Source organism: uncultured Hymenobacter sp. (assembly GCF_964242765.1).
Classification (GTDB): domain Bacteria; phylum Bacteroidota; class Bacteroidia; order Cytophagales; family Hymenobacteraceae; genus Hymenobacter.
This window is the reverse complement of the sequence record NZ_CAXTBM010000011.1, coordinates 1-57,508: the sequence shown is the minus strand read 5'-3', so window position 1 is coordinate 57,508 and position 57,508 is coordinate 1. Positions and strand designations below refer to the sequence as shown.

50 protein-coding genes and 3 pseudogenes (1 of these 53 cut by a window edge) are annotated in these 57,508 nt (G+C 57.2%); 15 read left to right on the top strand and 38 right to left on the bottom strand.

Annotation, left to right across the window (positions count from 1 at the left end; all coding sequences use genetic code 11):
- From ACFE7X_RS06590 to ACFE7X_RS06570, 5 genes are all read left to right on the top strand, one after another.
- On the top strand, positions 1–989 hold the 3' portion of the coding sequence (locus tag ACFE7X_RS06590) for a sugar phosphate isomerase/epimerase family protein (RefSeq protein ID WP_375434875.1). 64 nt of this gene lie to the left of the window's left edge; only the last 989 of its 1,053 coding nucleotides appear in the window; the start codon falls outside the window, past its left edge; the stop codon is at positions 987–989.
- A gap of 11 nt (positions 990–1,000) precedes the next feature.
- On the top strand, positions 1,001–1,474 hold the full coding sequence (locus tag ACFE7X_RS06585; RefSeq protein WP_375434874.1) for a c-type cytochrome: 474 nt from the start codon (positions 1,001–1,003) through the stop codon (positions 1,472–1,474).
- 63 nt (positions 1,475–1,537) lie between these two features.
- The gene (locus ACFE7X_RS06580) at positions 1,538–2,425 is read left to right on the top strand and encodes a hydroxypyruvate isomerase family protein (RefSeq protein WP_375434873.1); all 888 of its coding nucleotides are present in this window, start codon (positions 1,538–1,540) and stop codon (positions 2,423–2,425) included.
- Between the two features lie 48 nt (positions 2,426–2,473).
- Positions 2,474–3,349, top strand: coding sequence for a sugar phosphate isomerase/epimerase family protein (locus tag ACFE7X_RS06575; RefSeq protein ID WP_375434872.1), 876 nt, complete (start codon positions 2,474–2,476; stop codon positions 3,347–3,349).
- 198 nt (positions 3,350–3,547) lie between these two features.
- Positions 3,548–4,336 carry a DUF1080 domain-containing protein gene (locus ACFE7X_RS06570; protein WP_375434871.1) on the top strand — a complete coding sequence of 263 codons (789 nt, stop codon included), beginning with the start codon at positions 3,548–3,550 and terminating at the stop codon, positions 4,334–4,336.
- 21 nt (positions 4,337–4,357) lie between these two features.
- On the opposite strand, the gene ACFE7X_RS06565 is transcribed toward ACFE7X_RS06570, so the two are convergent.
- A complete protein-coding gene (locus ACFE7X_RS06565; protein ID WP_375434870.1) occupies positions 4,358–5,116 on the bottom strand; it encodes a sugar phosphate isomerase/epimerase family protein in 759 nt (252 codons plus the stop codon).
- Between the two features lie 661 nt (positions 5,117–5,777).
- Between ACFE7X_RS06565 and ACFE7X_RS06560 the strand changes: the two genes are divergently transcribed.
- A complete protein-coding gene (locus tag ACFE7X_RS06560) occupies positions 5,778–6,335 on the top strand; it encodes an FKBP-type peptidyl-prolyl cis-trans isomerase (protein ID WP_375434869.1) in 558 nt (185 codons plus the stop codon).
- 255 nt (positions 6,336–6,590) lie between these two features.
- On the opposite strand, the pseudogene ACFE7X_RS06555 reads toward ACFE7X_RS06560, so the two are convergent.
- The 13 genes and pseudogenes from ACFE7X_RS06555 to ACFE7X_RS06495 all read right to left on the bottom strand — a co-directional run.
- Positions 6,591–6,710 (bottom strand): annotated as a pseudogene (locus ACFE7X_RS06555) (hypothetical protein); the annotation flags it as partial.
- Positions 6,711–6,927: 217 nt separating this feature from the next.
- A complete protein-coding gene (locus ACFE7X_RS06550) occupies positions 6,928–7,074 on the bottom strand; it encodes a hypothetical protein (RefSeq protein WP_375434868.1) in 147 nt (48 codons plus the stop codon).
- A gap of 105 nt (positions 7,075–7,179) precedes the next feature.
- The gene (locus ACFE7X_RS06545) at positions 7,180–7,347 is read right to left on the bottom strand and encodes an IS3 family transposase (RefSeq protein ID WP_375434867.1); all 168 of its coding nucleotides are present in this window, start codon (positions 7,345–7,347) and stop codon (positions 7,180–7,182) included.
- A 274-nt stretch (positions 7,348–7,621) separates the two neighbouring features.
- Entirely contained in the window at positions 7,622–7,921 is a 300-nt protein-coding gene (locus ACFE7X_RS06540) for a hypothetical protein (RefSeq protein ID WP_375434866.1), read from the bottom strand.
- Positions 7,922–8,308: 387 nt separating this feature from the next.
- Positions 8,309–8,458 carry a hypothetical protein gene (locus ACFE7X_RS06535; protein ID WP_375434865.1) on the bottom strand — a complete coding sequence of 50 codons (150 nt, stop codon included), beginning with the start codon at positions 8,456–8,458 and terminating at the stop codon, positions 8,309–8,311.
- A 425-nt stretch (positions 8,459–8,883) separates the two neighbouring features.
- Positions 8,884–10,134 (bottom strand): 5-(carboxyamino)imidazole ribonucleotide synthase, encoded by a 1,251-nt coding sequence (locus ACFE7X_RS06530; RefSeq protein ID WP_375434864.1) that lies wholly within the window; start codon positions 10,132–10,134, stop codon positions 8,884–8,886.
- The gene (gene purE, locus ACFE7X_RS06525) at positions 10,131–10,658 is read right to left on the bottom strand and encodes a 5-(carboxyamino)imidazole ribonucleotide mutase (protein WP_375434863.1); all 528 of its coding nucleotides are present in this window, start codon (positions 10,656–10,658) and stop codon (positions 10,131–10,133) included. The genes ACFE7X_RS06530 and purE overlap by 4 nt, the downstream gene beginning before the upstream one ends.
- 253 nt (positions 10,659–10,911) lie before the next feature.
- Positions 10,912–12,189 carry a dihydroorotase gene (locus tag ACFE7X_RS06520; protein WP_375434862.1) on the bottom strand — a complete coding sequence of 426 codons (1,278 nt, stop codon included), beginning with the start codon at positions 12,187–12,189 and terminating at the stop codon, positions 10,912–10,914.
- 95 nt (positions 12,190–12,284) lie between these two features.
- On the bottom strand, positions 12,285–13,265 hold the full coding sequence (locus tag ACFE7X_RS06515) for an aspartate carbamoyltransferase catalytic subunit (protein ID WP_375434861.1): 981 nt from the start codon (positions 13,263–13,265) through the stop codon (positions 12,285–12,287).
- Positions 13,266–14,127: 862 nt separating this feature from the next.
- Complete coding sequence (locus ACFE7X_RS06510; RefSeq protein ID WP_375434860.1) at positions 14,128–15,162, bottom strand: quinone-dependent dihydroorotate dehydrogenase; 1,035 nt, start codon at positions 15,160–15,162, stop codon at positions 14,128–14,130.
- 9 nt (positions 15,163–15,171) lie between these two features.
- A pseudogene (locus ACFE7X_RS06505) lies at positions 15,172–15,329 on the bottom strand (magnesium chelatase); the annotation flags it as partial.
- Between the two features lie 689 nt (positions 15,330–16,018).
- On the bottom strand, positions 16,019–16,192 hold the full coding sequence (locus ACFE7X_RS06500) for a hypothetical protein (protein ID WP_375434859.1): 174 nt from the start codon (positions 16,190–16,192) through the stop codon (positions 16,019–16,021).
- Between the two features lie 429 nt (positions 16,193–16,621).
- Positions 16,622–17,290, bottom strand: coding sequence for a toxin-antitoxin system YwqK family antitoxin (locus ACFE7X_RS06495; RefSeq protein ID WP_375434858.1), 669 nt, complete (start codon positions 17,288–17,290; stop codon positions 16,622–16,624).
- A 477-nt stretch (positions 17,291–17,767) separates the two neighbouring features.
- Here ACFE7X_RS06495 and ACFE7X_RS06490 point away from each other — a divergent pair, with 477 nt between their 5' ends.
- The gene (locus ACFE7X_RS06490; protein WP_375434857.1) at positions 17,768–18,112 is read left to right on the top strand and encodes a hypothetical protein; all 345 of its coding nucleotides are present in this window, start codon (positions 17,768–17,770) and stop codon (positions 18,110–18,112) included.
- Positions 18,113–18,387: 275 nt separating this feature from the next.
- Here ACFE7X_RS06490 and ACFE7X_RS06485 read toward each other — a convergent pair whose 3' ends face one another.
- The 3 genes from ACFE7X_RS06485 to ACFE7X_RS06475 are packed head-to-tail and all read right to left on the bottom strand — an operon-like array spanning position 18,388 to position 24,147.
- On the bottom strand, positions 18,388–19,812 hold the full coding sequence (locus ACFE7X_RS06485) for an efflux transporter outer membrane subunit (RefSeq protein WP_375434856.1): 1,425 nt from the start codon (positions 19,810–19,812) through the stop codon (positions 18,388–18,390).
- A 13-nt stretch (positions 19,813–19,825) separates the two neighbouring features.
- Positions 19,826–22,999, bottom strand: a complete 3,174-nt coding sequence (locus tag ACFE7X_RS06480) for an efflux RND transporter permease subunit (RefSeq protein ID WP_375434855.1) — start codon at positions 22,997–22,999, stop codon at positions 19,826–19,828.
- Between the two features lie 5 nt (positions 23,000–23,004).
- Entirely contained in the window at positions 23,005–24,147 is a 1,143-nt protein-coding gene (locus ACFE7X_RS06475; RefSeq protein ID WP_375434854.1) for an efflux RND transporter periplasmic adaptor subunit, read from the bottom strand.
- A 592-nt stretch (positions 24,148–24,739) separates the two neighbouring features.
- On the opposite strand from ACFE7X_RS06475, the gene ACFE7X_RS06470 reads away from it, so the two are divergent.
- On the top strand, positions 24,740–25,066 hold the full coding sequence (locus ACFE7X_RS06470; protein WP_375434853.1) for an ArsR/SmtB family transcription factor: 327 nt from the start codon (positions 24,740–24,742) through the stop codon (positions 25,064–25,066).
- Positions 25,067–25,685: 619 nt separating this feature from the next.
- Here the strand turns inward: ACFE7X_RS06470 and ACFE7X_RS06465 are convergent.
- The 6 genes from ACFE7X_RS06465 to ACFE7X_RS06440 all read right to left on the bottom strand — a co-directional run bounded on the left by ACFE7X_RS06465 (position 25,686) and on the right by ACFE7X_RS06440 (position 27,653).
- Positions 25,686–25,823: a hypothetical protein gene (locus tag ACFE7X_RS06465; protein ID WP_375434852.1), complete on the bottom strand. Its 138-nt coding sequence runs from the start codon at positions 25,821–25,823 to the stop codon at positions 25,686–25,688.
- A gap of 66 nt (positions 25,824–25,889) precedes the next feature.
- Complete coding sequence (locus ACFE7X_RS06460) at positions 25,890–26,135, bottom strand: hypothetical protein (RefSeq protein WP_375434851.1); 246 nt, start codon at positions 26,133–26,135, stop codon at positions 25,890–25,892.
- A gap of 52 nt (positions 26,136–26,187) precedes the next feature.
- On the bottom strand, positions 26,188–26,787 hold the full coding sequence (locus ACFE7X_RS06455; protein WP_375434850.1) for a Crp/Fnr family transcriptional regulator: 600 nt from the start codon (positions 26,785–26,787) through the stop codon (positions 26,188–26,190).
- Between the two features lie 342 nt (positions 26,788–27,129).
- On the bottom strand, positions 27,130–27,246 hold the full coding sequence (locus ACFE7X_RS06450) for an SDR family oxidoreductase (protein WP_375434849.1): 117 nt from the start codon (positions 27,244–27,246) through the stop codon (positions 27,130–27,132).
- 117 nt (positions 27,247–27,363) lie between these two features.
- Positions 27,364–27,534, bottom strand: a complete 171-nt coding sequence (locus ACFE7X_RS06445) for a hypothetical protein (protein ID WP_375434848.1) — start codon at positions 27,532–27,534, stop codon at positions 27,364–27,366.
- Positions 27,531–27,653 carry a hypothetical protein gene (locus ACFE7X_RS06440; RefSeq protein ID WP_375434847.1) on the bottom strand — a complete coding sequence of 41 codons (123 nt, stop codon included), beginning with the start codon at positions 27,651–27,653 and terminating at the stop codon, positions 27,531–27,533. The genes ACFE7X_RS06445 and ACFE7X_RS06440 overlap by 4 nt, the downstream gene beginning before the upstream one ends.
- A 93-nt stretch (positions 27,654–27,746) precedes the next feature.
- On the opposite strand from ACFE7X_RS06440, the gene ACFE7X_RS06435 reads away from it, so the two are divergent.
- The 4 genes from ACFE7X_RS06435 (at position 27,747) to ACFE7X_RS06420 (ending at position 30,976) form a co-directional block, all read left to right on the top strand.
- Positions 27,747–28,688: a helix-turn-helix domain-containing protein gene (locus ACFE7X_RS06435; RefSeq protein WP_375434846.1), complete on the top strand. Its 942-nt coding sequence runs from the start codon at positions 27,747–27,749 to the stop codon at positions 28,686–28,688.
- A 90-nt stretch (positions 28,689–28,778) separates the two neighbouring features.
- Positions 28,779–29,516, top strand: a complete 738-nt coding sequence (locus ACFE7X_RS06430; RefSeq protein ID WP_375434845.1) for an SDR family oxidoreductase — start codon at positions 28,779–28,781, stop codon at positions 29,514–29,516.
- Positions 29,517–29,600: 84 nt separating this feature from the next.
- A complete protein-coding gene (locus ACFE7X_RS06425) occupies positions 29,601–30,491 on the top strand; it encodes an NAD(P)H-binding protein (RefSeq protein WP_375434844.1) in 891 nt (296 codons plus the stop codon).
- A gap of 53 nt (positions 30,492–30,544) precedes the next feature.
- Complete coding sequence (locus tag ACFE7X_RS06420) at positions 30,545–30,976, top strand: luciferase family protein (RefSeq protein ID WP_375434843.1); 432 nt, start codon at positions 30,545–30,547, stop codon at positions 30,974–30,976.
- Positions 30,977–31,020: 44 nt separating this feature from the next.
- Here ACFE7X_RS06420 and ACFE7X_RS06415 read toward each other — a convergent pair whose 3' ends face one another.
- Positions 31,021–31,758 (bottom strand): SDR family oxidoreductase, encoded by a 738-nt coding sequence (locus ACFE7X_RS06415; protein ID WP_375434842.1) that lies wholly within the window; start codon positions 31,756–31,758, stop codon positions 31,021–31,023.
- A gap of 209 nt (positions 31,759–31,967) precedes the next feature.
- On the bottom strand, positions 31,968–32,804 hold the full coding sequence (locus ACFE7X_RS06410; RefSeq protein WP_375434841.1) for a helix-turn-helix domain-containing protein: 837 nt from the start codon (positions 32,802–32,804) through the stop codon (positions 31,968–31,970).
- A gap of 403 nt (positions 32,805–33,207) precedes the next feature.
- Here ACFE7X_RS06410 and ACFE7X_RS06405 point away from each other — a divergent pair, with 403 nt between their 5' ends.
- Together ACFE7X_RS06405 and ACFE7X_RS06400 are read left to right on the top strand one after the other, a co-directional pair.
- Positions 33,208–33,498, top strand: coding sequence for a hypothetical protein (locus ACFE7X_RS06405; RefSeq protein ID WP_375434840.1), 291 nt, complete (start codon positions 33,208–33,210; stop codon positions 33,496–33,498).
- Positions 33,499–33,867: 369 nt separating this feature from the next.
- Positions 33,868–34,533, top strand: a complete 666-nt coding sequence (locus ACFE7X_RS06400) for a hypothetical protein (protein ID WP_375434839.1) — start codon at positions 33,868–33,870, stop codon at positions 34,531–34,533.
- A gap of 322 nt (positions 34,534–34,855) precedes the next feature.
- Here the strand turns inward: ACFE7X_RS06400 and ACFE7X_RS06395 are convergent, their stop codons facing one another.
- The 10 genes and pseudogenes from ACFE7X_RS06395 to ACFE7X_RS06350 all read right to left on the bottom strand — a co-directional run bounded on the left by ACFE7X_RS06395 (position 34,856) and on the right by ACFE7X_RS06350 (position 52,026).
- On the bottom strand, positions 34,856–36,784 hold the full coding sequence (locus tag ACFE7X_RS06395) for a gliding motility-associated C-terminal domain-containing protein (RefSeq protein WP_375434838.1): 1,929 nt from the start codon (positions 36,782–36,784) through the stop codon (positions 34,856–34,858).
- 294 nt (positions 36,785–37,078) lie between these two features.
- Complete coding sequence (locus ACFE7X_RS06390) at positions 37,079–37,999, bottom strand: DUF808 domain-containing protein (RefSeq protein WP_375434837.1); 921 nt, start codon at positions 37,997–37,999, stop codon at positions 37,079–37,081.
- A 531-nt stretch (positions 38,000–38,530) separates the two neighbouring features.
- A complete protein-coding gene (locus tag ACFE7X_RS06385; RefSeq protein ID WP_375434836.1) occupies positions 38,531–38,740 on the bottom strand; it encodes a hypothetical protein in 210 nt (69 codons plus the stop codon).
- A 430-nt stretch (positions 38,741–39,170) separates the two neighbouring features.
- Positions 39,171–40,619, bottom strand: coding sequence for a T9SS type A sorting domain-containing protein (locus ACFE7X_RS06380; protein ID WP_375434835.1), 1,449 nt, complete (start codon positions 40,617–40,619; stop codon positions 39,171–39,173).
- Between the two features lie 50 nt (positions 40,620–40,669).
- Positions 40,670–41,959: pseudogene (locus ACFE7X_RS06375) on the bottom strand (right-handed parallel beta-helix repeat-containing protein).
- A 106-nt stretch (positions 41,960–42,065) separates the two neighbouring features.
- The gene (locus ACFE7X_RS06370; protein WP_375434834.1) at positions 42,066–42,863 is read right to left on the bottom strand and encodes a sialate O-acetylesterase; all 798 of its coding nucleotides are present in this window, start codon (positions 42,861–42,863) and stop codon (positions 42,066–42,068) included.
- A gap of 52 nt (positions 42,864–42,915) precedes the next feature.
- Positions 42,916–45,906, bottom strand: a complete 2,991-nt coding sequence (locus ACFE7X_RS06365) for a glycoside hydrolase family 2 protein (protein WP_375434833.1) — start codon at positions 45,904–45,906, stop codon at positions 42,916–42,918.
- Positions 45,907–45,981: 75 nt separating this feature from the next.
- Complete coding sequence (locus ACFE7X_RS06360; protein ID WP_375434832.1) at positions 45,982–47,502, bottom strand: RagB/SusD family nutrient uptake outer membrane protein; 1,521 nt, start codon at positions 47,500–47,502, stop codon at positions 45,982–45,984.
- A gap of 29 nt (positions 47,503–47,531) precedes the next feature.
- Complete coding sequence (locus ACFE7X_RS06355) at positions 47,532–50,951, bottom strand: SusC/RagA family TonB-linked outer membrane protein (protein ID WP_375434831.1); 3,420 nt, start codon at positions 50,949–50,951, stop codon at positions 47,532–47,534.
- Between the two features lie 28 nt (positions 50,952–50,979).
- Entirely contained in the window at positions 50,980–52,026 is a 1,047-nt protein-coding gene (locus ACFE7X_RS06350; RefSeq protein WP_375434830.1) for a FecR family protein, read from the bottom strand.
- A gap of 449 nt (positions 52,027–52,475) precedes the next feature.
- Here ACFE7X_RS06350 and ACFE7X_RS06345 point away from each other — a divergent pair, with 449 nt between their 5' ends.
- Positions 52,476–53,060, top strand: a complete 585-nt coding sequence (locus ACFE7X_RS06345; protein ID WP_375434829.1) for an RNA polymerase sigma-70 factor — start codon at positions 52,476–52,478, stop codon at positions 53,058–53,060.
- A 665-nt stretch (positions 53,061–53,725) separates the two neighbouring features.
- On the opposite strand, the gene ACFE7X_RS06340 is transcribed toward ACFE7X_RS06345, so the two are convergent.
- The 3 genes from ACFE7X_RS06340 to ACFE7X_RS06330 all read right to left on the bottom strand — a co-directional run bounded on the left by ACFE7X_RS06340 (position 53,726) and on the right by ACFE7X_RS06330 (position 57,275).
- On the bottom strand, positions 53,726–55,813 hold the full coding sequence (locus tag ACFE7X_RS06340) for a HelD family protein (protein ID WP_375434828.1): 2,088 nt from the start codon (positions 55,811–55,813) through the stop codon (positions 53,726–53,728).
- Between the two features lie 530 nt (positions 55,814–56,343).
- Complete coding sequence (locus ACFE7X_RS06335; RefSeq protein WP_375434827.1) at positions 56,344–56,919, bottom strand: recombinase family protein; 576 nt, start codon at positions 56,917–56,919, stop codon at positions 56,344–56,346.
- A gap of 131 nt (positions 56,920–57,050) precedes the next feature.
- Positions 57,051–57,275 carry a hypothetical protein gene (locus ACFE7X_RS06330; RefSeq protein WP_375434826.1) on the bottom strand — a complete coding sequence of 75 codons (225 nt, stop codon included), beginning with the start codon at positions 57,273–57,275 and terminating at the stop codon, positions 57,051–57,053.
- Between the last annotated feature and the right edge of the window lie 233 nt (positions 57,276–57,508).

Sequence of the window (57,508 nt, the reverse complement as noted above, 5' to 3'; positions counted from 1 at the left end):
ACAGCTTGGAAACCATTTGCGCTTGGGCGGCCAGCTTGGGCTACAAAGGAGTGCAAGTGCCCACCACCGACGCACGCTTCATCGACTTGCAAAAGGCTGCCGAAAGCAAAACCTACGCCGACGAAATCAATGGCATCGTACAGGCGGCGGGGCTGCAAATCACCGAACTTTCCACGCATTTGCAGGGCCAGCTAGTGGCCGTAAATCCCGCTTACGACCAGCTATTTGATGGTTTTGCGCCGGAAGCATACCGCAACAACCCGCAGGCCCGGCAAGAATGGGCAGTGCAACAGCTCCGTTATGCGGCCAAGGCCTCGCAAAATCTAGGGCTCAATGCCCATGCCACATTTAGTGGTGCCTTGCTCTGGCCGATGGTGTATCCTTGGCCCCAACGCCCCGCTGGTTTGGTGGATACAGGTTTCACTGAGTTAGCGCGCCGCTGGACACCCATTCTCAACACGTTCGATGAGTGCGGCGTGGATTTATGCTACGAGGTACACGCCGGCGAGGACCTGCACGACGGCACAACGTACGAGATGTTCCTCGACAAAGTCAATCAGCACCCACGGGCCTGTCTGCTGTACGACCCTTCGCACTTCGTGTTGCAGTGCTTGGACTATTTGGAGTATATCGACTTCTACCACGAGCGCATCAAGATGTTTCACGTCAAAGATGCCGAGTTCAATCCTAACGGCCGGCAGGGCGTGTACGGGGGCTACCAAAACTGGATAGATCGGGCCGGCCGCTTCCGCTCGCTCGGTGACGGACAGGTTGATTTCAAAGCCATCTTTAGCAAGCTTGCCGCTTACGACTTTCCCGGCTGGGCCGTATTGGAATGGGAATGCGCGCTTAAGCACCCCGAGGACGGAGCGCGCGAAGGCGCCCCATTCATTGAAAACCACATCATCCGGGTCACCGACAAAGCCTTTGATGACTTTGCCAGCACTGGCACCAACGCTGACTTCAACAAAACCCTGTTAGGGCTATAACCCCATCCCCTATGAAAAAATCCATCCTGTTCCTTGCTGTAGGTGCCGTACTCGCCGCTTGCGGATCGGAACCCAAAAGCAACAGCGCCAACGAACCAACTATGCAAGCGGCTTCGTCTGATGAGTTGAATAGCGACAGTTCTTCGGCTTCCAACCTTTCGGCTGTAGCGCACCAACCGCAAATTGATACCAACGTCACCAAGATTGGCACCGAGCATTCCGGTGGCTTGGTGGCTAAGGGTGCCAAGCTTATTACTTCTTCTGACTGCACGAGTTGCCACAAGGAGCGCGAAAAGTTAGTAGGGCCTGCTTACACGGCCGTTGCCGAGAAATACCCTTCCAATGATGCCAACATTACGATGCTGGCCAACAAAATCATCCAGGGCGGCAAAGGCAATTGGGGTGAGATTCCGATGACCCCGCATCCAGATTTGGCAGTAGCCGATGCCAAGGAAATGGCCAAGTACATTTTGAGCTTGAAGTAGCCCGTGAAGTACGGACTTACCGTCCGTTCCGCACTCCGAAAAACCCACATAAGCAAACTCGCCATGGCCCCGCTCCCCAACCGCCGTACGGTGCTCAAGAATATCCTGGCCAGCACGGCCGTAGCCGGAACCACAGGTGCATTAAGCGCATTCATGCCCGAAACACAACCAGCAGAAGCCCCCGATCTGAAAAACAATATCAATCATTCGGTGTGCCGCTGGTGCTTCAATGATATGCCTCTCGACCAGCTCTGCGCAGCAGCTAAAGGAATGGGCATCAAGGGTATCGACTTGGTGGGGCCCAAAGACTGGCCAACCTTGAAAAAGTATGGTTTGGATTCGCCTATGTGTAATGGCGCGGAGATAAACCTAACCGATGGCTTCAACGACCCGCAGTACCATGCCGCGCTGCTGAAAAACTACTCGGAGATGATTCCGGTGGTAGCCAAAGCGGGCTATAAAAACCTGATCTGCTTTAGCGGCAACCGCCGGGGCATGGACGACGAAACCGGTTTGGCCAACAGCGTGAAAGGTCTCAAGCCCCTGGTAGAACTGGCGGCCAAACACAAAGTTGTTCTTGTAATGGAATTGCTTAACAGCAAGATCAATCACAAAGACTACCAGTGCGACCGAACCTCCTGGGGGGTAGCCCTCGCTAAAAAGCTGGGCTCGGAAAACTTCAAGCTGCTCTACGACATCTACCACATGCAGATCGACGAGGGCGACGTAATCCGCAACATCACCGACAACCACGCCTACATTGCCCATTACCATACGGCGGGCGTACCTGGCCGCAACGAAATCGATGAAACGCAGGAGCTCTATTACCCGGCCATCATGCGGGCCATCAAAGCCACCGGGTTCCAAGGCTACGTAGCACAAGAATTCATTCCCAAGCAAGCCGACAAGCTAGCTTCGCTGCGGAAGGCTGTTCAATTGTGTGACGTTTAGTTTTATCACCAACTGCTTGTCCCTGATTGCACTTTCAACTCCTTAGCTATGATGCAAAGAAGAACTTTCCTTAAGCAAGCGGGCTTGCTATCGGCTTTTTCCTTGGTCGCGCCCAGCCACCTGATGGCTGCCCCGTCGCCCCTAAAAATCGGCCTGCAACTGTACACGCTGCGCGATTATATTGGCAAGGACGTGAAAGGAGTATTAGCTAGAGTAGCCAAGGCAGGCTACCAGGAGGTGGAAACCTATGGCTATAGCAAGGAAAAAGGGTTTTGGGGCCTGAGCGCAACTGAATTCAAGGCAGCTCTAACTGCCAATGGGTTAACTTCTTCTAGCGGCCATTACGAAATGAATGGCTTCGTGCGAGACGGCAACCCCGAAGCGCTGAAATCTTACATTGAAGCGGCCAAGATTTGCGGGCAGAAGTACATCGTGGTTCCGCACCTCGATGAGAAGCTACGCGCATCCGCTGCCGACTTCAAGGCTGTTGCCGAAAAGGTCAACAAAGCGGGGCAGTTGTGCAAGGCAGCGGGGTTACGGGTAGCCTATCACAACCATGACTTTGAATACAAAGCAATAGGTGGAGTTACCTTGTTCGACGTGCTGCTAAAGGAAACTGATCCGGCCCTAGTGGACTTTGAGTTGGATTTGTATTGGGTGGTGTGCGCCGGTCTCGACCCCGTTAAGCTGATGGCCGCCCATCCCAAGCGCTTTGCCATGTGGCACGTTAAGGATATGGATAAAGCCCAGCCAGAGCGCAACACGGAAGTAGGCGCAGGTACCATTGACTTCAAGAAGATATTCCAGAATGCTACTTCAGCTGGGCTACAGCATATTTTTATGGAGCAGGAATACTTTGCAATGGATGCTTACCAAAGCATTAGTCAAAGTGCGGCATACATCAAAAAGAACCTGCTGTCTTAGATAAGTTAGCAACTAGTACCTCAACAGTAAACTGCAACTTCAATATCCAATCTGTGCCCAGCTTGCAGCAAGATTGCTTAGTTATGTCCCAGTGCCTAGCATAAATCTGCCATAGCCAATGCCTTGGTTTTAGAACTGCTTAGACCAGTTCTGTCGAGCAATTCGTCGAAAATTCCACCCGCCCTAACCACTTTTCACATGAGAGTACACTTCTTGGTTGCCGCCACGTTGTTAACAAGTAGCCTCGGAACCGTGAAGGCCCAGCAAGCCGGCAAGCCGGAAGACACCGAAGTGTGGGAACCAGTCCCCAAAGTGGTAACCCCCGGCCCTAATAACAGTGCCGCCCCTTCCGATGCACTAGTGCTCTTTGATGGCAAAAACCTCGACCAATGGGTGTCAGCCGATGACCGAACTGCACCAGCTAAGTGGACGGTAGCCAGTGGAGTGCTGACAGTTAATAAGGCAGTAGGCAATATCGAAACCAAACGCACTTTCACCAATTATCAACTCCATATCGAGTGGCGCGTACCAGCCAACATTAGTGGCACTGCGCAAGCCCGAGGCAATAGCGGTTTGTTCTTAGCCTCACTAGGTAAAGGGGATCTTGGGTACGAACTTCAGATACTAGATTCCTATAACAACAAAACCTACGTCAACGGTATGGCAGGGAGCATCTACAAACAGATTATCCCACTGGCTAACCCCACGCGTAAGCCTGGCGAATGGCAAACGTACGATGTGATTTGGACGGCGCCCACCTTTGCCACAGGTGGCGCCGTCCTAACCCCCGCCCGGGTGACAGTTCTTTTCAACGGCGTGTTAGTTGAAAACAACGTGAGTTTGCTCGGCCCCACTGTTTACATTGGCAAGCCCGCTTATCAAAGTCACGGAGCGGCACCTATCAAGCTGCAAGCTCACGGCGACAAAAGCGAGCCATTAAGCTTCCGTAACATCTGGATACGAGAGTTGCCTGTAGCAAACCAATAGTCGCCGCTCACAAAGCGTTACTTACACCAAGTTCTTCTTGATGTAAGTAATGCTTTTAGTAACACTGTCGAAGGGCGACCCAGGTGTGGCATCCTGTTCCACGAAAAAGTATTGCAACCCAGCTTGGGCAGCTTGGGCAAATATCCGCTTGAAGTCGATGCTACCGTTGCCTACCTCTGTAAAGGCTTGTTGAGGTGTTTTGTCCATGTCCTTCACATGCCAAAGCGGGAACCGACCGGGGTGCTGTTTGAATAGAGTCAATGGATCTTGCCCTGCCTTACTCACCCAGTATAAATCAAGCTCCATTTGCACCAACTGCTTGTCAGTATTGCCAAGTAACAGATTGTATGGCAGCTGACCGTCCTGCGACTTAAACTCGAAGTCGTGATTATGATAGCAAAGTTGTAAGCCTGCTTTTTTGCACCTTTCACCCGCCTTATTAAGTTGCTCGGCCACGTACTTATAATGGTCTAAGTTGCCCCGCTCAGCCTCCGATAAGTAAGCACACACCATATACTTAACGCCAGCAGCAGCGGCATCATCTACGGCTTGGTCCCAGCCATGTAGCATCGTTCCTTGTACTGGTGCCCCTTTCATCTGTTCTTCGCCCAGACGGTAGTGGCTACTAGGCATAATCATCCCGTTCTGTTTCAGCAAAGCTGCAAAAGCTTTGGGCGTCATACCGTAGAATTTCTGGGTGCCAGTATACGTTGCGCCTTCCACCGAATTATAGCCAATCTTTGCCAGCTTAGCCAGAGTGCCCGCTGGGTCTTTTTCCATAGCCTCACGAACCGTGTAAAGTTGCAAGCCAACGTAACGTTTGTTGTAAGCAAGTAAAGCCGGCGATACCAGCAAGCCAGTAGAAAGTATCGCAGCAGACGTCAAAAAAGATCTACGAGTGGTCATGATGTGGTGGGTTTTGAGGGGAAGAGTTGGTACTGCACTTTGCGATTAAAGAAGCACAGAAATTTACAGCTAAAATTTGTTCACCAATTTTGTCGGAATGACTACCTTACCAATAGCACGATAGTGTGCTTCTTTTACATTATAAGGGCCAAATATCTGCGAGCTCCATCGGGCTTGGCTAACTGTAATTGTACGGAAGATAAACAAGCCGTACACTAGGTGTCATAAATAAAATCTGATTTATACTAGAAATTTAAACAAATACGTGACGGTTACACGTATAAGGGCTACGCATATAGAAAGTACAAGTACAGCTTATTAATGCTATTAGAAGATGAAACTTATACCGTGTGCTATTTTAAAGCCAAACCAAGTACTGGACTTATTTTTGTTGCTAGTGCTAAATTAAGTTTCAAGCTGATAGCAGTCTTCATTTGGTTAGCTATTCTACTTACTTAGCTCTTTCTGAAAAGAGCATCTCCAAAGTATAAATTTAACCTTGCAGTTTATTAGTCTACCCCTCACTCCCACCTATATGCCTCAGCAACAGCTCACTTTATCGCGCCTCAAACAGATTTTGGCCCATGGGTTCATCTGGTTTCTAAGTCCCCTATTCCTAATTGCTTGCGACAGGAATGAAGTCGATGAACTAAACGAACAAACCCTAAAACATATCAAAGAAGTACGAACAACCGATTCTCTGGCAATCACTAAGTACATAGCTGATAGCAGTTTCACTAATGTGCAGCGCCAACCGTCGGGTCTGTATATAGTAACTAGAAGACCGGGCACAGGTAACTTACCCCAAGCAGGTCAGCAAGTTTCCGTGATTTACAAAGGCACTTTCCTCAACAATCGTGTATTCGATCAATCTGTCCTTGGTGCTGATAGTAAACTTGTACCAATTATGTTCCCATTAGGCAGAGGTCAAGTTATTGCTGGCTGGGATGAAGGTATTGGACTAATGCGTAAGGGGCAGAAAGCTATCCTACTCATTCCTTCCGCTCTAGCCTACGGTACGGCCGGATCTCGCAATACAATCCCCCCAGACACTCCTTTGCGGTTTGACGTAGAGCTAACAGAAATTAATTAGTCTATCTCCACACTTGCTTGTTTTAAGACTCTAACTAACCAGGAAGTTGCTATATCAAGATTGTATCTTGAGCGTCCTCACCTTTCAAGCAACAACAAAATGAGTGGTCCTGGTTTAGCGGTGTTGCCTTGAAGGCAACACCGCTAAACCAGGACCACTCATTTTGTTGTTGTTTAATCTACGTTTTGAATTACAAGTGCTTATCAACCCTTTTTATTAGACAAACAATAGAAATGTATGAGTTGGTAAAGCAAATCAACTAAAGCGGGGGGTCAGCGAAGCTAGCAGGAGTTCGGCGTTGTAGTAGGCAATGTAATGGCTGATTCTGAGCGTGGCTTCGGCCAAGCCGGGGAAGCTGCCTCCGTCGAGCCACTCGGTTTTGAGTCGACTTCAAAACGATTCGACGTGCGCGTTGTCGGAGCAGTTGCCGCGCCGGTTTATGCTCTGTACCGCCCCGTTTTGCGCGCACATAGTTTAAATCGGACTCATGGTACTGACTGCCCAAGGCGACGTCGGGCGTCACCTTGGGCAGTCAGTACCATGAGTCCGGGGGCAGGTTGGCACACGGCCAGAGCGCGGCATAGGACCTCGCTCACGAGGTCTTCGGGTAGGGTCTCACGCAACTCCGTGTCGCCCCGGCAACACCAAAGCCGACGACTTTGCGCGAGCAGCGGTCCAGCCAGGTGGCCAGATATAACCAGCCGCCGCCCTGCTTAGGCAAATAGGTAATGTCGCCCACCCACACCTAGTTAGGGACCGTAGGCGACGGCTGACCCAAGTAGCTGGGCACCGCGTACCGGACTAGGCCGGAATCAGTGGTACGAGGCACAAACGAGCGGGACTGCTAGGCGCGTAAGCCATGGACAGCCAGCATGCGGCGGATGCGTCCCTGGCCTACGCCATGGCCTTCGGCCTGCAGTTTGGCCCGCAATCGGCACGTGCCATAGCGCCACTCGTGCTGGGCAAAGGCTTGTCGCACGGCCCGTTGCCCGATGGGCTCGGAGGCAGGCACTCGGCGCGAGCTGCAGGACGTGGCAGAGCTACCGCACGGGTACCTGCTTCTGCTGCTGAGCAATATGTTGGTAGACGCTCACGCAGGTGGCTGACCGAGTCTGCGCTTAGAGCAGGCAACGAATTAAGAGGTATCAACAGTGAATAGTATCTTGAGTTATGGTCAAGATGCTCACCAATGGACAATGAGTGCGTATTGCGTCGTTGCTACCGGGCCGGGAAGACACGCGCAGGGGCTGGGGCCAGGACAACCGGCGGTTTGTGGAGGCGGTGCTCTAGTGAATATCGGCCGAGAACTGCCATTCTAATGGGGACTTTGTGTGCAAGCTGTCAAAATCGTGTTCTCCTGTTACCAGCATCACCCGTTCCTCTAGCTGGAGCACTTCAGCCAACACCGTATTTTGCCAGGCAAGTAGTGTTTCCCACTCGTCAGCACTACTAGGATAACGCTTCGAGCCTGGTAAGCTATGAGTACGTAACCAGCGCGTCGGATACTCGTCACGTAGCGGATAGGAAAGCGGAATGGTGCCGGGGTAAGTACGTTGCCAAAAGGTATTAAATTGCTCCGCTGTCATGTATGCAAGCTAAGGTCTGATAAGTCGTTTTTATGTCTACTAGTCTTGCCTATGAGCCCCTTTGACACAGCCAAAGAAACAGGGCTCTGCATCCTGGAAGATGATCACACGGAATTCTGGTTCCTCGGGGCCGAAATCCACAAGCGCTATGCGTATGCCTCCTTGCCAGAACTACAAGCTAACCAAGTAAATCGTCTAGGAACTCCTGGGCGAGCATTTGATTCAATTACTTGATCCTGCTACGGAGTTAGCCTTGCCCGACAGTGTCGAAAGCGTAAGCGAGCAGATAGAAGCGTTATTTACCTGCTTGAACCAACTGCCTACCATTGGTTGTGGCCTTTGGCTAAGAATTTCACCAAGCAGGAGTTGCAGCCTACATAAGGTCTGCTAGCCTTGCTTGTTGTTACCTCGGAATGCTAGGGTCGTACCAGACAGCACTGTAACCTTGTTCTGGTAGAAGTAGAAGCGCCCGTCCGGCGCTAAGCCCAAATAGCGGCGCATCCGTGGCTCCCACTCCTTCACATGGGCGAGAGGCACGGGTTGGAAGAAGTCTTCTGCTGCCGAGTACTCGCCTGCCCAGATGCTCCATCCGCACGGGTCACCTTCAGGTGCGTACCGAACCCCATGTACGGGTCGAATCCCTTCTTTAAGGCTAGCAGAAAGTCCTACTTTTGACTCTTCACTACCTCGGAGGCAAGCGTAATGTGGCGAGCAACGTTGGCTGGAATAGTGTTGTACATAGCGCGTGAATCGGCCACCTACACGATGCTATTGCCGTAAGGCCACAAAGGTATTTGCTTCTTCAGGAAGCTGCTTGGCATACCAATGCGCAAGAAGATGCAAGGGCTGAGTGAATCTAAATAAGTAAGTACTATGTATGCTTGAGGTGGTCTAGAGATGATGGACAGAAGTAAAAAGACCATCGGCGTCCGGTTGAATTGGTCATGTTCAGACAACGGCGCCTAGATGGCGTCCAGCCCCGGCAAGTTGAGCAGACTAGCGGCACGCCGCGCCACGGCTTGGACACTGGCGACATCCGGACCGGTGATGGTCAGGTGGCCCATCTTGCGGCCTGCGCGCGCGTCCACCTTTCCGTAGAGGTGCAAGTGCGTGCCCGGTAGGCTCAGCACGGAGTGCCAATCCGGCTCCTGCAGTTGACCGTTGGCGTTGAACCACACCTCGCCCAGCAGGTTGAGCATGATAGCCGGGGAATGCTGGCGCGGCTGCGGCAAGGGCAAACCCGCCATGGCATAAACTTGCAGGTCAAACTGCGACGCGTCACAGGCGTCTAGGGTGTAGTGGCCGCTATTGTGCGGGCGCGGAGCCATTTCGTTGACCACCAGACCGCCGTGCTCGCTGCCGTCTTCCACCACAAAAAACTCGACGCACAGCACTCCGACATAGCCGAGATGATGCGCGATGGAGACGGCCGCGTCGCAGGCCCTAGTTGCCAGGGCAGGCGGCATATTTCCTTCGTACGCGTGGGTCACGGCCAAAATGCCATCGACGTGCACGTTACGCTGCGGGGCGAAGCTGACGACCTGGCCGTCCCAGCCGCGGGCTACCAGCACCGAACACTCGGCGGTTAGTGGCAACATCTTTTCCAGCACGCAGGCGACGACGCCTAGCTCCGCCCAAGCGGCGGCCAGTTCAGCGGCGGTCTTAACGCGGACCTGGCCCTTGCCATCGTAGCCCATGCGCGCGGTTTTCAGGATGCCAGGCAGCAAATCTGCTCGGTCGTTTTGAACGGCCTGCAGCTGGGCTGGCGTTTCAATTACCGCATAGGGCGCGCAACTCACCCCCGACACGTCAGCGCAGGCCGCGAAGTGGGCTTTTTCCTCGATGCGGTTTTGGGCAATGCCCACCACGGCCGCACTCGGCGCCACTGACCGGGTCAGCGCCAGCGTTTGCAGGGCTTGGGCCGGCACGTTTTCAAACTCGGTGGTGATGGCCTGGCACAGGGAGGCCAATTGCACTAGTCCGGCCGGGTCGTCGTAGCCGGTCTGAATATGGTGGTGACTCACCTGCCCGGCGGGGCTTTGCGCGTCGGGCTCCAGGACGGCGGTGAAGTATCCCAGGCGTTGGGCGGCATGCACAAACATACGGCCCAACTGGCCGCCCCCCAGCACCCCCAGGGTGGCCCGCTGGCCCGCGGCGTCTATACTACCTGGATAAACCGGGGTCATGGCTGCAACGTGACTATCGGCGTTCATACGGGCAGCGTCATGGCGCGAGCGGCTTCGGTTTGTTCGGCGCGAAAGGCCAGCAGCTTGGTCGCCAAGTCCGGGTCATGCAGGGCCAACAGGCTGACCGCGAACAAGGCCGCATTGGCCGCCCCGGCATTGCCAATCGCAAATGTGGCCACGGGTATCCCTTTGGGCATTTGCACGATGCTGTGCAGTGAGTCCACCCCCTGCAAATGGCGACTGGCCACCGGCACCCCTAGCACGGGCAGCGTGGTTTTGGCGGCCATCATGCCCGGCAGGTGGGCAGCCCCACCCGCGCCGGCGATGATGGCTTGCAAGCCGCGCGGACCGGCCTGTTCGGCGTAGGCAAACAAGTCGTCGGGCATGCGATGGGCTGACACCACGCGCGCTTCGTAGGCTACGCCAAATTGCGTGAGAATTTGCACGGCATGATGCATAGTGTCCCAGTCGCTGCTGGAGCCCATGACAACACCGACCAGTGGCTTGCCCGGGACGGTGCTGGGGGTGTCGGATGGGAGAAGGGTACTCATGGTGGGTCTTGTAAAGGGGACTTGGCTTCCCTGAATGGTCAATAAAAACGCGGGTTCGGGCGTGGTCACGGGCCCGAACCCGCCTTCGGACAGCTGGCGGCTTGGGCTGCGTGTTGCCCCGCTGGTGAAAAAAGGAAAAGGGTATCCGGTTGAAAACCCTTTTCCGCGGCCACAAATCTACTACTGCGACACAAGCAGTATCGCTAAATTCGGGGCCAATCCTGAAAAAGACCGGTCTTAGCGCAACGAACGGCTAGCGTTCCAGCAGGATTTCCGTACCCAAAATCACCAGGTCCACCCGGCCTTTCAACGTCTGGTCGATGAAGGGCGTGTTTTGGGATTTGGATTTCATGAATTCCCGCGTGAAGGTTGTTTCCGCTTCGGTATCGAACAAGACACACTCGGCTTGTTGGCCGACTTCGATAGCAGGTACCGGCAAACCCATCAGGCGGCGGGGCTCCGCCGAATAGCGCTTCACCACCAAGTCCCACCCGAATTTTCCGGGCTCGACAAAGTGGTGATAGAGTGACACTAGAGCCGTATCCAAGCCGGTGATGCCGTTGGGCGCGCTGATGAAATCCTGGGCTTTTTCAAACGGTGTGTGCGGCGCGTGGTCTGTGGCAATGAGGTCGAATACGCCTTCAATAAGTCCCTCGAGCAGGGCGTCACAATCCGCCTGCGTCCGCAGCGGCGGATTCATCTTGTAGTTCGTGTCATAGTCACCGATGTGCTCGTCGGTGAACATCAGGTGATGCGGTGCCACTTCCGCCGTGACCTTCACATCGCCGCGGGATTTCCACCAGCGGATGGTTTCCATGCCGAGCTTGCTGGACACGTGTTGGATGTGCACGTGTGCGCCCGCCGCCCGGGCCAAGCGGATGTCACGGTCGATGATAATTTCCTCCGCGCACGCTGGCGAGCCCTTGATACCTAGCCGATAACTCATCACCCCTTCGTTCAGGGCGCGCGGCCCGGCCAGTTCCGGTACCTCGCAATGACTGGCGAAAAACATCCCAAACTCGGTGGCGTACTGCATCGCCCGCAGCAGCACCGCCGGGTCGCTGGTGGTATCCCCATCGTCGGTGAGCATTTTCACCCCGAGTATGCGCATGCCTTCGATTTCTGCTAGTTCCTTGCCCTGGCGGTCTTTGGTGACGCAGCCAGAGGTGTAAACCGGAATGCGCGCCTTGCGTCTAGCATTGTCCAGCACGGTGGCCACCGATGTCGCCGAGTCGAGGGCCGGGCGGGTGTTCGGCATCATAACCACGCCGGTAATGCCGCCATTGATGGCCGCTTCGCTCCCCGTAGTGATAGTTTCTTTATTCTCAAATCCGGGGGCGCGGAAATGAACGTGGGCATCAAACATGGCCGGCATCAGAATTCGACCACGCGCGTCGATGACGCGGGCCCCCTCGAGAATGGCTAGACTGCTGCCGACGTCCTGAATTATTCCTTCGACAATCAGAACATCGCTCTCGAGCAGCACAGGTGAATTTTCGGAGGCGATGCGGGCGTTTTGAAGGAGAAGCATGGATGGATGAGTGCTGTAAACCGGCAAGGGGTTGGGGATATTCTGGCTGTTGAAGAAGAAAATACACGGGCGGAATTAGCCGCCGCGTCTGGCGTTTAGGGCATAACCACCTTCGAGCTGGCTCGCTGCTGTGCGACATACGATTCCTGCCGCGGGAACTCCCCGCCCGGCGTGAGCCAGTCGAGTACGGCCATGCGAACGGAAATCCCGTTTTCGACCTGGTTGGTGATCAGGCTGCGCTCGTAGTCCATGACGGCGTCGCACAGTTCAACCCCCCGGTTCACGGGGCCGGGGTGCATAACGTAGAGGCCACGGTCACGGATTTCCGCCAGCCGGGCGTTGGTGATGCCGTAGACCCGGTGGTATTCCCGCACGTTGGGGAAATACTGCACGTCCTGGCGCTCCATCTGCACGCGCAGCAAGTACACGACATCGGGTGCCCAGGCCATGGCCGTTTCATAGTCGGTGAAGCGAGGGATGGTTGCAGGGCCGTACTTGGGCACCAGTGAGCCCGGGCCCAGATAAGCGACTTCGACGCCCAGCTTCTGCAGCAGAGTGCTGGTGGAGCGCGCGACGCGAGAGTGGAGGATATCGCCGATGATAAGGACTTTTTTGCCCCTAGGGTCGGGGAATTTTTCCTTGATGGTGAAGGCGTCCAGCAGTGCCTGGGTGGGGTGCTCGTGCGCCCCGTCGCCGGCATTGATGACCGACGCCGTGGTTTGGCGGGCAATCATGCCGGGCAAGCCAGAGTGACTATGGCGGACGACGATGTAGTCGGTGCGCATGGCCTGGAGCGTCTCGATTGTCTCGCGCACCGACTCGCCTTTGGTGATGGAGGAATGCTCGACGTTGAAGTTCGTCACCTCCGCTGAGAGGCGCTTGGCGGCCACCTCGAAGGAGGAGTGCGTCCGGGTGCTGGCCTCATAAAACAACATGAGCACGGACTTGCCCTCGAGGGCGGGGATTTTTTTCACCGAGCGGGTGAACAGTTTTTTAAAGGACGTGGATTGATCGAGCAGGAACTCGATTTCCTCACGGTGAAGGGATGCGATGTCGAGCAGGTCTTTACGTGCCATACCAAATAGTTGAGGAAAATGAGGTTATCTAACTAAAAAGGGCAATGTGAAGTCTTATCTGTCACTACCCATGACGCAGAAACGGGCTACCGGTGTGGGTTGAAGCAATGGCGTCAGCCGCCACGGTTGGGGAAGGGAGTGTTGGCGTCCGTGGGAGATATGAATTGACTGCGGGGCAGCGGCCGACGAACTCAACGGACATAAAAAAACCGTTTCGGAATCCGAAACGGTGGCGGGGCAACACTCAGAAAAAACAACGGAAATACCAGACGCGAAATCGGGAGAACCGATGGTGGCGAAGACCTTCCGGTCCACCCGCGGTTCCCTGCCGAGCAGGTCCCCGCGCTTCATCAACAGGTTTTTTGGTTGAAGCATGCTGCAAAATTACGGCATTGTTAAGCCCGGCAATCCATCGGCAAGATTAATTTTTTTCGCACCGCTTTTCTTGAATTTCATTTTCAACCTATCAGGCTAAACCACGCACTTTTTGTTGTTCTTTTCACCATCAAAAAAAATTATGGCTTGCGTACCCAATTGCTTTGCAAGCACAATCCATCTTAATTTTAGCTCTTTATTCCACAGCCTCAGCTAGCGGGCTGCCACTCTCCGGCGGCAAGCAGCCGATGAAGTACTCGATATTGCTGTGGAATTGGCAACGGGCCAGCCCTTTCCAGTTTTCACCGCTCGCTACCTCACCCGGCCGCTGCCCCTGCGGGCTGCCGGGTGAAATTTCAGGGAAGTTGATTTCCTCGGTACGTGCGGCCTTACCAAGGCCCGGCCGTGCCGCTCACTGATTACGCTCTCGTTTCAGTGGCATCAAAGATTGAATTTGGCAAGGAAATCAACTGCTCCCATTGCACTACTACCCCCGCGCCAACGCCTTGTTAATCCGGCTCACTAGCGCCGGGCCTTCGTAAATAAAGCCCGTGTAAAGCTGCACCAGCGACGCGCCCGCGGCTAGTTTTTCCTGCGCATCGGCCGCCGAGTGAATGCCGCCGGCGCCGATGATAGGCAGCTCGCCCTGGCTGCGCTGGTGCAAGTAGCGAATTACCTCGGTGGCCCGCGCCCGGAGCGGCCGCCCGCTCAGGCCGCCTGCTCCCAACGCCGCCACCTGCCGGGCATCCGTGGCCAAGCCCTCCCGGCTGATGGTGGTGTTGGTTGAAACCAGCCCGCTAAGCTTGGTTTCGCTGGCGATGTCGAGAATGTCATTTAGTTGCGAATCGGTCAGGTCCGGGGCTATTTTCAGCAGCAGGGGGCGCGGCTGGGCACGGCTCAGGTTGCGTTCCTGTACGCGTTGCAACAACTCTATCAGAGGTTTTTTCTCTTGCAGTTGGCGTAAGTTGGGCGTATTGGGCGAGCTGACGTTCACCACAAAGTAGTCGACTACCTCAGCCAGTGCCTCAAAACAGGCCACGTAGTCCTCGGCGGCTTGCTCGTTGGGCGTGTCCTTGTTCTTGCCAATGTTGCCGCCGATGAGAAGCTGCCGGTTTTGGCGCCGCGCCAGCCGCGCGGCCACGGCCGCCGCGCCGTCGTTGTTGAAGCCCATGCGGTTCACCAGGGCCTCGTCCTGCGGCAGGCGGAACAGGCGCGGCTGCGGGTTGCCGGACTGCGGCCGGGGCGTTACCGTGCCAATCTCCACAAACCCAAAGCCCAGCGTTGCTAGCTCATCGGTCAGGGCCGCGTTCTTGTCGAACCCCGCCGCCAAACCCACCGGGTTAGGGAATTTGAGTCCAAATACCTCCCGGGCCAAGCTCGGGTGCTGAAAGTCGTACAGGCCCCGGAGCATGGCCTTGGCCCCCGGTACGCGGGCAGCCCGCCGCAGGTTATCGAAAACCAGGTGATGGGCGCGCTCGGCGTCGAGGTTAAACAGTGCAGGTTTTACGAGTGCCTTATACATGTGCGATTGTTAGCTGGCCCAACCCTCAAGGTCAAGCTTTCGGTATTGACTGGGTTCGGCCAGGTGTTGAATCTTAATTTCCTCGGTGCCGGCCAGGTCGGCGATGGTGCGGGCCCTTTCAGAATCCGGTCGCAAGCCCAGGCCGAGAGACCCAGGCACTTCATGGCGTTGGTAGTCTCCAGCGCCTTCTGCTTGCTCAGCGGCGGCAAGATGCTGGGCAAGCGTTTGGCCAGCATCTTACCCGCGCCGGGTGGGCCTATCCTAATTAAAGTGGGCCTTCCGCCTGAAAACCGGCCCTTGCGCACCCTTCTGGCCGGTTTTTCAACAGCTAGGATATCGTCGGGGAACCGAAACCTGTAAGGCAACTCTTTTTGCATGTTCGGCAACTATGCTTAGCATGTGCAAGGTACAGCCATCTGACGGTGTTGAACCCTATTTGCACGAGCTAATGAAACAGTGGCTTTAAGTTAACTTGTGACTGTTGCTGAACTCTTGAAGACGCATTTGCCTTACCTCAAGTGCTCTGTAAAGCGTAAGGCGCCCTCTTTTGGACGTGCACGCCTCCATCAGCTCGTTTAAGACTTGCTTGTAGTGCCTTGTAACAGCCCCGGTGGTTATGGCAACCAGTAGGTGGACGTTGCCGCCCGAAGACGACAGGAAAATATGCAGGACTTAAGGTAATTTTCCTTCTCGCTGCCCTAAAAAGACCATTATGAACTATCTGGCCTTCTTATAGCAGCAAAGGGATACACTGTAAGCTGTCCCAAGCAGGCCCAAAAAGCTGTAGTGGCTGTTGCAGAACTCTCTGCTTACCCAGGACGCCTAACCGGCAAGAGGATGCGCTCAGTTACTCAGCTCAGAGTTGCAGCGGGCGACCGTAAGGCGTCAGCGTCGTCTGTGGTAGCGCCATGGCCAGACCTAGCCGCTGGTTGGGTCGGTGGTGGAATGCGCCACGAGAGGGGTGTGCGGTACTTGCCCCGGAAGTGGTGCTGCACAAATCGGCCAACGAAGGCAGAAGTGTAAAGGCCAAAAAATGAAACAACTGGGCACCAGCCTACACCCCATTCTAGCTGAAACAGTTTAGGCATTCCGTTAAAATTGGCTGTCTGATAAGTAAACGCTCTGTTTAATAGAACGCTCTGGGTGAGGTAATCTAGCTTTCGGACAGATCAAGTAAGAGGGGAAACCGCCGCTTACTTTCGTAGTAAGTACCATAAGAAGCTTGTGACAATTTAACGTGTTGCTGACAGGGACTTAACGAAGAACCGGTGCGAACTAGACAAGTTGTCAACGGTGAGCGAATCTTGTTCGCTGCCCGGTTGTGTAAATTTGTAGCTGAACGTATTCGGTCCCGCATGCGTGGGCGAGAAAGAAAAGTAAAAGTGTCCGTCTGAGCTTTGAGCAACGACCACCAGCGTGTCGAGCATCGGATACCGATCCACGGCTTGGCGATCTTACCCTACCGTTCCGACGAGCAACGTGGCCTTGCGCGGAAGCGGATCGAGCCGCTGTACCGTTCGCCCCAGATAATCGTATCCGGTACGTCGAGCAAAGGCATCAGCGTCGGCGGGTAGGGTCTGCCTACGTTGTCGAAGGCACTGATACCAATCAGCTTGCTCTGCGCATCATAGTACTGCTTTTCTTGGGCGTGGCCGAGCGAATCATAGAGGACGGTGCCTCTCAGCTGTCCATTTTGGTAGTAGGATGCTTCTTGCAGCATCCGATTGCGGTAATAGCGCCGGCTCGGGCCGTTCAACTTGTCCCGCACCAGGGTCATGCTCGCTTCCAATCGGCCCGTCGAATCAAAGAACTGGTTGGGGCCCGTGCGCTGTCCGTTGACCCAGCAGGTGGTTTCCTGCAGGCGACCGTTGGGATAGTACAAGCGCGCGATGCCAACGCGCTTGTCGTGGAACCAAGATGTAGTGCTTTTCACCCTACCAGTAGGATAGTACCAGGTGGTGAGCCCGTGCAGTTGGCCGCTTTTTATCGTTGCGGCGACCTGTAGCATGCCATCCGGGTAAAACTGCTGCTCAAGATGTTCGTGCTGATCGGACTGGCAACTTGCCCCACCCCAAGAGAGCGGAAGTAGCAGCAACAAGTTGCGCCATTGCCGAATCCTGCTTTTCATACAGCTAACAGGTAAAGTTTATTCTTTTTAGCAACCGGAACAAACATACTGGTTGAGATGCAAGAGGACGCTGTCTTAGTAAATAAGAATAATAATTAAGACAGGATAGCACCACTACAAGGCAAATAGTATGCTGGGGGAAGTTTATATTATAAAAACAACATATCGGACACTTCTTCACCCGCTTAGATTTTCCGCCGATGAGTGCGGCTTTATCTTATATGGCTACTGGCGTGGCTGCTGGTTGGGGAGCGAGATATGTCATGCTTACCCCGGCATACCGACTAGCCTCCTCTTAGCGGCAGATGATGCATACCTTCCCCAGGTTCGTTCAGCAAGGGCGTCCTTGTAGAGGATGGTTTTCTGCCAGCCAGCATGGCCAGCGTCTGGATACCGGGGACGGCTTGTAATTTCACGCGCCCTATACGCTTTGTCGTCAGAAGGGAGGCGAGGGGTCGCCTCTCAAGAGTACATAACATGAACAAAGTATCCCGTTCCCTTCTCCTGGTGCTCGTTGCGGCCTTCCTTGTTGTCGGGGCGCTCAACAAACTCGGCCAGTGGTATATACACAGCCAAAATCCTGCTTTTCTACTCGAAGCGGTGGATCAGGCGAAGCGTGCGGAACTGGTGCTTAGCAGAACAGGACCGATCTATGCCGAGGAATACAGCTTTAACAGACATGATCTGTCCAAGGATTCTCTGCCGTTTTATATCAGGCTACAAGGCGAAAAAGCCGCAGTTCTCATCAAGGGGTGGGCTACACCGCACCGGAAAGCGGAGTGGAAGATAGTTAAGTCTGATACCTCGTTCACTCCTAACTAAGGAGGCCTGCGTTCGCCCTCTTATGAATGTTGCTTTTAGCCAATACGGTGTAGAAGGACGGCAGCCGCTAGAACCCAGTCATTACATCGCTACTTACAACGCCGAACGGCGGCATTCTGCCTTGGGCTATGTAGCCCCTAGCCACTTCGAACGCAACTTCAAACTACGTCCCAATTGTGGCCGGCTTGGCTAGACCACCTCAGTTTTGCCTTATTTGTTTAACAACACCCATTGCAGGACAAGACACCGGCTTGGAACCCGCTGCAAGCAACAGCCTATTGCCAGCCGCCGCCCACGGCCCGGTACAGCTCGACGGTCGAGTTTAGCTGGGCGTTTTTGAGGGCGGCCAACTCTAGCTCGCTTTGCAGCCCGTTGCTTTGGGCGGTGATGACTTCCAGGTAGTTGGCCAGCCCATTGGCGAAGAGCAACTGGGCGTTGCGCGTGGCTTGGCGCAAGGTGCTGGCCCGCTCGGCCGCGAGTTGCTGCTGCTGGCTGAGCTTGTCGAGCCGGACCAGCGCATCGAATACTTCCTCGACGGCCACCAGCACCGACTGCCGGAACTGAAGAACCGTTTGCTCCCGTCCCACGCGGGCCAATTCGTACTGCGTGCGCAGGGCCCGCCGCTGAAATACCGGCTGGGTGAGCCCGCCCGCCACGGCCCCAAACAGGGAAGCTGGGATGTTAAACCAGTTGCTGGCTTTGAACGCATTCAGGCCACCCTGGGCCGTGATGGTGAGCGAGGGATACAGGCCGGCTTTGGCAATGCCCACGGCGGCGTTGGCCCGCGCCAGGGCCAGCTCGGCGTACTGTACGTCGGGCCGGCGGCTGAGGAGCGCGGCCGGCACTCCGGCTGGCAACGTGCTGGGCACGGCTTCCGCAGCAAGCCGGGCGTCGCGGCCCACGCGGGCGGGCAGCCGGCCGCTGAGCACACTGAGGGCGTTTTCCTGCACGGCAATTTCCTGCTCGAACTGCGGCACCAGGCGGGCCGCCGTCAGCCGCTGGGCCTGGGCCTGCTGCACGGCCACGGACGTCACTTGCCCGGCCTGAAATTGCAGCTCGATGATGCGCAAGGTGCTGTCGTTGAGCTGGATGTTGCGGCGGGCAATAACTAGCTGCGCATCCTGCAACAGCAGGTTGTAGTAGCCCTGAGCTACGTTGCTAATAAGCTGGGTCTGCACGGCTTTGCGGGCTTCTTCGGTTTGCAGGTACTCGGCCAGGGCCTGCGCCTTTCGGCTCCGAATCCGGCCCCAGATGTCGGCCTCCCACGACAAGGCGGCCCCCAAGTTGTAGTCTTCGACGTGCCGCTGGCCTAGAAACTGGCTTAGGGTGAGGCCGTTGAGGCTGTTGTCGGACGGCCGGGTGTAGGTGCCCGTGGCTTGCAGGTTTACGGCCGGCAGGTTGCCCAGCCGGGCCTGGCGTAAGGTGAGTTGCGCGGCTTCGATATTTTTCACGGCCACCAGCAAGTCGTTATTGTGGGCCAGGGCGTCGCCAATCAGCGTTTTCAGCTGCGGGTCGGCGAAGAAGCTTTGCCAGGGCAGGCGGGCCACGGACGTGGTATCGGCCCCGGCCGCCGCGTTGCGGTAGCTGGCGGGCAGGCCCAGGTCGGGCGCGGCCATATCCTGCGATACTTTGCAGGCGCCCAAAAAGTGGAGCGCGAGCAGCAGGCCGAACGTAGTTCGGCGGTTAATCAACTGTTTCATAAGAATGCCCAGGTTAGGCCAGGCTTAATTGTTCTTTGGCCGCCACGGGCGCGGTCGGTTTCCCACTGATTTTTTCTTGTAAGGCCTGAAACACCACGAACAAAACCGGGATAATAAATAAGCCCAGCACTACCCCGGACAACATCCCACCGGCGGCGCTGATGCTGATGGAATGGTTGCCAATGGCCGATGGCCCCGTGGCGCGCATCATGGGCGTGATGCCCACAATGAAGGCCAGCGACGTCATAATGATGGGCCGCAGCCGCAGGCGCGCCGCTTCCAGGGCGGCTTCGACCAAGGACAGGCCGGCCTCGCGCCGCTGCACGGCAAACTCCACGATGAGGATGGCGTTTTTGGCCAGCAGACCGATGAGCATGATGAGCGCCACCTGCACGTAAATATTGTCCTCAATTCCGGCCAGGCCGATGGCGGCGAAGACCCCAAATATGCCCGTGGGAATGGAGAGAATCACCGCAAACGGCAGGATGTAGCTCTCGTACTGCGCGGCGAGCAGGAAGTACACGAACACCAGACACAAGCTGAACACGAGCACCGCCTGCCCGCCCGAGCTGATTTGCTCTTTGGTCAAACCCGAAAACTCGTAGGTGTAGCCCTCGGGCAGGGCCGTTTGGGCCACCTCTTCCACAGCCTTGATGGCGTCGCCGGAGCTGAAGCCGGGTTTGGGCATGGCCGTCACGGAAATCGAGTTGAATAGGTTGTAGCGGGAGGCCGTTTCGGGGCCGTACACCCGTTTTAGCTGCACCAGGGTGTTGATGGGCACCATGTTGCCCAGGTTGTTCTTAACGAAAATGGCGTTCAGCGCCTCCGGCGCGCTCCGGTCGGCAATGTCGGCCTGGGCGACCACGCGGTAGTACTTGCCAAACCGGTTGAAGTCGGACGCCTGCACGCTGCCAAAGTACGTTTGCATGGTTTGCAGCAAATCGCGCATACTCACGCCCAACTGCTTGGCTTTCCGCTTGTCGATTTCCAGGTTGTACTGGGGGTAGTCGGCTTTGAACGTGGTGAAGGCCACGGCAATTTCTTTGCGCTTTATTAATTCGCCCAGGAAGCCATTGGCGGTGTTGCTGAATTTGCCCAGCTCGCCCGTGCCGGTCCGGTCCTGGAGGACCACGTCGAGGCCCTCGATATTGCTGAAGCCGGGCACGGCCGGCAGCTCAAACACGAAGGCGTTTCCGCCCTTCACGGCCCCTAGTCGGGCATGCATCTGGGCCAAGAGGTCGGGGACCTTTTTCACCGGGCCGCGCTCGGCCTCCGGTTTCAGCAGCACGAATATGATGGCCGACGAAGAGCTGGTGGAGTTGGTGAGCAGGTTGAAGCCGCTGATAACGTCCACGCCGAGCACCTGCGGCATTTTGTTGAGTTCCTGCCGGGCCTGCTCCGCCACTTGGTTCATGCGTTGCAGCGACGAGCCGGCGGGCAGCGAATAGGCGACGGCCAGAAAGCCCACGTCCTCGGTCGGGATAAACCCAGTCGGTGTGCGCTGCACCATCACGCCCGTAACCAGCACCAGCGCCGCCAGAGCGCCGAGGCTCAGCCACTTCCGGCGTACCAGCACGCGCAGGCTGCCCACGTATTTGTTGGTCAGATTAGCAAAACCGGTGTTGAAGGCCAGGAAAAACCGCTCCTTGAAGTTGCGGGGCTTCGGCTCTCCGTCCTGCGCTTGCGGGTGCAGGTCGCGCAGCAACAGCGCGCACAGGGCCGGGCTGAGCGTGAGGGCATTCACGGCCGAAATGACAATGGCAATGGCCAGCGTAAAGGCAAACTGCCGGTAAAAGAGGCCGGTCGAGCCCTTCATCAACCCGATGGGCAGAAACACGGCCGACATAATCAGCGTGATGGAAATAATGGCCCCCGTGATTTCGTGCATGGCCGCCAGCGTGGCCGGCTTGGGGGCCAAATGTTGGTGTTCCATTTTGGCGTGCACGGCCTCCACCACCACAATGGCGTCGTCGACCACGATGCCGATGGCCAGCACCAGCGCAAACAGCGTCAGCAAATTGATGGTGAAGCCAAAGAGCTGCATAAAGAAGAACGTGCCGATGATGGCCACCGGTACGGCAATGGCCGGAATCAGCGTCGAGCGGAAATCCTGCAAAAACAGGAACACGACGATGAACACCAGAATAAACGCTTCAATCAGCGTGTGTTGGACTTGCTCGATGGAGGCATCCAGCGCGACTTTGGTGCTGAACAGCATCATGTTGTGCATGCCTTTGGGGTAGCTGGTGCTGGCTTTTTCCAGCAACTTGCCCACTTCAATCTGAATCTCGTTGGCATTGGAGCCCGACAACTGCGAGATAATGAGGGCCAGCGACGGATTGCCGTTGAGCAGCGTTTTGCTGACGTAGCTGGCCGAGCCGAGTTCCACCCGGGCCACGTCCTTGAGCCGCAAAACCGAACCGTCGGGGTTGGCCCGAATCACAAATTCTTCGTAATCAACGGGTTTGTTCACCTTGCCGTCGTACTTGATAACGTACTCAAACGCTTCTTGGCTCGACTCACCGAATTTGCCGGGCGCGGCCTCCAGGTTCTGGTCCTGAATGGCGGCCAGTACTTCCTGGGTGCTCATCTGGTAGGCCGCCATCTGGCTCGGCTTCAGCCAGATGCGCATCGAATAATCCTTGCTGCCGCCAATCAAGGCCACCTGGCCCACGCCCTTGATGCGCTTGATATCGGGAATAACGTTGATGTTGACGTAGTTGGTCAGAAAGGTCTCGTCGTATTCGGCGTTGTCGCTGTAGAGAGCGGGCACCATCATCAGGCCATTTTGCTGCTTGGAGGTGGTGATGCCCCGCTGCACCACTTCGGGCGGCAGTTGGCTGGTGGCCTGCGCGACGCGGTTTTGCACGTTGACGGCCGCCTGGTCGGGGTCGGTACCCGATTCGAAAAACACCGAAATAACCAGCGAGCCGTCGTTGCTGGCCGTCGAGCTCATGTACATCATGTTCTCGACCCCGTTGATAGACTCTTCCAGCGAGGGTGCAACCGAGCGCAGAATCGTTTCGGCGTTGGCCCCGGGGTAAATGGCGGTAACCTGCACGGCCGGGGGCGCGATGTCGGGGAACCGTTCCAGGGGCAAGTTGAGCATGCCAATCACCCCCAGGATGACGAGCAGTGCGGAAATGACCGTGGCTAAAACCGGACGGTCGATAAATTGCTTGAGCATGATAATTAGTTCTTAACGAGGGGGTTGTCCGGCGTCGCTGCCGGTTTCGTGGGCTGAATGACTTCCCCTTCGTGCAAGTGGTCGAAGCCGCTGTACACAATGCGGTTGCCGGCTTTCAGACCGTTCTGCACGAGGTAGTTGGGGCCGCTTTTGCCAGCAATGACGATAGGCTGCTTGCTGACCTTGTTGCTGTCGCCGACCAGAAAGACGAAAACTTTGTCCTGCATTTCGAGGGTGGCGATCTGCGGCACGGCCACGGCGTTGGCGAAGGCCAAACCCAGCCGCACCTTGCCGGTATTGCCCGAGCGCAGCAGCCCATCCGGGTTGCGGAAGGAGGCCCGCACCGTAATCGTGCCTGTGTTTTTATCGAACTGCCCGTCGAGCAAATCAATCCGGCCCGGGCGGGCGTAGGTGCTGCCATCGGGCAGTACCAGCTCTACCGCAGGCAGTTGCTTGATTTTCTCGGCCAACGTGTTGCCCGCGTATTGGGCTTTGAACCGGATGAAATCCGTTTCGCCCAACGCGAAGTAAACGTGCACCTCGTGCACGTCGGACAGGTTGGTGAGCGCCACCGCGTCGGTGGGCGTCACCAGGCTGCCCGGCTTTTTGGGCAGGCGGCCGAGGTAGCCGCCCACTGGGGCTTTAATCAGGGTGTAGCCCAAATTAATCTGCGCCGCGGCGACTTCGGCTTGGGCCTGCTCGATGCTGGCCGAGGCAATCTGGCGGGCGGCCTGAGCCGCTTTCAACTGGAAATCGGCAATGACCTTGTTTTGCACCAGCGGCGTGAGCTTGGTTACTTCCAGCTGCGCGTTGGCCAGGGCTCCCTGGGCCGCGTGCAGGCTGGCCCGTGCCGTATTCAGCCGCTCGCGGTAAGGAGCATCGTTGATTTTAAACAGTGGCTCGCCGACCCGCACCAAGGCGCCTTCGTCGACAAACACCCGGTCGAGGGTGCCGCTCACCTGCGGCCGAATTTCCACGTTTACGGTCCCTTCGATGGACGCCGGGTAATCCTGATAGGTAGTGGCGCTCCCCGCGCGGATCTGGACAACCGGCAGCGCCTGTAAAGGCGCCGGTTGCGCCGGCTGGGAGGCTTGATTTTCTGAGCAGCCGTATAAAAACGAGGCCAGAAGTAAATAGGTAACTTTCATGTTATTAGGTAGTTGAGCGCCGGCAAGCCGTCGCTGAAAAGCGGGCAAGTGAAGAACCGGAAACAGGAATGATTTTATTAGCCGCAGCCGGACGTACCCACAGATACGGGATGAGCGGGGCGTGGCTAGTGCTTGCCAGCGGCCTTTTAGCAAGTTCAGGTATTGCCCATTCGGGGCAATTATTTCAGGGGCGAGATGCTGCTTCTAACCGAGCAAGCCGGCAAATTTCATCTAGGATAAAATGATTCTGGACTTGGGAAACTCAGAGGTCTGAAGGGGAATACTGCCTTTAAGTGAGTGGAAAAAATAACAAATGGATTGACAGGCGCGCGTCCAATAGCAATGTTTGTGATGCAACTATTTATTCTTGTTTCATTGTTTCGAACATGTGAACTAATGAAGCGGCCCATAAGTTTTTTAATTGCGCAACAATTTTTTAAAAGCGACGATAACTTGCCATCAGCCGTTGTAGGTCAAGATGATAACGGCTTTGTTTTTTGAACATGCTTGAACCTTATCCGCAAGTGCTGAGCTTGTGTGGAATTGCCCCCACCAGAAATAATTGTTGTTCACGTAGTCTATTCCCGTTGTTATGCGCCCGCTCTATCATCCGCCAATCGAAGAAATTACGGTCCAAGGCATCTTACATGCCTTGGCCGACCCGGTGCGCGTGCGCATCCTGTTGGGGCTGCTCGATTCGGATTGTACCCGGAATTGCGCCGCTTTTCTAAATGTCTATGACACGCCGCTGCCTAAGTCGACGTTGTCGAAGCATTTCACTGTTTTGCGGGAATCGGGTCTGGTTCGGAGCGAACGAAAGGGGGTAGAATTACACAATAGGGTGCGCGATAAAGATGTGCTGTCGAAATTCGGCCCCTTGATTGATGCTATTCTCGAGGCTTACCAAAAAGAAAATTAAGTAAGGCGTTAGCTAAGGCTTAGAAGAGGGTAAGAAACTTGATATAGGACCGATGAAAACGAGTGTACAACTCAGTGCTACTGTCCTTTTGGGCTAGCATGCCCAGATGGCTCACTCTGCTCTAGATTTTGTCGTAGGTTAATTGCAATTGCGCGCCAGCACTGGCATAGGCGTCTTGTTCGGCGCATTATCAAAAGAATTATAACGTGCTTGTTCACGTACTCGAGGACGGCAAATACGAAATCGATAAGTAGCGAAATTAGTCCAATCAGCCAGTTGAAGCCGAAACGCGCCCAAGCTGATGCGTAAACGACGATGACTTTTCGGGTTATCATCGTTTAATAGCTTATAACCACGCTAAATACCTCAAAACTTTGCGCGGCTTAATGCCGCACTAGTTTATCGGTGTCCAACACCAAAAAGGTCCCCTATTTTTACTCCTAACACACTAGCTCATTCTGGGACTATACAACTGAAGCGGGTTAGGCACTACTGTACGTTTTGGGAGGTATGCCAAAAAGACCGAAGCCAAAAGAAGCCCGTCACAGCACGTTCTCGGCCCCGCTGAACTGGCACCAACCCAGTAAACTGGCAGCCAATAGACTCTGCCAAGGTGCTTTTAGCTAGCCGGTGGAGTCGACATAATCAGGCGCCAGTCGGCCAGGGCGGCTTTGCGAATGGGGTTGACCTCGGCGGCATAAAAGGGACTTTCAACCCAACGGCGAAACACGTCCAAGTTTTTATACTGAACGAGCACAATGTCGTCCCACTGCTCGCCCGCCGGGCCGACCAGCGTGGTTAGGGCCGGTCCCTGGAAGAATACCTAAACTTCCTCCATCGAGTTGTGCGCCACAAAGGCTTGAATATAGTCTTGATACGCCTCCCGCCCGGAGCACGGTGCTTCGGTCGAATCCGCGCCATAGTCGGCCTGCGCCCGGTAGCGCACCAGGTTCAGCATCAGCACGGATTGGTCGGCGGGCAGCTCGCGGGCCGCCGCCAGTAGGGATTCGTAGTTGAGTTCAAGGGGTGGGGCAGCGGCCGTGACGGCGGCATGGTTGGGGGTTGTCATAGCTGAAGGTGGTTGTTTCCTACAAAAGACGCCCGAACCTGTGCGGCAACACTTAAAGTAGTTTAAGAACCGCCCGCCAGTTAGCCATTTTTTTGCGCAGCATACTCAAAAATTCGGGCGTAACGCCCAGATACGCGGCAATATGCTTCTGAGCCACGCGCTGGCGCAGCCGTGGATACTGGCGTTCAAACTGCGATAGGCGAACCTCGGCCTTCAACTCTAGGTGGGCTTCGAGGCGGCGCTGCAAGAGCTGGTAGCCGTTTTGGGTGAGAATGCGAAAGAAGCGCTCGAACTTAGGTACCTGCTGGCAAAGCCGTTCCAGGTGGTCGAGGCCCAAGTGCAGCACGTCGGTAGCTTCTAGGGCTTGCAGCGCAAGCGTGGCCGGGGCCCGATTAAAGAAAGCGGCATTATCGGTGCACCACCAGCCTTCGGTCGCAAACGCCAGAATATGCTCCTTGCCGTGAGCATCGGTGGCATAGGTGCGCACGCAGCCCCGCACCACAAACGTGAGGTACTGCGCCCGCTGGCCGGCCACCAGCAACGCGCCGGAGCGGACAATGTGCTGGGGCACGAGCAGCGTCGTAAAAAAGGCCGCCTCGTTGGGCGTGAGCGAGATGTGACGAGCGACGTTGGCCAAGATGTCGGGGTACATGGGGGTCGGCTAAAAGCTTGACACAAAACTCAATTGGCGAAAGTCGGTCAAAGAGGAGCTTGTTCAACGTTTAGATAAAGTTATCTACCATAGCTGCCCTTGCTTATTTCCTCCAACGAGGCGGCTGACGTGGTGGTGCACTACGCCACTCTGCCCGCGGACGGCCCCAATGGCAAATTTTTCAATCACGCCGGCGAATTCAACGCATCCGGGAAACGCCTTGGTAAGCCAAGCCAGGGTAAACGAGTGGTTCAACCAAAGCCCGGCTTACGAACTTATCGACGCGGATATTGCCATTCTGAATAGTCAAAGGCAGCAACGTAGGCAGGGGAACTGCTGCTCTCAAACAGACCAGCCCCCGTCCACGTTTAAGGGGGCGCCCGTGATGTAGCTGACCGTATCGCTAGCCAGAAATGCCACGACCTCTCCGACTTCCTGCGCCGTGCCCAACCGGCCCAAGGCAATGGGTTACCGCAGCGCGGCCAGGGTGGCGGCGTCCGTGGGGGTCATGTCCGTCTCGATGAGGCCGGGCTGCACGATGTTGACCGTGATGTTGCGCGGGGCTAGGTCGCGGGCTCAGCCGCGGGTGTAGGCCGCCAGCAGGGGGGCTTTGCGCACGTAGTCGTTGCTGGCCGGGCAGCCCACTATGAACCTGGCCAACTGCCGCCGGCTGATAGAGAACGGTGCCAGTGTACGGTCGTAGCCTACGAGCATCTCTCTGGGTTGTTCCTTGTCGTTCAGAGTCACGGCCGGGCAATGGTCCAGTTCAGGCCGGGTTCCCGCAGCAGGGTTTCCTGCCGATAGTGGTCGGCGAAGGTGAGGTGGAAGTTGGTGAGTTTAATCATCCAGCGCACGAGGAAAATCACAGTCAGGAAGTGTTTCCCCGATTACCTCGACTAAGCCGGCTCGTTAGCAACCGAGCCTTGACCTGGTTTGATTTGCTTAGCTTAGCTTTGCGCATGGCTCTATCTCCCTTGGTTTCAACTACGCTGCCCGACCCGCGCAGTCTGGACGTCCCCGCTGCTCCGTTGCCAGCCATCGTTGCTTCGGGCCAGGTCAATGTGTATGCCCGCGAACAGTTCCGCATGCGCCAACTCACGTTTGGCCGGCGCGATTACTACAAGGTAGCCCTGACTACGGGCCGCAGCCGCTACAACTACGCCACCCGCGGCGTGCTGATTGAACGGCCCGCGCTGGTTTTCTCCAACCCGCTCATTCCCTATTCCTGGGAGCCCGTGTCGGAAGAGCAGGGCGGCTATCTGTGCATGTTTCCCGAGGAATTCCTTCTGCGGGACCGCGCGGCCAGCTTGCAGGAGTCCCCGCTGTTCCGGCTCGGCAGCGACCCGGTGTTTTTTCTGGACGAGGCGCAGTACGCCGACTTGGCCCACCTCTTCGGCAAGATGCTCCAAGAATTGAATTCGGGCTACCGCTACCAGCAGGAAGTGGTGCGCAACTACCTGGGACTGGTCATCCACGAGGCGCTGAAATTGCAGCCGCAGGCTACCTACTACCAGCATCCCAACGCTGCCTCGCGCATCGTAACCCTGTTTCAAGGGCTACTGGAGCGGCAGTTTCCCATCGACTCGCCCGACCACGGGCTGAAGCTGCGCACCCCAGCCGACTTTGCCCGCCAGCTTTCGGTACACGTCAACCACCTCAATCGGGCCGTGCGCGCGCTCACCGGCAAACCCACGTCCGCGCACATTGCCGAGCGCATCATCGCCGAGGCCAAAGCCCTGCTCCAGCACACGAGCTGGAGCACCGCCGAAATTGCCTACGGGCTGGGGTTTGAATACCCCACGTATTTCAACAACTTCTTTAAAAAGCAAACCACCACCACGCCGTCGGCGCTGCGCGCCTTGCTTAGTCGGGAGCACGCCCCCACCTCGCCGGTGGTTTGAATGTCTTACACATTCGTTTGAATCTCGTTAGGGAACCGCTTCCAGTGGGGGGACCTTTGTGCTGTTCAGTTAACTCACTAGCCCCTTCCCATGAAGTACGCTCTCATTACCGGCGCCAACAAAAGCATCGGCTTGGAAACCGCCCGCCAACTGCTCCAGCAGGGCTACTACGTGTACCTGGGCAGCCGCAGCCTGGAAAACGGCCAGCAGGCCGTGGCCCAACTTCACGCCGAAGGACTCACCCAAGTCGAGCCCCTTCAGCTTGATGTTGCTGATAGCGCCTCCATCACGGAGGCCCGCGAGGCAGTAGGCCAGAAAACGGCCGTGCTGGATGTGCTCGTCAACAATGCCGGCATCAGCGGGGGGATGCCGCAACCCACGCTCAGCACTAGTGTCGACTTGATTAAGCAAGTGTTCGAAACCAATGTCTTTGGGGTGATATCGGTAACGCAGGCGTTTATCGACCTGCTGCGGCAAGCACCGGAACCCCGCATCGTGAACGTGACGACGGGACTGGCCTCGCTGACCCTGCACCACGACCCGACGTGGAGGTATTACAACATCACGGGCGCGGCGTACCACCCGTCCAAAGCGGCCCTGAATGCCTACACGGTGATGCTGGCCCAGGAGCTGCGCGATACGCCGTTCAAAGTCAATGCCGTGGACCCCGGCTATACCGCCACCGACTTCAACCACCACAGCGGCCCCGGCACCGTGCCCGATGCCGCCGCCCGCGTCGTCAAAGCCGCCTTGTTGGCCCCTGATGGACCTACCGGCCAATTTTTCAGCGACGACAACGCCCCCGAAACGGGCATCAGTCCCTGGTAGCGCCGGCCCCGCAGTTGGCCGCGGAGCTGTTACCGCTTGGCAATCAGCAATCAGCTTCACTACACTAAACCTCTTTCCAAAACCATGAAAATCATTCTCACCGGGTCATTGGGGCACATTGGTCAGCCCCTGGCCCAACAGCTGGTTCGCGAAGGCCACGCCGTCACGGTCATCAGCAGCAAGGCCGACAAGCGGGCCGCCATTGAGGCGTTGGGCGCCACGGCGGCCATCGGTTCTTTGGAAGACGCCGATTTTCTGGCTACCACCTTTGCCGACGCCGACGCCGTGTACTGCATGGTGCCGCCCAACATGGCCGCGCCCGACGTGCTGGCCCATTACCGAACCATCGGCCATAGCTACGCCCAGGCCATTCAGCAAGCGGGCGTGCGGCGGGTGGTGCACCTGAGCAGCTGGGGCGCCGACTTGGACCAGGGCACTGGCTTCATCTTAGGTTCGCATCAAGTTGAAGGCATCTTGAACGCGCTGCCCGACGTGGCGCTGACCCACCTGCGGCCGGGTTCTTTCTACTACAACCTGTACGGCTTCGTTGGGATGATAAAGGTGCAGGGGATTATCGGCTCGAACTACGGCGGCGAGGACGTAATCGTGCTGTCCGCGCCCACAGATATTGCCGCCGCCGCCGCTGAAGAGCTGACGAAAACGGCGGCCCCTGGCACCCGCGTGCGCTACCTGGCCAGCGACGAGCGCCCCGCCCGCGAGGTGGCGCGGGCGCTGGGCACGGCCATCGGCCAGCCCGACCTGCAATGGCTCACCTTCGACGACAAACAGACGCAACGCGCCCTGGAAGCGCAGGGCGTGCCGGCCCACATCGCCACCAGCTACGTAGAACTGGGTGCCAGCATCCACAGCGGGGCCATGCGGCAGGGCTACCTTCAGCACCAGCCCCAAACGATGGGAAAGGTGAAAGCCGAAGATTTCGCTAAGGAGTTTGCCACGGCGTTTCAGAAAGCCTGAGTGCGCGCCGGGAAGGTCAGTGTCAACCTCATCCATTCCTAAAATCAAACCCAATGAAACTTTCTGATAAAGGCCCCCTGGCGTCCGTGCCCACCCTGGCGTCCGTGCTCGAACCCGTTTCGCAAGCCATTCAGGGCTGGCCCGGCATTATTGCTGCCGCGCACTGGGACCTTTACCGGGTGGGCGAAGTGGTGGACGGAGCCGATTTTTACGTGGGCGAGGAAGAACTGGGCCACATTCACCTCAGCGGCGACGTGCACCTGGCCAGCAGCCCCGCCGTGGGGCAGGCGCTGGTGGCCGGCGGCTGGGCGCAGCCCATGCGCTTTGGCGGCGCGCAGTATAGAGGCTGGACGGAGTTCCGAGTGCGCACCGCTGCCGACGCGGCGCACGCCACCTGGCTGTTCGAACTGAATTACCAGCGGCTGCGCGGCCACTCCGAGGCCAAGTTGGTCGCCGCAATTGCCGCTTACCGGCCCGCTGCTTAACCGCAGGCGCAACTGCAAAGGACGCGCTTGGGCTGATTAGGAGACTACCACGGGCAATTGGCCGGGGCGGGAAAGTATTCCTCACTGAAGTACTGGCCGGTAGGGCCATCCGGGCCCAGCAGCGCATACTTGACGAGGCGCTGCCCGGCCTCCTCGGCCGTGCTGGTGCCTTGGTGACCCGTAAAGTCCGTTTTGGTGTAGCCCGGACACACCGCGTTGACTTTGAAGGCCGTGTCCCGCAGTTCGTGGGCCAGGTTGACGGTGTACATGTTCAGGGCCGTTTTCGACGACTGGTACACGGGGAAGCGGTAGTCGAAATTGCGATTATCGAGGTCGGCGTAGGTCGTCAGCGATGCCATGGCGGTGCTCACGTTGACGATGCGGGGTTGTGACGCTTTTTCCAGCAGGTCGAGGAAGGCCTGCGTGACCCCAACTACGCCGAACAGGTTGGTTTCAAACACGGTCCGCAACTGCTCCAACGTGGCATGTCGGGCCGTTTGGGACATGCTACCGGAGATGCCGGCGTTGTTGACCAGCACGTCCAGCACCGACGTTTTCTCGCCAATTGCTGCCCGGGCCGCCCGGATGGACTCGGGCTTGGTGACATCTAGTTGTACGGCCTCGACGGTCGTGAGCCCCGCGGCGCAGAGTTGCTGGACGGCGGCCTCGCCACTTTCTAATTTACGGCTGCCGAGGTACACGAAAAAGCCCTGCTGGGCGAGTTGTTTGGCGACTTCCAGGCCAATGCCCTTGTTTGCGCCGGTTACCAATGCTGACTTCATATGGTTGAATGTTGTGAACTTGTATGGGAAAATGAACCGGCGGAACCACTCCAACCGGGTAGTGTGACAAGAGGTATATCATTGCCGTTGAGATATTTGCGAGGGGTTGCCGAGTAGTTGCGACAAGCATAGGGAGCCCTGAACGCCCGCAGGGACGCTACTCGCGGCGGAACGCGGGGCTATTGGAAAGGAGTTGGTGGCTTGCGGCCTCAGCCGGCGACCGGCCGGTAGTTGAGCCCGTGCCCCGCCAGGGCCGTGGGAGAATAGCCGAACTGCTTTTTGAAGGCAAACGAAAAATGCGCGAGATTCTCGAAGCCGACCTCCAGGTACACCTCCACGGGCTTCCGGCTTTTCTCGGCTAACTGGTAGTGGGCCAGCGTCAAGCGTTTTTGGGTAAGCCAGCGCTGCGGACTCAGATGAAACGCTTTTTTGAAGTCCCGCTTGAAGGTGGTGAGGCTGCGGCCGGTCAGGTAGCTAAACTCGGCCAAGGAGATGTTGAACATGTAGTTGGCTTCCATGAACTCGACCAGGTTCAGCTTTCCGGGCTCGGCGAAGTCGGCCAGCACCCCGTCGCTCCGCGGGTCGAGGCTGCGCAGGATTTCCAGCACCTCCGTAATCTTCACGGCCAGCAGCTTTTCCGGCAAGCGGTGTTCCAGCTCCAAATAAGGCAGCAGCGAAGCGAAAAGGCTTTGCAACAGCGGGCTTTTCGGGAACAGCAACAGGCCGGGAGAAGCTGGTTGAGCGGGTGCCGGCGGGTTCTGCGTGTAATATTCCTTGACAAGGGCCGTGGGCAGCTTCAGCACCACGGCCCGGTAGGCGACGCCGTCTTTGGGGTACTTCAGCAGAAGAGCGGGCTGCTTTCGGGGCAATAGCACTGTGTCGCCCGGTCCGCAGTAGCGCGTGCGGTCGGCCTGCACCACTTTCAACTCGCCGGCCAGCACGCTCACCAGGATGTTGTCCTCGAAGGTTACCTCCCTGCCGTAGCGCCGGTCGCCGTGACAAACGAGTATCATTTCCGCGTAGCGGTTTTGTTGCTTGCAGGTCATTGAGATTGGAATTACGTGCGTGCCGAATAGTGTGCTCCAACACGAAGGGCTACTTGGTACAACAAAATTAGGCCGCCCTTCGCCGGGGCACTTTGTTTAGAAGGCCGAATTTGCTTTACTCAGCGGGCCACCCAACCAAGCGGCTACCACACTGGCTGTGTGCCCTCTCTTACTTGTGCTCCCTTCCGTAATGATAAGCTCTCTACGTAGCGGTACTAATCGGCGCGCTGGTTGTTCATCGAAAATGAAAGAGGTGCTGATTCCCAAATTTTTTACTCTACAACACGAAGGAAACAGCGGACCCGAACCGGTTTTTCAACGTCTTGCGCGTGGGCCACGCCGGTGCTGCTCCCAGCAACACCCATTACGTGCCGCATGGCCACGCCCAACTCTATAAACTCATGTGGATATTGGCCGGGCAGTAACCTTGACCATTGACGAAGTCACCTACTTACTCAGACCAAATACGCTCTGCGTTATTGCCGCCGGCAGCGTCCATGAGTCGGGGGCGTCGCCGGACTACGCTAGCATTCTACTGCTTTTTTCGGCTATTTGTAGAGCACTGCCGCTGGCGACTCCCGTTACGTACACCTCGCCGGAAGGCGTCGCCACCAAGCTCGACATTCTGATAGTACCAGCGTTGCCATACGCATTAGGGCCACTGGTCTTTACCTCTGCCATCCAACGCCACTGACCGGCGAGAGCTTGTGCGACAAATCCTCTTTCGCCGGGCCCAATGGTGCTAGCAGCGCCAAACTGGCGTACGGCGTTCAACTTGGCATAGTGATGCTGATGCCCACCAACTATATAGCTACGCCCGGCATTGCTCTGATCGGATATTTGTTTTTGGAAAAGTTAAGTGAAATAGTAATTGGTCTCGCACCAGCTTCAGAAAAGCACTAAAGTCCATCTCTGCTTTGCTAGTGCCTGATCCAGTATTTTTTTAATCTAAGCACTTGTTCTATCTGCTGCTCTCGGTTTTATATTCTGTCTGGAATGCAACGATGCAGGGCCTTTCGGTTTCTTCCTGTAGACTTACCCCACCATCTTCTCCCTGGTTGTTATGCGACTCTGTCACTTTGCCTTTTGCGGCCTGTTGGTGAGCATTCCCCTCCTCAGCTGCGCACAATCTACTGCGGCCCCTACTGACGAGGCACCCGCCTACCGTTTTTATGTGGGGGTGGGGGCCTATAGCAGCCAACACGAGCACTGGGGTCGCCGCGACGGGCTACCGTTCACCTCTCCTATACAGCTCACACTCGGCTACCAATTGCGCCCACGCCTAGCCCTGCAGGTGAGCGGGGTGTCCGCGGCCACGGAAGGGGGTATTGCGGGCTTCGTGCCGCAAGCCAATGGCACACTTCTTCCTTACTCCCGGACGTATGGCAACCGGTCCACTTCCCTGTCGGCGCTGGGGCGCTACACGCTCACCCGCACGCTGGCCCACCGGTTGCAGGTCGACGGGCTCGGCGGCTTGACGCTGCACCATTACTCCTATGACGGCACGGGTTCCTACCCCGATACAAACGCGCCCGGGGGCTTCGGGACCTACGACCAGCAATCGCGCAATACAGACGTCTTACTCACGGGAGGCGCGAGCGTGCGCTACCGGCTCAGCGCGCACCTGGAGGCCGTCGCCGATGGAATGGTGAGCACCAGCCTGCGGGCCTTACGGGATATAACCCCGGCAGGCGCCTTGGGCCTGCGCTATAATTTCGGCCACCGGTAAGCCACTCGCCCCTTAGCTAGCCACATTACGCCAGCAGGCGTCCGTCGCCAGCAGCAACCAAAAGGAGCTTTGCCAGAAGCCTCTTTTAGTGTAAACGCAAAAGCAATTAGCCTAGCGTTGATGATAAAGGGCAACAAATGAGCCTGTGACGCTCAAAGAACGAGCGTTTCTAGTAAGGTATAAAGCCCGTAACGTTAATTAAAAGGTGCTTGGCAACCGTGACGATACTCTCTCAGGAAGCTTGATTTGGGGGCCTTCTTCGGCGAGGCTAACCTAGATTGCCGGGAGGGGACCCGCTTACTGGGTTTACGCGTGGCTAGGATTAGCGCATCACCTCGAGCGTTCCCGTCAACCGCTGCCCGGTGCGTGAATTGGTCAGCTGGTAGTAATACACGCCGGCGGGCTGCTCGGCGGCCCGCCAGTCATTGGCGTAGGAGTCGGCCTGGAATATCTGCCGGCCCCAGCGGTTGAAAAGCCGACACTGCCACTCGGCCGCCTCGAGGCCCTGCAGCACGAACGTCTCGTTGCGCGTGTCGCCGTTGGGCGTGATGAGGTTCGGAATGAGGCAGGCGACGGGGCGCACCTCCAACTGGGCGCGGGCCGTGCAGCCCAACGTATCGGTGACGTCCACCCAATACGCGCCCGCCGCCTGCACCACCAGCGTTGCCTGCGTCGAGCCATCCGACCAGCGGTAGTGGGTGCCAGCCGGCTGCGGGGTGAGCCGCAGCGTCGCCGTGGTTCCGGAACAGAGCGTTCGCAGCGGCTGCACAAATGCGACGGCGGGGGGCGGGCTAATAGTCAGGCTCCGGCGGGCCAGCAAGCGCGTGCCGTCCGAGAGCCGGACCCGGAGCGTGACGCTATACAGGCCGGCTTGGTTGTAGGTATGGGTTGGGGCGCCCCCCGCCGCCGAATCCGCCGCGCCACTACCCGGGTCACCAAACTGCCAGTGGATACTCGCCAGCGAATCCGGCGGGAGAAGGGCGGCAAAGTGGGTGGGGGCACCCACGCACGCCGGGGTGGCCGTCAGCGCCAGCGTCGGGGCCGGCAACTCCTGCACGATGTTTTGCAGGCCAATATTGCCGCCCCGCCCGCCCAGCGAAACGGCACTCTCCACGAAGCGGCACCCCACCCCGGATTGGTTGGGGTGCTCAATGACGCCGACAAAGCGCGACTTATAACTTTGCGACACGTAGATTTTGCCATCGGGCCCGAGTTCGAGGCCGCCGGTATAGTTGATGAACGGCTCGCTTCGCAGGGGTAGATCCACGGCTGAGGCAAGTATGGCGGCCCAACTGCCCGCGCTCAGATCGTACTGCCGAATCTGGGCAATCGTCGTGAGCCGGTGCAGGTAGAGCTTGCTATTGTCCGGCGAGAACGCCACCCCGTTGTTCCACGCCGAGCCGGCGGGCAGGGCCTGCGGGCTACTCACCTGCCCGGTGGCGGGATCAAAGGCCAGGAGCTCGACCCCCACGATTTGCTGATTGACGGCGAGCAGCCGGCCATTGGGGGCAAACTTCATCGGGCCACCAAAATCGGTGTGTATGCTGCCCACCGCACTCACCACCGGGGTGGCACTCACCCCGGCCGCGGTGACCAGGTAGCTGTAAAAGACGTTGGTGCGGTAGCCGTGCACCACCACCCACACGTCGCGCCGGTTGGCGTGCTGCACGCCCGCCAGCTTTTCGGCCAGCACGCTGCCGGGGCCGGCTGGCTGCAGGGGCACGTTCTGGGTGGCGGGCACGGCATTGCCCAGGCCGTTGCGCAGGCGCACGTCCAGCAGCGAATACTGTAGGCCCCGGTACACCGGGCCTGTGGGCGGCGGGGGCCGGTCGAGGGTGAAAACGTAGTAGCGGCCGTCGCCGGCGGGGTGGCGCACGAATAAGGCACTCGCGTGGACTGATCCCCCCAGGCCGGTGCCGCAGGGCGCACAGGCGGCGGGCAGGGCCGTGTGCGTGCGGTCCCAGACGGACTGTCCGTTGGTATAGAAGAGCAGGGTGCCTTGGGCGTCGGCGATGGTGGCGCAGGTCTCGTTGACACTAGTGCGGCTTAGCCCGACGGCCTGCGGGCGGCCCGTCTGGAAGGAGAGGCCGGTGCCTTCGCCAAAGTACCAGTGGGTGTTGGCCGCTTGCGCCCAAGCGGCGCTGTGTGGGCTGAGCAACAGCGCGAGGAACCCCCAGTAGCCCCCGACGGTGCGCCGCAACCGGTAGCAATACCGGCGCAGACGTGTACTAAACGAGGCAAAAGGCGGCACGGGAAAGAAGATAAAATCGCAGAGGGTAGACAGCAACTCGCCACCGAATAACAAGATAGGCGGTTGGGGCCAATGATCTTATCTATCTAATTAGAGAGTAGTAAGGTGATATAGTTGAAACGGACAGCGAGAAGTCTGAAGGCCACTTGAACCTTTTCTAAAGGTCCGCCTGCAGGGTGCCCAAAGCAATTCCATATACCCCCATAAGGGCCCCTTATCAGCCCATGCTCAAGGTATAGTAGTAAGGAGTCGAGAAACAGCGCCGCTAAAAAACGAGCCGTTAAGTGCCCCTCGTTAAGACTTACGGAATAGCTTCTTACCCAGCAGCACTATCTTTTCCACTACAAACCCAATCAGGAGTCCGCCCACCGCACAGGCCAGCGCCTTGGCCAGCCAGGCCACCACCGGTAGGTGGGCTAAAGCCCGTGCTAAATCGTCTAGTAAATGGCTGGTCACCGGCAGGCCGTGGGCGATGATTTCGGCCCCGACCCACAACATGGCGGCCGTCCCCACATAACTCAAGACCGTTAAGAAGCGCGGCATCAAGTGTACGATCCCACGCCCCAGCTTTTGCGCCGCCGGGGGGTAGTGATCCTGGGCCCAGTGGAGCCCGATATCGTCGGCTTTCACGAGCAAGCCCACAAAGCCATAGACCGCGACCGTAATAAAAACGGCCACGGCCCCCATGACCACCAACTGGTTGACGAGGGGTTGGTCGCTCACCTGGCTATAGGCAATGGCCATGATTTCGGCCGACAGGATCATATCGGTGCGCACGGCACCCGCCACCCGCTCCTGTTCCAATTCCTGTGGCGTAATGTGCTGTAGCTGCTCGCTTGCTACCGGCACGTCGGGGTGCGGGCTCACCATAGCGTGCACCTTTTCATACCCTTCGAAGCATAAATAGGCCCCGCCCACCATTAGAATGGGCGTAATGGCCCACGGCGCAAAATAGCCGAGCCCCAAGGCGGCGGGCGTCAGGATCACGAGTTTATTGCGCAGCGATTTCTTTGCTATTTGATAGATAATAGCCAGTTCCCGGGCGGGGTCGAGGCCCACGACATACTTGGGCGTGACGGCCGTATCGTCGATGACAATGCCGGACACTTTGCCGGTGGTTTTGGCGACCTGAGCCGGCACGTCATCTAAACTTGCCGCGCTGGCTTTGACCAAAGCGGCGATATCATCTAAGAGCGCAAAAAGACCGGAAGCCATGTGCTGGATCGTTGTAATGGGATTTTTGTTATCAAGGGCGTTGCGGTTTAATCCTGTCCCTGGGCAGCAAGTTATGGACGTTTGGCGAGTGGGGCATTCCCTTTCTAAGTAAGCAGGGGTGGTAGCCGCAGTTGTAAATGGAAGGCCGGTCTGTGCTGGGGGCGGTAACGGCAGCGTACCACTCCAGAAGGGGTAGCGGGCAGTCAACTATAAATCAGTGGCTGAATGTGGCCTTTACTACACGAAGTCCCTGGCAGGTTGTCCGTTTGGTTATGGTGTCTGTTGTAGAACTTTTGGCTGTTAATCGCCGTGACGAGTGCTGGCTTATGGGTTAGACGGTGCCCCTAGTTTTTCGTTGATAAAGGCCGGTTGAAGGCGGCACAGGAGGCTTAGGCAGGGCTGCTGCGAGTACTAATTGCTGTTGAGGCCAATGCTTGAGCAGCTTTTTCAGATGGTAGGCCAGGGCAGCCAGCAACATCGTCTTGTGCGCACTGGCGTGGCCGCGGGTGTTGACGTGGGGCAGATAGGCCGCTAAGGCTTGCGTGCCGGAGGGAAACCTGTTGAAATCGGCCAGCACAGCAGGTTTCCGGCCGCATCTCGCCCACCAAAATATCCGTCATCAATGTTGACGAAGCGGTAGCCCGCCTCGTAAAGCCCAGAGGCCATCATGATATCGGCTTGCTCGTGGATGAGCCGCTCGTCGATATTGACGTGAAAGAAGTTCCAACTGCTCCAGCCCATGATCGGGGGCCATTGACTTTGAGCCGACGACGTTACATCCGATTTCCCTTGAAAACCATATACTCCTGCTGCTTACTGATTCTTTGTTTTACCGAATACCGCTTGAGCAACACTCAGCTACAATCCGGTAAATGCGCTTTCAGTTCTTATGCCCAGATACTTAGCCGCCTTGTGTAGCATATTGCTGCCTGTTTGCTAGCCTGGAGCCGCTGTGCTTGAGTCTGGACTCAAGCCCGGTAACTAATACACGGAGTAGGTGGTGCTTTATTTGTTCTAGTAGCTACCTAGCCTTTGGCCTTCACGCCTGAGTTCGGGGCTCGTCCTTATGAACTGATAGGCGGTCCTAACCAAACACAGAGGGGTCAACCGACTGCGCAAGGCGGCTGGCTTCCGGCTGACCCCATCAAAGCTAACTTGGCGGTTTTTCAAGCTACTCTTTCACTATCTTTTCTCTCGTAATTTGTTGCCCGCTTAGCACTTGGGCATAATAAATTCCAGTTGGAAGGCTTTCCAACGAAATGATGTTTGCGTTGTCAGTTAGAGTTTGGGAAAGCACAACAGCACCGGTGGCATTGTAGAGCTTTAACGTTGCTCCACTATGCCCATTCCCAATATTGATACTGAGCTTATTTGTTGCCGGATTAGGATAGAGCATAACCTTCAAAGTTTGCGTTGCAACTGCTTTGCCAGTCTGATTGGTACCGAGTGCTGTTGGTTTGGCGGCACTGCAAGCGCCTAGTTGGTCGCCATGAGCAAGGTGAGCCTGAACAGCCGCGGAAGCCACGCAGATTGCTGCCCCGTTGTGGCAGACCATCACCTTCTCATTTTTATTGCCACAACTCACATCCGCAACTGCGATAGTTAGTGTGGCGGATGCTGAACAGCCTTTCGCATCGGTTAGCGTTACGGTGTAAATGCCAGCCGCACCTACTTGGATCGATGGACTCGTTTGCCTGGTGTTCCAGGAGTAGGTATAGGGAGCGGTACCGCCGGCGGGCGTTACGGTAACTAGTAGCGAAGTAGGACCATACCCGATATAGAGCGTGTTTTTGGTGTCAACCGTCTGACTCACGGCATATACATCCGCAATGCTGGCGGTAAAGGGCGCATTCACTGTAACCGTGGTGCTGCCGATACTTACGTTGTGATGAATATCGGTAACGGTCCAGATGACAGTGGAAACTCCTACTTCGAAACTGCCGCCCGCATCCAGTCCCGAGCCACTTCTTACGGTAGCTCCCATGACACTATACGTAACGGTTCCCACCCCGCAATTGTCGGCAACAGCCGGGGTGGGAACCGTATAAACGCTGCCGCTGTAGCAGAGTAACTGGCTGGCAGGAGCCGTGAGTGACGGTGCGGTTTTATCGGTTACGCTCACCAGAGCGACGGTGGAAGTGCCATAGCCTTTCTCATCGGTACCAGTTAAGGTGACTGCGAGGGGTGAACCGATATCGGAACACGAGAAAGCTGTTCTGTTCAAACGCAAGGTCAGCGCGCCATTGTAGCTAAGTGAGCCGTCATCGACCAGAGCCGGCGTGATGACGGCATTCCCGTTCCCATCCACTGCTACTTCGATGTTTTTTGCTTTTACCAGTGGGGGAGCAAAGACCTGTAATTGCTGGGTTACCGGGGGCGCGGCACCATACACGGCATCGCCGCTTTGCGAGGCAGTAATCGTAGCGGAGCCGGGACCAACGATATGAATTTTTCCGTCGCTGGTAATTGTAGCAACCGCAGGATCCGAGCTAGTATAGCTTACGGGCAGCGAAGAGGAAGCGGTAGCCGCCGGATCGAAGTCCAAGTCGCCGATTTTTTTATTGGATAAACCAGCAAACGTGATGGTTTGACTTTGCTTGACATATTCTCGGTAGCCCAAATCTGGATAAGTGCCCTCGAAAGGAAGTCCTACATCTATACCGGCATCAATCAGGTCGCTGCCGGCCGCAAGAAATCCGTAACCGGCAAGTCGCCATTGGGCTGGCGCGGTTGCGTTAGCAGATTCTTATCAATGCTTTTGAAATCTGCGGCAGTCAGGGTGAGAGTAGGATTCAAAAAGCTGTTATGATCAATAGTGCACTGCGCTGGATCATAATCGGTAATATGACTTGTGCCACTAGTCGAGCGGGGCGCGAAACTGATGTTGTTTCGCAGCACATGACCATAACCAGGAACATCGGCGAGATAGTCAGCGCGGCGGTTGAGCATGTTGTAATTCGTGGCATTCATGTACGCGGTATTATTATACCAATCAATTCCGCCTAAGTGGTGATTGGCATAAAAACCGGTTGACTTGTTTTGCACGGCCAGGCACTGGCGCACCACATTCCGAGGAATTATTGCCGGAGCTCCCGGATTCGCGCTCGTACCGTACCCGCCGGCCTTGAACCCTATCCCGTTCGCTAAACTTTGAAACGAAGTGGAATAGCCGTTGTAGAACGCCCAGCAATTCTCGAACGTGATAGCAGTGGTGGAACTGATGCAATCGTACCCATCGTCGCTATTGAACCAGGCCCGGCAGCCGCGAAACACGATGCCAGTGTAATCGGCCCGGTTGGGGTGCGCGCCGAAGCCATCCACGTTGCCACCGTTGATGCCCCCACCGGCCCGGGAGGTGTAGTCGAAGTTGCGGTAGGCATCGCAGTTCAGGACGAGGGTATTGCCTCCCCGGCTTAAATAGAAGCCAATGGCCTGCCCGTCGTGCATGCTCAGTTGCTCGTAAATATTGTTGCCCCCCGCTCCCGACTGCGAAAAACAGATAGACTGTGTGTTAACGTTGGTGATGTTCACTTGCACGCCTACCACTTCCAAGCCCCGTAGGTGCAGCCACGAGCCCGTTACCTCGAAAGCATTGATGCGGTAGCCGGCCGGATTCACGTTGGTGTAGTCGAACACGGGCTGCTCGCCCGGATAGGCCCAGAAGTTGATGCGTTTTCCGGCGGTTCCGCTTTTGGTTAGCTTGGTCACATAAACGAATGGCGTAGCACCCGTAGTCTTTTCAAAAATCTGCGCTTCCTACATCCTATAGGTGCCACCTCGTACATACACGGTGTCGCCCGCCGCCACGGCCGTATGGGCCCGCTGAATAGTCAGAAACGGCGAGCTGATAACGCCTGAGTTGGTGTCGTTGCCGGAGGGTGCCACATAGTAAGTCTTGCTATGGGCTACCAAGGAACAGGCGCATAATAGTGCCGTAAGAAAAGAGGAAAGTTTGCTCATACAGTGGGTTTTGGGAATGAATTATTCGGATCGTTTTAATTTCTCTTTCCGGGTGACCTTGCGAAGAAAGCACGAGTACCAATTGAAATTTTAGCTTGCGTTGCAGCTACCACGTTCCCGTTCTTTTCGGTTTTTCCGCTTTTCCAGGCATCTGCAAGGCCTTCATGGCTGCGGCGTACCGCTTGCCTAGTTCCCGGGCTGAGGCGGTGTCGAAATGCAGCCTATCCCCTTTATCGATTAAGCCTCGGGCGGAGACCACTGCGGTAAAGGGCACTTTCTGCGGCAACTGGTTGAGGACGCGGTTGATATAAGTTGCTTTGTTGAAGTAGCCAATCTCCCCAGCTACAAAGGGCAGGTTGGGCTGTTGTAAATCGGCGCGGAGACGGTTGACCAGGACCGCTATCTTCTCCAGGTACACCGCCGCGAGCAGCGAATCGTTGTCCGATTCGCCCTGGTGCCAGAGAATGCCTTTTAATATGCCTTGCTGCATGGCCAGCCGGGCCCGTGCCAGGGCATTATCGTAGGGATGAAAAGTTTTCAGGTAAACGGCGTTAGGTTGCCACACCTTAATGGGCGAGCCCCCCACTGCACAGGGAATAAGGCCAATCGTTTGCTTGCGGTCTGACCCCTGTATTTCCTGGGCAAAGCGGATGGCTGGCCCCACGCCTGCTGCCTTGGGCTTGTCGAAATGAACTGGATCGGTAGCGGGAACCCACTGATTCGCGGAATCAAGCATTACAATTCGTGGGTGTACGGCTTTGCTTTCCGTATCTAGTGGGCCCCGACCTGCCATATTGGATTGTCCAATCAACAGGTAAACGTCGAATTTGCTATCTGCCGGCTTGTTTTGAGCGTGGAGTACTGCCGTAGCCAACAGCAAACAAATTGTAGTTATAGTTCTCATTCGCTTTAGCTACTTAGTGTAAAATCACTCAGACGGAGCCTTTCTAATCTGCTTAGGGCGTGAGAGAAGTTCCGGCTTTCTCGTAGAGCTCCACTTCCACCAACCCGAGGCTACCCTTCGGCAACTCACTGTCGGCCGCCTCCTTCTTTTTAGGCGTTACCAGCTCCGTGATGTTGTAAGCATCTTGGCTCTTGGTGGCGCCCGTTAGCTCGATGCGCACGGTTTGACCCGCGCGCGGCGAAAAGGCCGCCGTGAAGTACCCCAGGCTGGGTTCGGTGGTGCCGCGGAACACTTCCTGCCCGTCCACCAGAATGCGGATCGGGTACTGGCTCCGACGCCAGCCCGTGAGCTTCATGGCCACTTCGCTCAGGGCGGCGGGGCGCTCCAGTTCGTACTGAATCCAGGCGCCGGACTGCTGCTTGTCGCTGATCCACTCCGACAACTCGTTGTCGTCGTAGCTGCCCACCGCGTTGGCTTGATTGGAGCTGGCGGTTACGCGGCGAATGGCGAGGGCCGTGCGCGACGGGGTAAACGAGGGGCTAGTTGGAGTTGGCCCCCGTGTCAGGCGCCCCGGCACGCCTTCGGCCGGCAAAGCCTTTGCTAAGCCATTTTTCACTTCCACTGGCTTCGACTTCAAACTGACGGAAATCGTAGGTAAGCCTTCGGCGGCCGCCTGCAACTTGATGGTGCCGGCCTTGGTGGTGGAACGGAGCAATATACGGTTCACCCCACCTTCCACCGGCAGGCTCTTGCTCATAATGTAGTTGCCAGGGCCTTGGGCAATGCCGCCGCGCCACTCGGCTGGTCCACTCAGGCTGAAGTTGATTGGGCGCAAGTCCGTGGGGCAGCGGCGGCCCTGGGCATCCACCACCTCCACCTGCACCAGCGCTAAATCGGCGCCGTCGGCTTTCAACCCCACGGGGCTGAGGATGGGCGTGAGCTTGAGCGCGACGGGGGCACCGGCAGTCTGGTGCTCGGCCTGACTTACCTTTTGGCCTTTCGCGTCGTAGCTAATGGCCGTAAGCGTACCCGGCTGCCACGCCACGTTCTTGAAGGTATAAAGGAAGCGGTAGCTCGGCTCGCCGAAGCCCAGCGACTTGCCGTTGAGCAACAGTTCTACCTTCTCCCCGCTCGACACCACGGTAACGTCCTTGGTAACCCCGTCTTTGTAGTTCCAGTGCCCGATGATATGGGTGCGGGCTTTTTCGGGCTCCACCCAGCCGTCCCACATCACCTGGTGGGCATAGAAGCCGTCTTTGGCAATGCGCACGGCATCGACTTCGCCGCTGCGGCGGTAGTTCTCAGCCCCCCGATAATGTGTATTCGTGTCGGAAAATACGATGTTGACGCCGCCGGAATTCACGCGCTTGCCCGTGCCGGGCCGCTCACGCCAGTAGTCGTACCAGCGCATCACGTTCTGGCGGGCGTGGGTATCTTGATTGCGGTTGTACTCGGAGGCGTTGGCATTTTTGTAGAGTGGGCCGGCCCCATCTTGGTGGTAGGGCGGCGAAAATTCGTCCCAGTACTTGCGCAAGCCCTCGTCGCGCGAGTACTCCATGGCCCAGAGCGGATGCCGGGCACTTTTGTTGATGTAGAGCATTTCTCCGCCGTACTCGGCCTCGGCAATATCGAGCATCTCTCTAGAGCCGATGGCCCGGCCGCCGTTTGGGTCGTACTGGTCACGAATGGCTTTCATCTCCCCCATGTGCTCGGCGCTGATGCTCTCGTTGCCGGACTCGTAAAACACCACGCTCGGGTTGTTGCGGTTGTAGATGATGGCGTCGCGCATGAGCTCGGTGCGCTGCTCCCAGCGGCGACCCGTCACATCCTTTTCCGCATCGCCGGCGGGCATGGCTTGCAGCAGCCCTACCCTATCGCACGATTCGACGTCCTGCTTCCAGGGCGTGATGTGCATCCAGCGCACCAGGTTGCCGCCACTCTCCACCATCAAGCCGTTGCTGAAGTCCGAAAGCCAGGGCGGCACCGACAAACCCACGGCGGGCCACTCGTTGCTGGTGCGCTGGGCGTAGCCGTGTACCATCAGCACCCGGTCATTGAGGTAGATCATGCCGTCGCGGAAAGCGGTTTTGCGAAAGCCGGTGCGCGTATGCACCACGTCCGTGGGCTTACCGTCAACCTTGAGCGTGGTAGCTACATCGTAAAGGTAGCCGTAGCCCCAGCTCCAGAAGTTTAGTTTCTCGGCCCGGCCGCGGGCGCGCACCACTTTGGTTTCGCCTGGGGCTAAGGTGGCTTGCTCCCCTGCCAGCGTCTGCACCACTTTGCCTTCCGCGTCGGTGATGGTGGCCTCGTAGCTGAAGGTGCGCGGCGCCGGGCCTTCGTTACGTACCTGCGACTCTGTGGTGATAGTGGCTGCGCGACCCGGAATGTCGAACTCCTGAGCATAGACGTACACGCCGGTGGTGGCCAGCCCAGCATACAAGGGCAGCGTTTGATACAGGGGCTCGGTCACGTGCAGATACACGTTCTTAGGGATGCCGCCGTAATTGGCGTTGAAGTTCTTGTCGCTCCACTGATAGCCCGAGTTGCTAGCCTTTTCGTGATACTTCCAGTCGTTGTCGGTGCGTACGGCCACTACGTTTTCCTGTCCGGCGGTCTTCAAGTACTTGGTCACGTCAAAGCCGACGGCCATGGCCCCATTCTCGTGCCGCCCGACGAACTGGCCGTTCATGTAGAACTCGCCACCCTGGCGCACCCCCTCAAACTCAAGGAATACTTTTTTGCCCGCGTCGGCCTTGGGCAGCTTGAAGTGCTTGCGGTACCAGGCAACGCCGGTGCTCAGGTCCTTGATGTCCTTTTTGAACGCTTCATCTTCATTCCAGGCCCAAGGCAAGGTTACGCGTCGCCACTTGGTATCGTTGAAGCCTGGGGCTTCGGCACCAGCCGCATCACCGACGAGCACCTGCCAGCCAGGATTGAAGTTGTACTTCGTTCGCAGGTCAGCCGGGCGTTTCTGCGCCGCCAACGCTGGAGAGACCAACAACAGCAGTAGCAGAAGCCGCAGTACGGGGGAAGTTGTTCGCATAGGAAAGGGAAGATGATACTAGCTGCGGGCCTTGGATTCGACTAGAAAAAACTCGGCGGCAAAAGAATACGGCGCTTAGTTGTAGCCGGGGTTCTGCTGCCAGAAGCCGGGGTTGATGCTTAGCTCCAGCAACGGAAGCGGGAAAAGAAGATCGTGCTCGTCGAGTTGCCGCCCGAGCGGAACATTCGTTTCCCGTTTGAAGTCCATGATGGTTTGCAGGGCCGTGCCGGTTCTCACCAAGTCGAACCAGCGTTGCCCTTCCACCACAAATTCGTACCGTCTTTCTTTAAGAATAGCGGCGCGAAACGCCGCTTTGCTGGCCCTTTCCGGCGAAGTGTTCGTGTAAGCCAGGATGCCGGAACGGGTACGAATACGGTTGACTAGGGTAACCGCCAAGGCGGGCACCGGGCCACTGCTTTCCTCGTTCAGAACTTCGGCGTACATGAGGACTACATCCTCGAAGCGGATGAGGAGGAAGTTGTTCGGGTAGTCGCGGTTGTTTTGCGGGGCCGTCGTACCCTTCTCCAGAAACTTCGTGAATTGGGGCCGCCCCGCGACCAGCGCCCCCGTGGTCGGATTGCGGATAACCGAATCGATGGTAGCAGCTTTACGGCGGTCAATCTTAGGCCAGTTGGCCCCGAAAAACGCCGGCGGCACCTGAATGTCAGGCCCCCCCGCCGTGAACGGCGACCAGAAAGAAGGAAAGGTATTGCCTTGTTCCCAGGGAACCTGGCTGCCCAGGCCGGTGCCGCCCGAAATGTACTGGATTTCAAAGACGGCATACCGGTTGTCATTGGCCGTCTTGAAAAGGTCGGCAAAGTTCTGTGCCACCGAGAACGTGGCGGCCCCTTCTTGCGCATACACTTCCAGGAGCTGCTGCTTGGCCAGGGGCAGCATGCTCGCGTCGCGGAGCGGGTAGCCGTACCCCGTCAAATAGACCTTGCCCAGCAGGGCTTTGGCGGCCCACTTGGTGGCATGGCCTTTATCGGCGGCGGTATAGGCAGCGGGCAGGTTGTCCGCGGCAAATTTCAAGTCCTCGATGATGAACTGGTACACGTCGGCAATTGGCGCCTGCGGCACTTGTTGCGCTTCGGTGGCGCTGAGTACCGTTTCGGCAATAGGCACTGGTCCCCAAAGCCGTACAAGGTCGAAATAAGCCAAGGCACGCAGGAAGCGAGCTTCGGCTTTGAATTGGTTGACTCGGGCAAACGTAAATGGCTCGATCTTCTGCAACAGCAGGTTGGACCGGTATACGATCTGCGTCAAGTCCGTCCAGGTGGTTTGCAGCTGTTGCGTTTGCGAGGTGGCCGAGAAGTTACTGATGTCGCTGTAGTCGCGGGCCACCAAGGCAATATTGGTTAGAATGTTATCGGACCGCAGCTCCGACATATTCCAGTACACGTTGCTTGGCAGCGTCAGCAAGCCATTATATATGGCCGTAACGGCTTGGCTTATTTGGCCCTCGTTCTGATAGAACTGGTCGGTGGTGTTATTGGCGGCCGGCGGAATATCGAGAATGTCCTCGCTGCACGAGGTAGCCAGTAACCCGCCCAAGCCTACGGCGGCCGAGAAGGCCAGAAGTTTCAATGCTTTCATCGAAGTACTAGTGATGGGTGGGAATAGGGTTACAGCGCCAGGTTGAAGCCAATGGTGTAGGTGCGGGCTTGCGGATAGCTCCCGCTGTCGTAGCCGCCGCTCTGCACGGCCTCGGGCGAGAAGCCGCCGGTGTAGCTGTGCCAGATGTAGGCGTTTTCCAACGCCAAATACACGCGGGCACTGGCGTACAGCTTGCCTTTGGGCAGCGTGTAGCCCAGCGTGATGTTCTTGACGCGCAGGTAGTCGGATTTGTAGAGCCAGCGCGAGTCGAAGTAAGCGCCGGTGGTAGCGGTAATGCTCGGCGTCATGCCGTCGCCCGGATTAGCTTCTGATTGCCAGCGGTTGTTCCAGTTCGCGGCGTGGTTGTAATTGTAGCCCATGCCCGGCCGGTCGATAGTGCGGCCCAGAATGGAGTACAAGTAGCCCCCCTGCTGTGCGTTCATGAACACGCTCAGGTCAAAGGATTTGAAAGTGAAGGTATTAGTCATGCCGAAGGTGTACTTCGGCCGCGGGCTGCCGAGTAGCGCGCGGTCCTGATTATCGATGACGTCGTCGCCATTCTGATCCTTGTATTTCGAGTCGCCCACTCTGGTGCCGCTCATACGCGGGCCGGCATCCACTTCCGCTTGCGTCTGGTACACCCCAATGGCCTCATAGAGCAGGAAGGCCCCAATGGGGGAGCCCACTTGCAGGATGCTCGTGTTGTTTTGAAAGCCGGTCGGCACGGGCGTGTCGGTGGTGCCAAGCTTCTGCACTTCGTTTTGATTGTACGAAGCGTTGAAAGTGGTTCGCCAGGTAAATGCTCCTATCAGGTTTTGGGTGGTTACGCCCAGCTCCAAGCCTTCATTGCGCACATTGCCGATGTTGCGAAAATTCGTTGTGAAGCCCGACAGCGATACGATGGGCACGGTGTAGAGCAGGTCACTAGTCTTCTTTACGTAGTAATCAGCCGACACCTGCACCCGGTTGCTGAGCAAACTAAAGTCCAGCCCGTAGTTGAAGCTAGCCGTTTGCTCCCACCCGAGCAGGTCGTTTTCGATGTTGTTGGGGGCGTAGCCCGTGCTAGCGGCCCCACCGTACGAGTAGTTGCTCACGCCCAGGGTGGCAAACTGCGAGTTGTTGGGAATGCGGTTGTTGCCCGTCACGCCCCAACTCGCCCGAAACTTCAGGTCGGAGAGGGCCGTTACGCCCGCCATAAATTCTTCGCCCGACACCCGCCAGCCCGCCGAAACGGCCGGAAAATAACCCCAGGGCCGACCACTGCCGAATTTCGAGGATCCATCCCGGCGCAGGCTGGCCGAGAGCAGATACTTCTGCTTGTAATCGTACTGCAGCCGGGCGAAATAGGAGAGCAAGGCTTCCTGGCCGGAGCTGATATTGTTCTGGTTGGTGGTCGAGTTCGAGCGGTCAAACAGGTAGGTGAGGTCGTTGGGCAGCTGGGTGTTTTGCTGCTGCGAGTTGTCGAAGCGGGTGCGCTCCACCGAATAGCCCAGAATAGCATTCAGGTTATGGTCGCCGAACGAGCGGGTGTAGTTCAACACGCTCTGAAAGAGGTAGCGCGTGTTAAACGATTGATAGTAGCGCGAGCGGCTCAGGGCACCCTCGTTGGCGGCGGTGGCCCAGTCGCGGCTGGTATTGGTGGGGAAGAATTGCTGGTCCTGGAAATACCCGTTGTCCAACGCCCCAAGTAGTTGCAGCTGCAGCCCTTTATAAATATCAAAATTCAAACCCATGTTGGCATTGAGACGGGTACGAGTGCCCCGGACCTGGCTGCGCTCCATCACGGCGATGGGGCTGATGTAGCGGCCCGAATATTCGTAGGGCCCGTACGGCTGCGCGCCCACGTAGATACCGGCTTCCTTGGGCGCTACCGGCGGCATTTGCGCGGCATTGGCGGCTTGCGCATCATCTCCATCTACTCGGCCCAAACTCGACCATTCCATGCTCGGGGCCAAGGTCAGGGTCAGCTTGATGCCTTTGCGAACCTGAGCATCAAAGTTGGCCCGCATCGTGGCCCGCTTCAGGTTGGTGCCCAGCACGATGCCGTTCTGATCGAGGTACGACCCGTTGACGTTGTAGTTAACCTTATCGGTGCCGCCAGAAATGCCCACCGTGTATTGCTGCATCACCGCCTGGCGAAACAGGGCATCCTGCCAGTCGATATAAGCCAGGCTGTCTTGGCCGTACGCCCATTTTGGATCGTGGGTGTAGCGAAGTACATTCGCCGGGGTTACCGCTACCGTCCCGTTGCGGCTCAACCGCTGCAGGCGCACTTCCCGGGAGTCTTCGGGGCGGTTGAGCGCAGTGTTCTGACGAACCCATTCTTCATCGATGCCGTCTTTGCGCATCTGAATCCACTCCTCGGCCGACTGCACATCCAGTTTGCTTTCCACGTTCTGAATACCCGTGAAGCCCGAGAACTGCAACTTGGGGGCTCCTTTCTTGCCGCGCTTGGTGGTGACGAGCACCACCCCGTTCGAGCCGCGCGACCCGTAGATAGCGGCCGAGGCGGCATCTTTCAGCACTTCGATATTGGCGACATCGGTCGGGTTGATGCCGCGCAGATTATCTACTGGTACGCCGTCCACCACGTAGAGTGGCTCGTTGGAGGCAGTGATGGAGGCCGCACCGCGCACTCGGATTTGCAGGTCGGCCCCCGGCTCGCCTGTGGGCGTTTGCACTTCCACGCCGGGCATCTGGCCAACCAGTGCGTTTTCAATGCGGTTAACCGGCCGCTCCTCGATTTCTTTGGCCGTAATACCCGTAATGGCTCCCGTTACGTTGCCTGCTTTTTGGGTGCCGTACCCGACGACCACCACCTCGTCGAGGGCTTTGTTGTCTTCCTGCAACGTGATATTGAGCGCCGTCTGCTTGCCCACGGTTACTTCCTGACTTACGTACCCAACAAAGGAAAATGCCAGCGTTGCACCCTCGGGCACTTCCAGGGTGAAGTTGCCCTCCCCATCGGTGGACGTGCCCGTAGTAGTACCTTTCACTACCACGGTCACCCCTGGGAGTCCCGCGCCGCCGGCCATCGTAACCCGCCCCGCTATCGGCGTTGTTTTACTGGGCAGCGCACCGCTGGGCTTAGTTTCCACGATTACGTAATAGTCCGAACGCAGCTTCTGATAGCGTAGTCCCACCTGCTGCAAGGCGCTGCTTAGCTGTTCTTCCAAGCTGCCAGACTCGTTTTGCGGCACCGCACTCTTGTTGCGTACCAAGTCTGTTTTGTAGACGATGGTGGTGTTGTACTGCTTTTCCCACTGCCCGAGCAGCTCCTTGAGTGGAACGGCACGTTTGGCAACTTGGCGCTGTTGTTGGGGCGTTTGCGCAGAGGCCAGCAGTTGGGCATAGGCGCCGGCCGCCGGCGTGTGCAACAGCAGCAGGCCGGCCGCTACGGTTGCATGACGAGCCAAGGGCCCAGAAAAGGGAGTATGCAGTCGGTTCATAAAATATAGTGGGAAAGGAGTGGGAACCTTAGAGAGGCGAAAGCACTATGCGTCCGGGCTGGCGCTCGATTTTCAGGGGGAAGGAAGCTTCCAGGGCTTGGCAGAGCAGGTCTAAATCGCCCACGGGCACGGTGCCGGTGATGGTTTGCCGGTTCAGGGCCGGGTCCTGCACCACGACTTCTACCCCGTAGGTATCGCGCAGTTGCGTGGCCAACTCGGCAATGGGCGTATCGTCGAGCACTAGCTTGTTGTTGGTGAAAGCGGCGTAAGCTGGGGCCTGCACGGTCTCGTGGGTTACCTGCTTGGGTTTGGCATCGGTGGTTTGCAGCAACTCCCCCGGCTTGAGGATGACATCTGCCTGACGCTGGTCATTGAAGTCAACCCGGACCTTACCCGAGAGCAGCACTACGCGCTGCTGCGCATGCCGCCGGTAGACCGTGAATTTGGTGCCGAGCACTTCCACGTTGAAGTTGCCGGTGGTATGCACGCGGAACCGCTGGTGGTTGGGTTGGTGCTTGACCGAAAAGTACGCTTCACCGTCAAGCCATACCTCACGGGGAGTAGTGGCGTTCCAAACTGCGGCGTGGCGCAGCGTAGAGTTGGCATTCAAGGTTACCGTGGAGCCGTCGGGCAACTGCACCTCGCGCGTCTGGCCATAACGGGTAGCGTACCGCACGGGAGCGGAACTACTTGCTGGCCGGGTGGTCGTCGCCAAGCCATTTTCTGACTGGACCCGCTGCAGGTAGAGCGTGCCTCCTAGGCTGGCGGCAACGCCTACCATCGCGGCCGCGACGGCCCAGCCGCGCCAAGCGAAAGTAGCTGGGTGCTCTTCTACTGGGGGCACGTCCCAGCCTAAGCGGCGCTGCAAGTCGGCTTCCATACCGGCGTAATCTAACGTGCTTGGTTGCGCCGGTTGGTCGCTCGCCTCTAGCGAAGCTTGGTGCAAACTCATCCAGTGCCGGGCCAGAAGTTCATTCGCCGGATCTTTCAGCCAGGCCCGTACGGCCTTGGCTTCTTCCAGCGACGATTCATTCCGCACGTAGCGCATACACGCTTCAAAGTCTATTTCTGCCATAACAAGTTTTCAGCGCAAGGCTTCTCTGCCTAGTAAAAGCCAGCAAGGCGCTTCTACCCTGAAGCCACCCGAAACTTTTTTTTGCGTGCTGCTTGTCGTTCTTGTTTCAGCCAACCGTCATCAATCTATTTTGCCCCCGATGACAGCCAGGCGGCTACAGGAATCTTGCAGAAATAGAGATAAACGCCGCCAGGGTCACCTTATCCTAAAGGGCCGCTGTTTCGCTTCTTTTCGGCTAATAGACTTAAGTCGCGTGCTGATTACAGTGGGGCCATCCAGCAACTCCCGTACTGGCACATCGCAACTCCGGCTACTGGCACTTACTGCTTAGCTGCTCTAAAGGAAGTTAGTGGCTAAACTTTTTTGCGGTAGCAGGATGGCACAGGATAGTAAGTACTTACTACCGTGAGTAGCTTTAAAAACCGCTCCCACTTTTGCTTGTTTTTCCTTTGAAAATCTGCCGTGAATTTTCTGATGTAGCCTGCTTAGCGCAGCTACGCGCAAGCGAGCCACAGGCATTTACTGACCTGTTCGCCTTGTATGCCCGGGGGCTAGGCCAGTTTGTGCACGGCTATTTGAAGTCGGCGGCGGATGCCGAGGAAGTGGTGCAGGATTGTTTTTTGAAGGTATGGGAGCGGCGGCACGAGTTCGACGAAGGCATCGTGTTCAAAACCTATCTGTATACCTGCGCCTACCACGCGGTGCTCAAGCAGCTCCGTCGCCAGCGCACGTGGGTGTTTGAGGATTGCCATCAGGAACTACTTGTCACCGATGACTCGTCCACGCAGCAGATGGAATACGCCGAATTAGAAGAGCTGTATCAGGTGGCCCTAGCGCAGCTACCGCCCAAGCGCCGGCAGGTGTTTGCTCTGAGCCGGCAGGCAGGCCTCTCTTATGCTGGCATTGCCCAGGAGCTCAATATTTCCGTCAAGAGCGTGGAAACCCAAATGACCCTCGCCCTCAAATTTCTGCGCACCTACTTCCGAGCCCACGGCACGACCATTACGATAATACTCCTTTTGCTGCAAGTGTGAATTTCTACCGCTGAGCAGCGTAAGCCAAGACCAGCGGATACCCTCGGCAATTGATTGGCTTGCGTATTTCGAGCTTAGCCATGCGCGGCCGCTGACCGGCCATTTAAAGTGTACCGTTTCTACTACCAGCCGTTGATTTAGCCAGGGCGGCAAGCTAGCCTGCTAGGCAGCAAGAACACCCGTACGCTTTGCTCCTGCTTGACGCTATGCTTACTACAACCCTTTCATACGATATGACGATATGTTGCTTTTAAGAGGCGCCACCTCTATTTTGTTGTATTTCAATCGAGTGGAACTGTTGCATAACTCCTGCTGCTAACAGCAGGAGCCGATGGTAATCTAAGCAGTCGGAAAAGCTTGTATTTGCCACTTCTTATCACGTAGTAGGAAGCTAAGCAATTAGGCTTCTAATTGTCTGATGAGCTCTGCAACAGCCACACCTGTTGCTAGAATGTCACCAGCATTTCCCCACTATTAGCTGCTCTTCGTTAAAAGTTACATTTTAAGGAGGAAGGGTGTAAGAAGATGGACTGGCCACCCTGGCTTTCTGAGATCAACAAAACCAGGAAGCAAATGGGGGTAACAGAATTACTCTCCCTTAGCTTGGAACGGACGCCTGTCCCGCTTCATAGCCTTATTGTAGGCCATCGAGCACCATACACTGCTCAGGCCGGGAGGAAGGCGCTTTGTTCCCCAGAATACGTGAGGGTGAGCTGGTGCATGGCCCGGGTGCAGGCCACGTAGAGCATGCTCTTGTCCACCTCCGTTTGGTACGTGCGCGCAGAGACAAACGGTACCACTACTGCATCAAACTCCAGGCCCTTGGCCAAGTGAGCGGTGGTAATGATAACGCCTTCCTTGAACGTGGTGGACTCCTCCGTGAGCAAATACACGCCGGGGGCCTGCAGGGCCTCGTACGCCTGCTTGGCCTGCCGCAGCGTCTTGCAGATAACCCCCAAAGAATGGTGACCGGAGCCGGGAAAGTCCGCCAGCATCTGCCGAAGGGCCTGCAATTCCTCGTCCCGGGTGCTGAAGCGGGCCACGGTGGGCGCGGGGCCGTGCCGTTCCAGTGGGAGGATGTTGGGATTGGGCGTAATGCGCTGGGCGAAGGTTGTAATTTCGATGGTGGAGCGGTAGCTGCGGTAAAGCCGGACCACATCGGCCTGCGGAAAAACCCGTTCGATGGTTTCGGCCGAGGACGCGCTGTACGGGTTTACCGTCTGGCTCACGTCGCCGAGAATGGTTTTGCGGCAGTGGAACAGGCGCGAGAGCACAGCGTACTGTACGGGCGTGTAATCCTGCATTTCGTCGATCAGCAGGTGCTTGACGTGGTCGTAGCCGGGCAGGCCTTCCAGGCGGATGCGCAGGTAAAGCAAAGCAAACACGTCGGCATATTCTAGGGGCTGGCCAGGGTGGAGCTTGAGCAGTTCGGGCCGGCCGATCCAGCGGTAAAAGTCCCGGTAGAGGTCCGCCACGTTGTGCAGCCGGAACATGCGGGGTAGGGCTTCCCCAATCGTGCCTTTTTCCGGGCCCGTGAGCTTGCGGCCGGCGGCGTCGCGCACGAAGGCCCGCACGTCGTTGGCTACCAGCGCAAACCGTTTCAGCAGCGGCACCCGGTGGTAGGTCCGAAACTTCTGCTGGATGAAGGCGGCGGGCACCACGGTCCGGCCCACCCGCAGTTCGGTCACGGTGAAGTAGGTATTCTCGATGTGAAGCAGGTACTGATTTAGCTGACTCAGGAACTCAAACGACGATTTGAACCGAATGCGCTCGATAAATGCCGCGTCGTGTTGCTCCAGCAGGGCTGTTACCTGCTCAAAAAACGTCTGGAACTGGTACCGGCCTTCGAGCAAGTCGGCCGCCAGTTCTTCCATGCCCATTTCCGGCAGGTGCTCTTCGCCGAGCTCGGGCAGCACGTTGGAAATATAGTCGGCAAAGACCTTGTTGGGGGAGATGATGAGAATGTCCTTGGCGGCAATGGTTTCGCGGTAGCGGTAGAGCAAAAAGGCAATGCGGTGCAGGGCAATGGAGGTTTTGCCCGAGCCGGCGACGCCTTGAATCACCATCACCGTGGCCTCCTCGTTGCGGATTACCGCATTCTGGTCGCGCTGGATGGTGGCGACGATGTTCTTCATCTTATCGTCGGAGGACTTGGCCAGCTCCTGCTGCAACACGTCGTCGTGGATGTTCACGTCGCTGTCGAGCAGGAATTCCAGGCGGCCGTCGCGGATTTTGTACTGCCGCTTTAGCTCGATGCGGCCGTACACCGTACCCGACGGGGTGGCGTAGGAGGCGTCGCCCAGCTCGAAATCGTAGAACAAAGAGGAAACAGGCGCGCGCCAGTCGTAGATGACGTTCTGGCGCTGTTGCTCATCGAAAAAGGAATGCACCCCAATGTAGACCGGCACGGCGGCTTGGTTCGGCGTCCCGAAATCGAGGCGGCCGAAGTAGGGGGACTGCACCAGCTTGAGCAACCGGCGCTTGCGGGCCACGGCTCCTTCCCCAGTCAGGGCCATGCGGTTGATGGACTGGTCAGCGGCCACCATATCGGCCTCGTCCATGCCAGACTGGTGCTCGTGGATGTACTCTTTCTTCTGCCGCAGTTCGGTGGAGTGCTGCCGGACGGCGTCATCCACCCGGCGCACGGCCAGCGTCAGCTTCTCCTTGATTTCTTCCAGGTATTCTTTCTCTGCTTGCTCGGTGGTGTTTATCACGGGCTGCTCTTGGTAAACGAACCGCAAAGGTGACGGCAAATTCTGGGCTACTGAAGCGTTCTAGGTAGTTTATTCCGTGTGGGGCCTCGGCTGGATACTCAGGTGGATGTTTCACGGTTCATCCCTCAGCAGGAGCTTCTCGTCGTAGCACTTAGGCAGGGTGGTCTACAGGCTCAATGCCCCATTGGCTTAGGTGCTTAACAGGACCGGGGTGGCTTGATTCTTGGGGCCTCTGTATCAGCCTTTAGCTACCTTAAAAAGCACCTAAAGACATAGTCCAACAAGTCATAGTGGCTATTGCAGAATTCGCTAACGGTAAGGCTTAAGTAGGCCGACGAAGCGAGCAGGGCTGAAAAGGAGGCTCCACACGCTTTATAGAGCACTCGAAGTAGGCGGGGATGCGTCTTGAAGAGTTCTGCAACAGCCACAATAGTGGCTGTTGCAGAACTCGTAATAGGTGCTCTGATGAAGGGGGCCCTTCGACCGCTCGCTTTCGCCGTAGGGTTAGCGTTCTGCCCCAGCCACGAGGGTTTCTAGATGGCTCGCCTACTTATGCCCAAGCCAAGCCCCTACCGGTTCTTTTCATTATCTCGAAAGGGAGGAATACCCAGGTAGTGAAGGTAGCGGTAAATCGTGGCCCGGCCCACGCCGAGCAGGCGACTGATCTGCGCCACCGTTTTGTTTTTCTTTACATACAAAGTTTTGGCCGCCTGCGCTTTGGAGAGAGCCTCCACGGTCAAGCCTTTGGGCCGGCCCGGCGCCGACGCACCTGGGCCGCCCGCCCGGGTGCGGGGCCGCTCCCGCTCTAATTCAGCCAGCACGGCCACCAGCGTAAAGAGCCCCTGCCCGGCCGGGGTGGTTGTGTCCAGCTGGTCCTGCAGGCTGACGAAGTGCACGCCGTGCTGCGCCAAGCCGTGCAGCAGTGCTAGCACGTCTTTGAGCGAGCGTGCCAGCCGGTCGAGCTTCCAGACGACGAGCGTATCGCCCGCGTGTAATTGCGTTAGCAGTTGCCGCAGCGCGGGGCGCTCTTTGCCAGCGGCCGCTTCTTCCTCGACAAGGCAGGCGCAGCCGTAAGCACGCAAGGCCTCCACCTGCTGGGCCAGGGGGTGGTCGGGGGTCGTCTGCCGGGCATAACCGTACACCATGTGAGAAACTCAAAAAAGGAAACTGCTTGGCTCAAGCGAGGCGCTGAGCCCATTGCTCGCCCGCTGTTAGCGTATTGGGTCCAGCCCGGCTCCGGGTAGGATGCTTCTTCTGGTTGTTGTGAGCGCCGGCCCTAGCTGTGCAGGAGGCGATGCTTTTGCGCCTTGTACTCGCTGAAGGGTATCAGCTCGGACTCCGGCTCGGGCCGCTCCCCTCGAGAAGTGGCTACCGAAGGGGCGAGCTGACCCGTGCGCGCAAAGCGCCGACAGAAGCCCAATAGCAGCCCGAGCAACAAAAACAATACTACGTAACAGTCGGTTCCGGCAAGCGTGCCGAGTAAGAATAGGGTCGCCATCATAGGGAGAGATAAACGGTACGCGTAGCAATTAGCACGATAGGCTGGGGGTTTCTTCTCAACAGAACTGCACCTGGCGGCCTGCTACTCGCTCGCGGGCGCGCAGCTTGTGCGCCCCCTCCCCTGCTGCTAACGCCACGTGTCAGGCCAGCAAGAAACCGGTGAAGTGCGCGACCCCTATCCGGGCAGCCGCTGCCCGGATAGGGGTCGGCGACTAGGGCGCCAGCCAGGGCTTT

What these genes read in the sequence shown, in the direction of transcription:
- ACFE7X_RS06370 (WP_375434834.1), bottom strand. Translation starts at nt 42,863, where the DNA reads ATGAGAACTATAACTACAATTTGTTTGCTGTTGGCTACGGCAGTACTC.
- ACFE7X_RS06400 (WP_375434839.1), top strand. Translation starts at nt 33,868, where the DNA reads ATGCGACTCTGTCACTTTGCCTTTTGCGGCCTGTTGGTGAGCATTCCC.
- ACFE7X_RS06455 (WP_375434850.1), bottom strand. Translation starts at nt 26,787, where the DNA reads ATGTACCCCGACATCTTGGCCAACGTCGCTCGTCACATCTCGCTCACG.
- ACFE7X_RS06570 (WP_375434871.1), top strand. Translation starts at nt 3,548, where the DNA reads ATGAGAGTACACTTCTTGGTTGCCGCCACGTTGTTAACAAGTAGCCTC.
- ACFE7X_RS06470 (WP_375434853.1), top strand. Translation starts at nt 24,740, where the DNA reads ATGCGCCCGCTCTATCATCCGCCAATCGAAGAAATTACGGTCCAAGGC.
- purE (WP_375434863.1), bottom strand. Translation starts at nt 10,658, where the DNA reads ATGAGTACCCTTCTCCCATCCGACACCCCCAGCACCGTCCCGGGCAAG.
- ACFE7X_RS06430 (WP_375434845.1), top strand. Translation starts at nt 28,779, where the DNA reads ATGAAGTACGCTCTCATTACCGGCGCCAACAAAAGCATCGGCTTGGAA.
- ACFE7X_RS06515 (WP_375434861.1), bottom strand. Translation starts at nt 13,265, where the DNA reads ATGGCACGTAAAGACCTGCTCGACATCGCATCCCTTCACCGTGAGGAA.
- ACFE7X_RS06390 (WP_375434837.1), bottom strand. Translation starts at nt 37,999, where the DNA reads ATGGCTTCCGGTCTTTTTGCGCTCTTAGATGATATCGCCGCTTTGGTC.
- ACFE7X_RS06415 (WP_375434842.1), bottom strand. Translation starts at nt 31,758, where the DNA reads ATGAAGTCAGCATTGGTAACCGGCGCAAACAAGGGCATTGGCCTGGAA.
- ACFE7X_RS06330 (WP_375434826.1), bottom strand. Translation starts at nt 57,275, where the DNA reads ATGATGGCGACCCTATTCTTACTCGGCACGCTTGCCGGAACCGACTGT.
- ACFE7X_RS06425 (WP_375434844.1), top strand. Translation starts at nt 29,601, where the DNA reads ATGAAAATCATTCTCACCGGGTCATTGGGGCACATTGGTCAGCCCCTG.
- ACFE7X_RS06495 (WP_375434858.1), bottom strand. Translation starts at nt 17,290, where the DNA reads ATGAAAAGCAGGATTCGGCAATGGCGCAACTTGTTGCTGCTACTTCCG.
- ACFE7X_RS06420 (WP_375434843.1), top strand. Translation starts at nt 30,545, where the DNA reads ATGAAACTTTCTGATAAAGGCCCCCTGGCGTCCGTGCCCACCCTGGCG.
- ACFE7X_RS06540 (WP_375434866.1), bottom strand. Translation starts at nt 7,921, where the DNA reads ATGACAGCGGAGCAATTTAATACCTTTTGGCAACGTACTTACCCCGGC.
- ACFE7X_RS06435 (WP_375434846.1), top strand. Translation starts at nt 27,747, where the DNA reads ATGGCTCTATCTCCCTTGGTTTCAACTACGCTGCCCGACCCGCGCAGT.
- ACFE7X_RS06580 (WP_375434873.1), top strand. Translation starts at nt 1,538, where the DNA reads ATGGCCCCGCTCCCCAACCGCCGTACGGTGCTCAAGAATATCCTGGCC.
- ACFE7X_RS06410 (WP_375434841.1), bottom strand. Translation starts at nt 32,804, where the DNA reads ATGACCTGCAAGCAACAAAACCGCTACGCGGAAATGATACTCGTTTGT.
- ACFE7X_RS06355 (WP_375434831.1), bottom strand. Translation starts at nt 50,951, where the DNA reads ATGAACCGACTGCATACTCCCTTTTCTGGGCCCTTGGCTCGTCATGCA.
- ACFE7X_RS06335 (WP_375434827.1), bottom strand. Translation starts at nt 56,919, where the DNA reads ATGGTGTACGGTTATGCCCGGCAGACGACCCCCGACCACCCCCTGGCC.
- ACFE7X_RS06565 (WP_375434870.1), bottom strand. Translation starts at nt 5,116, where the DNA reads ATGGAAAAAGACCCAGCGGGCACTCTGGCTAAGCTGGCAAAGATTGGC.
- ACFE7X_RS06560 (WP_375434869.1), top strand. Translation starts at nt 5,778, where the DNA reads ATGCCTCAGCAACAGCTCACTTTATCGCGCCTCAAACAGATTTTGGCC.
- ACFE7X_RS06585 (WP_375434874.1), top strand. Translation starts at nt 1,001, where the DNA reads ATGAAAAAATCCATCCTGTTCCTTGCTGTAGGTGCCGTACTCGCCGCT.
- ACFE7X_RS06575 (WP_375434872.1), top strand. Translation starts at nt 2,474, where the DNA reads ATGATGCAAAGAAGAACTTTCCTTAAGCAAGCGGGCTTGCTATCGGCT.
- ACFE7X_RS06485 (WP_375434856.1), bottom strand. Translation starts at nt 19,812, where the DNA reads ATGAAACAGTTGATTAACCGCCGAACTACGTTCGGCCTGCTGCTCGCG.
- ACFE7X_RS06480 (WP_375434855.1), bottom strand. Translation starts at nt 22,999, where the DNA reads ATGCTCAAGCAATTTATCGACCGTCCGGTTTTAGCCACGGTCATTTCC.
- ACFE7X_RS06530 (WP_375434864.1), bottom strand. Translation starts at nt 10,134, where the DNA reads ATGAACGCCGATAGTCACGTTGCAGCCATGACCCCGGTTTATCCAGGT.
- ACFE7X_RS06350 (WP_375434830.1), bottom strand. Translation starts at nt 52,026, where the DNA reads ATGGCAGAAATAGACTTTGAAGCGTGTATGCGCTACGTGCGGAATGAA.
- ACFE7X_RS06475 (WP_375434854.1), bottom strand. Translation starts at nt 24,147, where the DNA reads ATGAAAGTTACCTATTTACTTCTGGCCTCGTTTTTATACGGCTGCTCA.
- ACFE7X_RS06510 (WP_375434860.1), bottom strand. Translation starts at nt 15,162, where the DNA reads ATGTATAAGGCACTCGTAAAACCTGCACTGTTTAACCTCGACGCCGAG.
- ACFE7X_RS06360 (WP_375434832.1), bottom strand. Translation starts at nt 47,502, where the DNA reads ATGAAAGCATTGAAACTTCTGGCCTTCTCGGCCGCCGTAGGCTTGGGC.
- ACFE7X_RS06385 (WP_375434836.1), bottom strand. Translation starts at nt 38,740, where the DNA reads ATGGGCTGGAGCAGTTGGAACTTCTTTCACGTCAATATCGACGAGCGG.
- ACFE7X_RS06460 (WP_375434851.1), bottom strand. Translation starts at nt 26,135, where the DNA reads ATGACAACCCCCAACCATGCCGCCGTCACGGCCGCTGCCCCACCCCTT.
- ACFE7X_RS06520 (WP_375434862.1), bottom strand. Translation starts at nt 12,189, where the DNA reads ATGCTTCTCCTTCAAAACGCCCGCATCGCCTCCGAAAATTCACCTGTG.
- ACFE7X_RS06365 (WP_375434833.1), bottom strand. Translation starts at nt 45,906, where the DNA reads ATGCGAACAACTTCCCCCGTACTGCGGCTTCTGCTACTGCTGTTGTTG.
- ACFE7X_RS06490 (WP_375434857.1), top strand. Translation starts at nt 17,768, where the DNA reads ATGAACAAAGTATCCCGTTCCCTTCTCCTGGTGCTCGTTGCGGCCTTC.